Raw genomic sequence first — 48,764 nt, forward strand, 5'->3', positions numbered from 1 at the left:
CAACTCCTGAACACGGGCGAGCAACTGCTCGACCATCGCCTCCAACACCCCAGGAACCGCCACACCAAGATCATCCCAGGTGGGACTCAACCCACCGACATCGGCCACCAGCCAGCTGAACAGCTACGCTCAACCGCGTGATCCGCCGGGGACGGCGAATCGAGCGCCCATGTTGTCAGGTGGATTGTAGAAGACCATCGAGCGAAACCACGGCGCCGCCTTGCGTGGGTGTCGTCGGCTCAGCAGGCTGGCGTAGGCGTACAGAACCCGGTGGGCAGGACGGTTGTCGAGTTCGGCGTATGGCAAGCAATCCATGAACGGCCAGCACAAACTCTGTTGCAACACGCAGACCCCGGCCTCGGCCCACGCCAACGCCTCATCGAGGTCTTCGACGTCGATGTCGGCGGGGTCCTCGCCATCATCGAGACCAGCCGCTCCATACGCTTGCATGACGTAGGCGTCCAAACACCTCGGCATGATCAAGCGTCCGGCCACGTCCCGACACGCGGCCTCGTACGCCGCGGTCTCCTCCGCCGACGCTTCCTCATCCGGGAACCACACGCGCTCCATCCGCCACGCCGGGCGCGCGCCGAGCTTGCGGACTTCACGTTCCAGAGCACTGATCTCGTTGGCCGGAAAGCCCTCGTAGTACTCCTCGGCATCGAACTCACCACACGGCCAGGCCAGCAGTGGCCGGTCAAGCGCGCGCAACGCCTCCCGCGTTCACCGTCCCGGTCGGCGCCATCCACGGCATGACCCACTTCGGCACCTCGGAGACGTCCACCCGCAGTAGTATTCCAGCCACGGCCTCCCGGCACCGGCACCACGACCAACGGCGGCTGCGGGCGCCCGACTCATTCTTCAAGCCGGCCTCCTCGTACCTCTAGCGTGGTCGCAGGCGAGCGGATCCGCCTGAGCACCGGTGATGATGAAGGCGGTCATCGGGATCACGGCGAGGAGGAGGGCAATATGCCTGGCAGCGGTCCGTTGGACGCCGACGTGATTCTCGGTGGTGACGAGACTGAGGCCCTGCTCGCCCTGCTGTCCGACATCGCCCAAGGTCACGGAGATGCCCCGAGGATTCGCGAGCGGCAAGCGCTGCATGGGCTTTGCTGTCCAACCGAGCGGCGACCCAAGGCGGCTACGCGCCTGCACGCGACGACAGCTACTACCGGCATCTACTCGAAAGAATGCCGACCTGCGCCAGACCCTGACGTGGTCAGGAATGGTCGCTATGGATCGGACCCAGTCCAGTTCGTCCGTAGAGTGCCGGGCGTCGTTGGTGACGTGCGGCGGCGCGTGGTTTGGACGGTCGCCGTCGTCAGGACCCGCTTGTACAGCGGGTACGCTCAGTAGTGCTGAGAGTCAGCCCGCTGCTGCTCTACGAAGTATGGTCCCTCCGCAGCCCCCGCGCTGAGGGACCTTTCAGCGCCAACGCTGCTGACGTCTCCGTGCCGATGGCGCTTGGGTTGGGCCGGACTGCACCGACGAGCTGGCGACAACACCGCCGACGGTCGGGACGCCTGCCTCCGATTGCGGGAGCGTAGTTCGGCGTATGGCCAATCAAGCCTTGCAGGGCGCATATCGAAGTCGCGTGGTTACTGCCTGTGCCCGAGTGGTTTAGCTGTGACGTACGGCAGCGAGTCGACACGTATAGGAGCCCCACCGCCAAGCGGTGGGGCTCCTATACGTGTTTCTTAGCACCCTACAGCGTCAAACACGCTGAAACTATCAGCGTCGAACCGCAAACCCGCTGGTCAGCGGGTCGCAGTTCTGTTGGGTGCCCCCGGCAGGACTCGAACCTGCGACCTAGAGATTAGAAGGCTCTTGCTCTGTCCAGCTGAGCTACGAGGGCCTGCGCGCCGACGACAGGTACTGGTCGCCCAGCACCGGCAGCTTAGTCGTCGCCATCCATTCGATCGTTTGATGCCGCCGAATCGTTTCAGGGTTGGGTGAGCTGTTTCTAGGGAGGGGCCCGCGGGCGCGCCGGGTTGCGGGGCAGCGCGCCCGCGGGCAGGGCCGCTTCGGGGGAGCGGCCCTGGTTCGACGCCGGCTGCGAGTCGACTCTCCCAGGAGCGGACGGCGGCGAACCCGTTCAGGTGGTCAGTCCCAGATCTTCAGGGCGCGGACCACGAAGGGTGCTTGCGGTACGTAGGTGCCGCCACCCGGGTAGGTGATGAAATCGCCCTCGGTCGTGCATTCGAGGCTTTGGTATACGGTGACGTCGCGGGTCATTCGGTTGATGAACGAATGGCCTTCGAAGTTGGCGGGCAGTGGAATGCATTCCTCGGGATTGGCGGTGCGCAGATCGAAGCGCTGCGCGGTGCCACCATAGGATTCATCCGACCAGGTGCAGAACTCGCCTTTCTTACACGACGGCTCGGTGGCGGTGGTATCGGCCTGGGCCACTCCGGCGCAGGTCAGCAGGCTGACGGTGGTCAGGAGCAGGGCTCGGGGCAGGCGGTGGCGCAGGTTCGGCAGACGTCGTGACATGGTGGTTTCTCCCCCTGAATGAGCGGCTCACCTTTTCGGCCGCGGTGGAATGTGGTGATTCCACGATGACGGGCTTGGGTAGGTTTGTCACTCCGCAGTTTTACTTCTGTGGATAAGTAGATGTGATCCGCTCGATCGGGGCGGGGTTGTCCACAAATCGCGTGGGGGCCTTGCGGGGGGTGGGGGAGGCTGCTAGGCGCGGGCGGTGGTGGCGCGGATCACGAGCTCGGCCGGGAGCCTCGTCGGCTCCGGTGCGCGCCGGCCGTCCAGGAGCTGGAGTGCCAGCTCACCCGCTATCCGCCCCTTCGCCACCAGGTCCTGACGGACGGTGGTCAGCGGTGGTTCGGACCAACGGGCGGGCGGGGCGTCGTCGAAACCGACCACCGAGAGCTGCCCCGGCACGTCGAGGCCGAGCTGCCGGGCCACCGCGATCGCCGCGAGTGCCAGCTGGTCGGACATGCACAGCAGCGCCGTCGGCCGGGGATCGCGCTCCAGCAGGCCGAACGCGCTCGGCATCGCGCCCTGGACGGACATCCCGGACGCCTCCCAGATCGGCACGTCGCCCGGGGAGATCCCGGCTTCGGCGAGGGTGTCCAGGTAGCCCGTGAGGCGCTCCCGGGTGTCGTTGTACCTGCTGTCCGCGGCGTTGCGGGCGCTCAGCTCGCCGCCGCGTGGCGCGGACAGGCACTGCGCGGAGAAGATGCCGAAGCGGCGGTGCCCGAGGTCGAGCAAGTGCCTGGCCGCCGCCGCGGCGCCGCCCCGGTCGTCGCAGCCCACCCTGGCCGCTCCGGGCACCAGCGGCTGGTCGATGACGACCAGCGGCAGGCCGCGGTCGCGCACCGCGGTGAGCGCCGAAGCGCCGTCGGCCAGGGAATACGCCACCGCGACGTCCGCCTGTGCGGCGAGCACGCGGTCGGCGCGGGGGCCGCCGTCGTCTCCGCCCGGGAGCAGCAGCAGGGCGTGCCCGTCGGGGTCCACGGCCGTGGCCAGCGCGTCCAGGGTCACCGAGAGCGCGGGGTCGGAGAAGGCCGCGGACAGGCTCGCGTCGAGCATGAACGCGATCGCGCCCGTCCGGCTGGTGGCCAGGCTGCGGGCCGTCGGATTCGGCCCGGTGTAGCCGAGCTGCTTGGCCGCTCGCAGCACGTCTTCCCGCAGGTGGGCGGACAGCTGGTCCGGCCGGTTGTAGGCGTTCGACACGGTCGCGCGCGAGACGCCGACAGCCTCGGCGACGTCGTCCAGCGTCGGCCTCCGACGTCGCGTGGTACTCACCCCGCCAGTCTAGTGCGCGAAAATCCGGTGGACATTCTGAAGCGCTTCAGTCATTCTGGCACAAGGGAATAACGAAAGGGGTGTGGCTACATGAGTGCTCGGACGGCGGTCTTCCTGGTGTTCGCGCTGAACGGTGCGGCGCTGGGTTCCTGGGCCCCTCGCACGCCCGCGCTGTCCGCGCAGGTGCACGCGGCGCCAGGTGTTTTCGGCCTCGCGCTGCTCGGGGCCAGCGTCGGCATGCTGTGCGCGGCCTCGGTGTCAGGCAGGCTGATCGAACGCGGTGGCACGCGGGCCGTGGTCGCCGGGAGCACCGTGATCGCCTGTGTCGCGCTGCCCCTGGTCGGCTACGCGACGTCGGTCGCGCTGCTCGGGGCCGCTCTGTTCGTGCTCGGCGCGAGTGTGGGCGCGCTCGACGTCGCCATGAACGTCGCCGGGGTCGTGATCGAGCGGCGGCTGGGCAAGCCGATCATGCCGACGCTGCACGCCGGCTTCAGCTTCGGCGCCCTCGCCGGCTCGCTCGCTGCGGGCCTCGCCGCCTCCCACGGCTGGTCGCCGGGCAGGCATCTCGTGGTCGCCGCGATCGCCGCGCTGGTCGTGCTGGCGTTGATCATCCGGGCCGTGCCGGGGGCGCGGCCGGTGAAGTCGGCCGAGGCGGTTCCGGCGCCGCTCAGGGCGCCTGTGCGCCGTCCCGTGCTGTGGCTGCTGGCCGCCGTCGCGCTGTGTTCGGCGATCGCCGAAGGGGCCAGCTCGGACTGGTCCGCCCTGCTCATGACCACCGAACATGGCATGGGCCAGGGTGCCGCGGCGCTCGCGTTCTCCGGCTTCGCGCTCGCCATGGCGCTGGCCAGGCTCGGGGGCGCCTGGACGCAACGCCGGTTCGGCGCCACGCGCGCCTTGGCCTTCGGCGCCGGCCTGGCCGCCGCCGGGCTGGTGGTCGCCGCGATCGTCCCGCTTGCCGCGTTCGGCTATCTCGGGTTCGCGCTCGCGGGCGTCGGCCTGGCCGCGGCCTTCCCCATCGCGCTCAGTCTGGCAGGCGACGCGGGCAAGCGGGCCGACGGCAGCGGGGGTGAACGGGAGCTGGCCTTCGTGACCACCATCGCTTACAGCGGGTTCCTCGCCGGGCCGCCCCTGGTCGGCGGGATCGCCCAGCTGACGTCGCTGTCGCTGTCCTTCCTGGTGGTCGGCCTGGTCGCGGCCATCATCGTGCCGGCGGCGCTCGGGGCACGCCGGGTCCGCCTGCGGGAGGAGACTTTGACCCCCACGGCGCGTTGACACCGCCGCCGCCCCCGGGCAAGCTGTCCTGGTCGGTAAACTGAGATGAATGCGATGACTTCGCCATTTCAGGTCGGCTGATCGGGGAGGGGGAAGTCGTGAGGGCTCGGGGGACGGGTATTCCGGCGGGGCTCGTGCAGCGGGCCCTGCCCCGCCTGCTGCTGATACCGGTGGTGTTCCGCCTGGTGATCCTCGGGCAGGCGCTGTGGTGGGACGACCACCGCGTGTTGCCGGTGATCTGGCTCTTCGCCCTGCTGCAGGTCGTGCCCAACCTGGCCGAGGCGTGCTGGGTCTTCCGCTGGTCCGGCCGCCACCCGTCGGGCGCCCGGCTGATCCCGCTCGCCGACCTCGGGTACGGCGTCGCGCTCAACCTCGGCGCCGCCCTGGTCGTCGCCCCCGCGCAGTTCGCCTACGTTTCCGCCGTCACCTGGATCCACCTGATGGGCACGGTGATGATCCTGGCGTTCCTGCGGGGGGTCCTCGCGGGCGCGGTGGCCGTCGTCGGCGTCGCGCTCCTGCGGTACGTGATGGCGGCCGCGGCCGGCGCCGTGCCGCCCGACACCGGGGACTTCGTGGTCCTCGTCGCGTTCGTGGCGACCTCGGTGGCGATCCTCGTGCTGCTCGGCGCGTCGATGCGGTTCGCCCTCGGTTTCGGCGAGCAGCAGGGCCGGGCCGCCGAACGCGAACGGCAGCGCCGCGACGTCCACGACACGGTCCTGCAGGTGATGGAGTCGCTGGCGCTGGCGGCGCCTGGCGACACCATCGACCCGGTCGCGAGCCTCCACCAGGTGCGCCGCACCGCGCGGGCGCAGGCGATGCGGCTGCGGATGAGCCTCGACAACGAGCTTTCCGGCGTCCCGGCCGGCCTACACCAGCGGCTGCGGCTGCTCGTCGCCGAGATGGCGGTGGACGGCCTGCACGCCGAGGTCGTCGCACCCGGGAGCGGGGGAGACGAGCTGCCCGACGCCGCCGTGGACGCCCTGCACGACGCGACGCGGGAGGCGCTGCGCAACGCCCTCAAGCACGCCGGGACGGCGCGGGTGATCGTCAGCGTGCGGGAGACCGGCGACGGGACCACCGTGATCGTGCGTGACCACGGCAAGGGCTTCCTCGTCGGCGCGCACCGCTCGGGCTTCGGCATCGAGCATTCGATCGTCGCGCGGCTCGACGAGATCGGCGGCCGCGCGGACCTCCAGTCCAGCCCGGGGCACGGGACCCGGGTGAGCATGTGGGCGCCGCTAGTCCTGCGTCTCCCCGTCGGGTGAGTCGCGCCACTGCCCGAACGGGCGGTCCAGCGACCACTTTTCGCCGTCGCCATCGAGGATCCGGTACTCGCAGGTCTCCGGGTTGGACAGCGACTCGAACAGCTCGACGCTCCAGCCGAACAGGCGGCGGCACAGCAGCCGGATCGTCAGCCCGTGCGACACGATCAGCACCGTCTCGGGGTGTCGTTCGCCACGTGCCGCCAGCTCGCTGAGGAACGCCGCGACGCGGTCGTCGACGTCGGCGCCCGACTCCCCGAACGGGAGCCGGTAGTAGAAGTGGCCGAACTCGTGCCGGCGCTGACGCTGGACCTCCTGGTCCCGGGGGTCCTGCAGGTTGCCCCAGTCCTGCTCGCGCAACCGCGGCTCCGGCACGATCCGCTCGCAGGCGTCGCCGATGTCCAGCAGCCGCAACGTTTCCCTGGTCCGCAGGTACGGGCTGACGTACACCGCGACCCGGTCCCCGCCCAGCAGCCGGGTCAGCACGGGACCGGTCGCGCGGGCCTGCTCACGCCCGGTGTCGGTGAGCGGCAGCGCGTGGTCCGGGATCCGGGTGTAGGCGAGCTCGTCGGCGTTGCCGAGTGACTCGGCGTGCCTCAGCAGGATGATCCGCACCGGCCCATCCTGCCTCCCCGCGCCCGCGAAACCACGGCGGCGGGCCGGGCTACCCTCGTGACGTGTCCTCGAACCCCGCGACTGACCAGGCCGGACCCACCCAGCGCAAGGCGAGCGTCCTGCCGTTGCTCTCCGTGGGCGTCGTGCTCGCCGCGCTGGTCGCCGTCGCGCTGGTCGCGCTCACCGGGGGCGCCGGGTACCTCGTCGCCGGGCTGCCCGACCCGGGCCTGGTCACCCGCTACGGCGTCACCGTGGTCAGGGTCGTCGCCGAGGCCGCCGAGGTGCTGTGCGTCGGCTCCCTGTTGCTGGCGGCTTTCCTGGTGCCGCCCCAGAAATCCGGCACCCTCGCGCCCGACGGGTACGCCGCGCTGCGGGTCGCCGGGACGGCCGCGTGGATCTGGTTCGCCGCGGCCGTGGCTTCGGTGCTGTTCACCTCCGCGGACGCCGCGGGACGCCCGTTCTCCGAGGTCCTCTCGCCGCAGGTGCTGCTCGACCTGGTCGACGCCGTCGAGCAGCCCAAGGCCTGGCTGTGGACGGCGCTGATCGCGCTGGTGATCGCGGTCGGCTGCCGGCTGGTGCTGTCCTGGGGCTGGACCGCCGTGCTCTTCTTCCTTTCCGTGGGCGGGCTGGTCCCGGTCGCGGTCACCGGGCACTCCGCGAGCGGCGGCTCGCACGACCTGGCCACCAACAGCCTGCTGTACCACCTGGTCGCGGCCGCGCTGTGGGTCGGCGGGCTGGTGGCGCTGCTCGCGCTCGGCTGGCGGCGGGGCGAGAACCTGAAGCTCGCGGCGACGCGGTTCTCCAAGCTGGCGCTCGTCTGCTGGATCGTGATGGCGATCTCGGGCGTGGTCAACGCGCTGGTCCGGATCCGGGTGCAGGACCTGCTGACCACGGACTACGGCCTGCTGGTCACGGCCAAGGTGGTCGCCCTGCTGCTGCTCGGGGTTTTCGGCCACCAGCAACGGCAACGCGGCGTTCGCGGGCTCGTCGACGGCGCCGGTGGCGGCCAGCTGCTGAAGCTCGCCGCGGTCGAGGTGCTGATCATGTTCGTCACGATCGGCATCGCGACGGGGCTGGCCAAGACGCCGCCCCCGCAGGAGGTGTTCAGCCAGCCGTCGACGACGGAGCTGCTGGTCGGCTACCCGCTCGACGGCCCGCCCACGGTGGCGCGGCTGCTGTTCGTCTGGCGGTTCGACCTCGTCTACGGCACGGCGGCGATCGTGCTCGCCGTCCTCTACCTCCTCGGTGTCCGCAGGTTGCGCCGCCGCGGCGACACGTGGCCCCCCGGCCGGGTGGTGTCCTGGCTCGCGGGCTGTTTCGTGCTGCTCATCGCGACCTCCTCGGGGATCGGGCGGTACGCGCCGGCGATGTTCAGCGTGCACATGGGCAGCCACATGCTGCTGTCCATGGTCACGCCCGTGCTGTTCGTGCTGGGCGGCCCGATCACGCTGGCGCTGCGCGCGCTGCCGGTCGCGGGCAGGGACGGGCCGCCGGGGCCGCGGGAATGGCTGCTCGCGTTCGTGCACTCGCCGGTTTCCCGGGCGCTGACCCATCCCCTGGTCGCGCTCGCGCTGTTCGTCGGGTCGTTCTACGCGCTGTACTTCTCCGGCCTGTTCGACTCCGCGCTCGACTACCACTGGGCGCATCTGCTGATGAACGGCCACTTCCTGCTGGCGGGGTACGTCTTCTACTGGCCGGTGATCGGCGTGGATCCGGCGCCGCGGCGGATCCCTTCGCTGGGCAAGCTCGGCATGATGTTCGCCGCGATGCCGTTCCACGCGTTCTTCGGCGTGATCCTGATGAGCATGCAGACGGTGATCGGCCAGCAGTTCTACTCCTCGCTGAAGCTGCCATGGGTCGGCGACCTGCTGACCGACCAGCGGCTCGGCGGCGGGATCGCCTGGGCGTCGGGCGAGATCCCGGTGCTGCTCGTGCTGATCGCGCTGCTCGTGCAATGGGCCCGTGCCGACGAGCGCGAGGCCAAGCGGTCCGACCGGCGCGAAGAGGTCACCGGGGACGCCGATCTCCACGCCTACAACGCGATGCTCAAGAAACTCGCCGAGCCGGGCAAGCGGCCGAACTAGCTGTTTCGCGCCCTAGCACGCAGCACCGACGAATTTCGCTGCTCGTGACCGCCGGACCGCCCCGGTTGTGCACACCGGGTCCGGTTGTCCACAGATTTCGCGGCCCGCCGTTTCCGGCCCGCCCGTCCCGGCAAGCTGGTTTCACGGGCACCGAGGCGGTGCGCGCCGAGTGAAGGGTGAGGGCGATGGCGGTTGGGGAAACGTGGATCACGATGGTCGGAAGGCTGACCAGTGAGCCGGTCCACCACCAGGAGCCGGAACGCGGCCATGACGTCGTTTCGTTCGGGCTGCTCAACATCGAGCGCCGCTTCGACCGTGAGCGGGGGGAGTGGACCGACGGCCGGGAGCTCGAAGTCCGGGTGACCTGCCGGCGCAAACTGGCCGCGGGGGTGCACAGCTGTCTCGGCAAGGGCGATCCGGTCGTGGTCACCGGCAGGCTGTCCTCGGGCGGGCCGGACGTCGCCCCGCGGTCTCGCGCTGTACTTGAGCTTGAGGCCTTCGCCGTCGGCCCCGATCTCGGCCGGTGCGTGGCCGGGGTCCGGCGTCCCGTGCGGGCCGCCAACAGCCGCCCGGAGTGGCGCGGGGCGGTGGAAAACGGGCTCGTCAGTGCTGCTGAATCGGTGCCGGCCGCCTGACCGGACGCGGCCCGGTCCAGTGGTCCGGCGGAAGGGAGATGATGGTCGGGCGGTGCTGCGCGGCTAACTTTCGGTAGCTCGGTGGTGACCGCCGTCAGGGCGCGGATCGGCTCGCTCTACGATCGCTCGCATGGCCGAGTTTATCTACACCATGAAGAAGGTGCGCAAGACCGTCGGGGACAAGGTCATCCTCGACGACGTCAGCACCGCGTTCTACCCCGGCGCCAAGATCGGCGTGGTGGGTCCGAACGGAGCCGGTAAGTCCACCGTTCTCAAGATCATGGCGGGGATCGAGCAGGCCAGCAACGGCGAAGCTTTCCTTCAGCCTGGCGCGAGCGTGGGCATCCTCATGCAGGAGCCCGTGCTCACCGAGGACAAGACCGTCCGCCAGAACGTCGAGGAGGGCCTCGGCGACATCAAGGTCAAGCTCGACCGGTACAACGAGATCGCCGAACTGATGGCGACCGACTACAGCGACGAGCTGATGGAAGAGATGGGCGGGCTCCAGGAGGAGCTCGACCACGCGAACGCCTGGGAGCTCGACTCGACGGTCGAGCAGGCCATGGACGCGCTCCGGTGCCCGCCGCCCGAGGAGGGCGTCACGCACCTGTCCGGTGGCGAGCGCCGCCGGGTCGCGCTGTGCAAGCTGCTGCTGTCGGCCCCCGACCTCCTGCTCCTCGATGAACCCACTAACCATTTGGACGCCGAAAGCGTGCTGTGGCTGGAGCAGTTCCTCGGCCGGTACGCCGGGGCGGTGCTGGCCGTGACCCACGACCGGTACTTCCTGGACAACGTCGCCGAGTGGATCATGGAGATCGACCGCGGGCGCGTCGTCGGCTACGAGGGCAACTACTCGACTTACCTCGAGAAGAAGCAGGAACGCCTGGCTGTCCAGGGCAAGAAGGACATGAAGCTGGCCAAGCGGCTGAAGACCGAGCTCGAATGGGTCCGGTCCAACGCCAAGGCCCGCCAGACCAAGTCGCGGTCGCGTCTCGACCGCTACGAGGAGATGGCGGCCGAGGCCGACAAGCACCGCAAGCTCGACTTCGAGGAGATCCAGATCCCGCCGGGTCCCCGGCTGGGCAGCGTGGTCGTCGAGGTCGAGAAGCTGCGCAAGGGTTTCGACGACCGGATCCTGATCGAGGGCCTGTCGTTCGACCTGCCGCGCAACGGCATCGTCGGCGTCATCGGCCCGAACGGTGTCGGCAAGACGACGCTGTTCAAGACGATCGTCGGGCTCGAGGACGCGGACGACGGCCGCGTCAAGATCGGCGAGACCGTCAAACTGTCCTATGTGGACCAGAACCGCGGCGGCATCGACCCGAAGAAGACCGTGTGGGAGGTGGTTTCGGACAAGCTGGACTACATTCACGTCGGGCAGACCGAAATGCCTTCGCGTGCCTACGTCAGCGCGTTCGGCTTCAAGGGCCCGGATCAGCAGAAGCCGGCGGGCGTGCTCTCCGGTGGCGAGCGCAACCGGCTGAACCTGGCGCTGACCCTCAAGCAGGGCGGGAACCTGATCCTGCTCGACGAACCGACGAACGACCTGGACGTCGAGACGCTGGGTTCGCTGGAGAACGCGCTGGAGCAGTTCCCCGGCTGCGCCGTGGTCATCTCGCACGACCGGTGGTTCCTCGACCGGGTGGCGACGCACATCCTCGCCTGGGAAGGCACCGACGAAAGTCCCGGCGCGTGGTTCTGGTTCGAAGGAAACTTCGAAGGCTACGAGCAGAACAAGGTCGAGCGTCTCGGTGCGGACGCGGCGCGCCCGCACCGCGTCACCCATCGCAAGCTGACCCGCGACTAAGGGGGCGGGGTTCCCCGTGGAAGCCAGCAGAGACGTCAGGCCGGGCTCACCCACCGCTGCCGCGGTGGGTGAGCGGTCCGTTGTTGCTGACGTAGGGGGGAACCTCACCTCCGTGGGGCGGCTGATCGAGCGCTGCGCCGAGCTGAGCCTGCGGGCTCCGGAACTCGCGCTCGTCCTCGGCGAGCGCGCGTCCGCGCTGGCCGAGGTGGCCAGGGCGGACGAGCAGTGGATCCGTGCCGAAGGGCTGGTGGTCGCCGCGCGGGTCCGCCTCGGTGACCGGGCCGGCATGGTCGGCCGGGCCGTCGCCGCGCTGCGAGCCGCCGAGCACGCCGGATACGGCGACGTCGCCGCCCGGCTGCGGGTCGATCTCGCGATTTGCGCGCGCAGCGTCGGAGTGCCGCTGACGGGCCTCGCGGCCCTGCGCCCGGTGCTCGCCGATCCCGCGTTGCCCACCGCGCCTCGCGCGGCGGCGCTGTGCCACCTCGTGGGGTGCCTGGCGCAGTTCGGGCGCAAGGCCGAGCTCGACCGGGTGCTGGTCGAGGCCGACAAGCTCGTCCTTCGCGACGACACCATGCCCGCCGACACCAAGCACCTGGTCCGCGCGATGCTGCGGGTCGGCACCTCGGCGCACCGGCGCCGGCACGGCGACCTCACCGCGGCGGCCGATGCCGCCCGCACCGGGCTGGGCTTCCTCGAGAAGCTCGACCGGCCCGAGGACGATGGTGGGCTGGTGCGTGTCCGGCTGATCCTTCAGCTCGTGTGCACCCTGCTCGACCGCGGTGACACGGAAATGGCGATGGAGATCGCCCAGCCGATCCTGACCGCTCCGGCCAGGGCCGCGAGCGCCGCGCCGATGGGATGGCTCCGCCTCGCCGTGGCGACGCGCGTCCACCTCCCCGCCGGTTCGGGTGAAGCCGCGACCATGCTCGTGCGTGAAGCGGTGGCGGGCGCCGAAAGGCACGGCCTGCACGCGCTCACCGCGCGGTTGTGCCTGGAGCTCGCGCAGCTCGAAGAGCGCTTCGGCAGGCCGGACGAAGCCATCGAACATCTGCACCGCTCCCGGGCCGCCGAACATCTCCAGGCCAGGGTCCGGCGCCAGGCCTGCGGACTGCTCGGCGGGGAGTTCGGCACGGCTGAACTCGCGCCGGTCGACCTCGACGACGTGCTCGACCCCGGCCGGAGCGCCCTCGCCCCGCAGCCCGCGCCCGAGCGTGATCCGCACCGGGAATCGGCTGCTGTTCGCGAGTCGCGCTTCGAGCCCGAGGCGCGCCGGTCGGAACTGCCGATGGCCCCGGCCCCCGCCGCCGAGCCCGCCCCCCGCGTGCCCGAACCGTCGAACCCGCGCTGGGAGAACGACGAGCGAACCCGGCGCGACCCGGTCGTGCCCGCCGCGCGCAAGACGCGGCACGACGCCGAACACGGTTCGGTGGCCGCGCGATCGGTGCTGGATCGGCTGGGGATCGCCGCGTCCGAAGGTCCGGCCCGTGGTCGTCGCCGGGCGGCGGACGAGGACGCCGAGACCGTTTCCCCTGTTGAGCCGGACGCCGGACAGCCGCGCGGCCGGTCCGACTCGGACGTCGGGAGTCCGTCAGGACGGTCCGGCCACCGCGAGGGCGGGCGGACCGCGGGCGACCCTGATTTCGGCTCTTCCCGGGACAGTGACTTCGAGCGGGACCGCGGCCGCACAGCCGATCGAGCCGAGCCCGAGCGGAACGGCGCCTCCAGCGCTCCCGATCGTGATCGTGGCTCCGGCCACGCTGGGTACGACGAGATCGACCGCGAGCGTGACTCCGCGCCGGTGGGCCGCAACGGCACCGGCCGGAGCTGGTCCGCGGAGGAGGACGACCGGTCCGATCGGCTCGACTCCGAGCGCGGCAGCCCCTGGTCGTCTCACGGCGAAGCCGACCGCGGCCACTCGGGCGGCCGAGCCGATCGTGATCGAAGCGGTGGGTATCTCACCGGCCGTGCTCGGACGGATCGTGACCGGTCCGATGGTGACCGTGCCGCCGGTCAGGCCGATCGTGACCGGGCGGACCGCGCCGACGACCCTTGGGGCGATCGTGAGCGGGCCCAGGGCGCTGATCGTGACCGGTCCGAGGGTGACCGGACCGGTCGTGCCCCGACCAACGGTGCCGACCGTCATCGGGGCGAAGGTGCCCAGGCCGATGGTGACCGCGGCGATCGCGACTGGACCGATCGTCGCCGGGACGAGCGTGACCTGAACGGCCGCGACCGCTCGGACCATGACCGTGCCGACCGGGATCGCAGGGATCGGTTCGAGCGTGAGCCGGTCGATCGTGATCGTGCGGATCGCGAACGTGGGTCGGTCGACCGTGACCGTGCCGACCATGACCGTGCCGACCGTGACCGTGCCGACCACGACCGTGCCGACCGTGACCGTGCCGACCGTGACCGTGCCGACCATGACCGTGCCGACCACGACCGTGCGGATCGGGACCGGCTCAAGAGCGAGCCGGTCGATCGTGACCGTGTTGGTCACGAACGCGGGCCAGCCGATCGTGACCGTGCGGACCGGGATCGTGCTGACCGGGATCGGCTTGAACGCGGGTCGGTTGATCGTGACCGTGCCGACCGTGAACGTGAACAGATCGAGCGTGACCGTGTCGCCCGCGACCGTGCCGAGCGTGCGCGGGAGGAGCGCGAACAGGCCGAGCGAGCGCGGAATGAGCGTGAACAGGCCGACCGTGAGCGTGTCGAACGGGAGCTCGCCGAACGCAATCGCCTCGAGCGCGAAGAGGTCGAACGCGAACGCGTCGAGCGTGAGCGGGTTGAGCGTGCTCGTGTGGAGCGTGAGCAGGCCGAGCGTGAAGAGGCTGCGCGCGAAGAGGCCGAGCGTGACCGCGTCGAGCGTGCTCGTGTCGAACGTGAGCAGGCCGAGCGTGCGCAGGCTGACCGCGACCGTGCCGAACGTGAACGCGTTGAGCACGAACAGGCCGAGCGCGCGCGAGTCGAGCGTGAGCGGGTCGAACGCAACCGCGCCGAACGTGACCGGATCAAACGTGAAGAAGCCGAGTACGACCGGCTCGAACTCGAACGTGAGCAGGCCAAGCGAGCGCGGGCCGCACGCGACAGTGACGTCCAGGGCCGCTCCGATCGGCTGGACTTCGAGAGCGACCTGACCCCCAGCTGGTCCTCGGGCCGGGATGCCGAGCGTGATCTCGGCACGGGCGGTGGACGGCGGCGCGCGGAGGACAGCGGTCGCGACGAGCGGGCCGGGCACCGGGTCGACGCCGCGACGACCCTGCCAGAAACGTCGGGAACGTCGGGAACGTCGGGAACGTCGGGAACGTCGGGAACAACCAAAAAGCCGGAAGAGCCCAGGATCTCCGTCGAGTCCGATCTGCCGTGGCTCACCGAGTCGCTGCTCGCCCCGGCGCCTCGGGAGGACCCGGCTCCCGCCGGGAACGGTCTACGCGACCAGGTGTCCGACCCGTGGCTGCCCCGGCTGAAGATGCCGCCGGCGCTGGAGCCGCTGGACGACGATCTCGGCTCTTGGACGCCAAGGCCCCAGCTGTTCGGGGACAACAGCTACGCCCGTGCCGTCGCCGAGGACGAGCCGCCACCCGACGCGGGCCTCGCCGAATTGCTGGCGCGGGCGCTCGCGGAACACCAGGCGGGCACGGCCAGTGCCGCCGCGCTGGTGAAGCAGCTCGGTCCGACACGGGAGCGGGCCGACGAGCGCCGTCCGGTGAACGGGCACGGGCGCGGTGGTGACCCGGATGACAGCGGCCGTCACCGAACCGGCGAGTAGCTGAACCGATCACGGAGATTCCCGCTCTGTGCTCAGGTTTTCCCTCTCGTACCCGCAACTACCCGGCCTGCTGACCGGCCGGGTGGTGCGCTGTACGTTGGTGTGGTTCGGCACATCGCCGTGCCGGACGCGGTGTCAAACTCGCACAGTGGAGAGTTGCCTCAAATGAGCTCGACGGGAGTCTCGTCCCTGCCCGGAAAAGATGTCGGCACCGAGAACGGCGCCCAGCGTCGCTCGGCCAGCCCGGAGCAGATCCGGGACGAGCTGATCGACACGGCCGCGGCGCTCGCGCCGGAGATCGGCGAACTGATCCGCCTTTACTATCGTCACATCCCGGCCGAGGAGATCCTCGGCGACGACCCGGTCGACCTCGTCGGCGCGGTGCGCTCGCACCAGCAGCTGGCCAAGCACCGGATGCCGGGCCGCCCAGCGGTACGCCTGCTCAACCCCACCACCACCGAGGACGGCTGGACCCGCGAGGCCACCGTCGTGCAGGTCGTCACCGACGACATGCCCTACCTCGTGGATTCGGTGGCCGCCGAGTTCGCCCGCGACGGCGTGCAGGTCCAGCGCATCGTCCACCCGATCGTGGTGGTCAGCCGTGACCTGACCGGTGAGCTGCTCGAGGTCCACCCGTCGGCGGACCCGGCCGAGCCGCCCGCGAACTCGGTCGCCGAGTCGTGGATGTACGTCGAGATCGACCTGGTCACCGACCCCAACCGGGCCCGCGAGCTCGACAACCGGCTTTCGTCGGTGCTGGGTGACGTCCGCGAGGTCGTCGAAGACGCCGAGAAGATGGCCCAGACCGCCGTCAGCCTCGCCGACGAGCTCGGCGCGAGCCCGCCCGACCTGCCCGCCGACGAGATCGCCGAGGGCGCCCGCCTGCTGCGCTGGCTCGCCAACGGGCACTTCACCTTCCTGGGGTACCGCCGCTACGAACTGGTCGACAACCCCCACCCCGACTCCGACGAGCCCGCCCTGCGCGCGGTGCTGGCTTCCGGGCTCGGTGTGCTCCGGCAGGACAGCCTCGCCGCGCGTGGTCTCACCGCCGGGCCCGACACCGCCGGCACCGCGCTCGCGCCGACGCTGCTGGTGCTCACCCAGGCCAGCGCGCCGTCGACGGTGCACCGCCCGATCTACCCGTACTACGTCGGGGTGAAGACCTTCGACGCCGAGGGCACCGTCACCGGCGAGCACCGGTTCCTCGGCATGTTCACCACCACCGCCCTGCACGAGAACGTGCTGGACATCCCGGTGGTCTGCGACCGGGTGCGCCAGGTCATCCACCGGGCCGGGTTCCCGATGGAGTCCTTCTCCGGCCAGCGCATGCTCGAAGTGCTGCAGAACTGGCCGCGTGCCGACCTGTTCTCCGCCGACACCGACTCGCTCTACGCGACGACCACCGGCGCGATCACCCTGTCGGACCGGCGGCGCCTGCGGCTGTTCCTGCGCCGCGACCCGTACGGCCGGTTCTACTCCTGCCTGGTGTTCCTCCCGCGCGACCGCTACACCACCCGGTCCAGGCTGGCGATGCAGGAGGTGCTGCTCGAGGAGCTCGAGGGCACGCAGCTCGAGTACAGCGCGCGCATCGGCGAGACCGTGCTCGCGCAGGTGCACTTCATCGTGCACACCGACCCGGCACGCTGGATCGAGCCGGAGACGCTGCGTATCCAGGAACGGCTCAACTCGGCCGTTCGCAGCTGGGACGACCTGATGATCGAGGCCATCCTCACCGAGCGCCGCGAGCGCGCCGGGGACGGCGGCGCCGCGATCGGCATGCTGGGCGAGGAGTCGGCCAGCGAGCAGGGTCAGCGGTTCGCCGGGGTGTTCCCCGAGGGCTACAAGGAGGACTTCACCGCCACCGAGGCGCTGGCCGACGTCCGCATGCTCGACTCGCTGGCCGGCGAGGACGACCTGGCGATGCAGTTCTACCTGCCCGCCGACGCCGAGCCGGGGGAGCGCCGCTTCAAGCTCTACCTGCACGGCGAGGGCGTCACGCTGTCCAAGGTCCTGCCGGTGCTGCAGAACATGGGCGTCGAGGTCGTCGACGAGCGGCCGTACGAGCTGCGCCGCGAGGACGGCAGCCGGTCGTGGATCTACGACTTCGGCCTCAGCATCGACCAGCGCGTGCTCGACCAGGCCAGCGCCGGTGCCGACGAGGACCTGCGCGCCCGTTTCCAGGAGGCCTTCGCGGCCGCCTGGCACGGGAACTGCGAGGTCGACGGCTTCAACGCGCTGGTACTGTGCGCCGGGCTCACCTGGCGGCAGGCTTCCATCCTGCGTGCGTACTCGCGCTACCTGCGCCAGGCCGCGAGCCGGTTCTCGCAGGACTACATCGAGAACACCGTGCGGGCCCACAACGACATCGCCAAGGCGCTGGTGCGCCTGTTCGAAGTGCGGTTCGACCTCGCGGTCGGCGCCCCCCAGCGCGAGAGCCAGACCGATCAGCTGGTCGCCGAGATCAACGAGCTCATCGACGGGGTCACCAGCCTCGACGAGGACACGATCCTGCGCCGGCTGATGGCCGTCATCCAGGCGACGCTGCGCACGAACTACCACGTCACCGACGCCGGGGGCGTGCCGCGGCCGTTCCTGGCGATCAAGCTCGACCCGAGCGGTGTGCCGGAGCTGCCGAAGCCGCTGCCGCGGTTCGAGATTTTCGTGTACTCCCCGCGCGTCGAGGGCGTGCACCTGCGCTTCGGCGCTGTCGCGCGTGGTGGCCTGCGCTGGTCCGACCGGCGCGAGGACTTCCGCACCGAGGTGCTCGGGCTGGTCAAGGCGCAGGCGGTGAAGAACGCCGTGATCGTGCCCGTCGGCGCCAAGGGCGGGTTCGTCGTCAAGCGTCCGCCGGTCGCGACCGGTGACGCCGGGCTGGACCGTGACGCCCAGCTCAACGAGGGCATCGCCTGCTACCGGATGTTCATCTCGGGCCTGCTGGACCTCACCGACAACCGGGTCGAGGGCAGCACCGTGCCCGCCCCGGACGTCGTGCGCCACGACCCCGACGACAGCTACCTGGTCGTCGCCGCGGACAAGGGCACCGCGAAGTTCTCCGACATCGCCAACGAGGTTTCGGCGAGCTACAACTTCTGGCTTGGCGACGCCTTCGCCTCCGGCGGCTCGGTTGGCTACGACCACAAAGCGATGGGCATCACCGCCAAGGGCGCGTGGGAGAGCGTCAAGCGGCACTTCCGCGAGCTGGACAAGGACACCCAGTCCGAGGACTTCACCGTGGTCGGCATCGGGGACATGGCCGGTGACGTGTTCGGCAACGGCATGCTGCTGTCCGAGCACATCCGGCTGGTGGCCGCATTCAACCACCTGCACATCTTCCTCGACCCGAACCCCGAGGCGGCCTCGACGTTCGCCGAGCGGCAGCGACTGTTCGACCTGCCGCGCTCGTCCTGGGACGACTACGACCGCTCGCTGATCAGCGAGGGCGGCGGGATCTACTCGCGTTCGGCGAAGACGATCCCGGTCAGCCCGCAGGTCCGCGCCGCGCTGGGCCTGGCGGCCGATGTCGCCGTGCTCGCGCCGATGGAGCTGATGCAGGCGATCCTGCTCGCGCCGGTCGAGCTGCTGTGGAACGGCGGCATCGGCACGTACGTCAAGGCCGAGCGGGAGGCCCACTCGGACGCCGGGGACAAAGCCAACGACGCGCTGCGGGTCAACGGCAATCAGCTCCGGGTCGGCGTGGTAGGCGAGGGCGGCAACCTGGGCCTGACCCAGCTCGGCCGCATCGAGTTCGCCCGCAACGGCGGCAAGATGAACACCGACGCGCTCGACAACTCCGCCGGGGTGGACTGCTCCGACCACGAGGTCAACATCAAGATCCTGCTCGACCACCTGGTCGCCACCGGCAACCTGGAGCATGACCAGCGCAACGCGCTGCTCGAGGAGATGACCGACGAGGTGGGCGCGCTCGTGCTCGCCGACAACTACCGGCAGAACGCGGTGCTCGGGATCAGCCGGGCGCACGCCGTGCCGATGGTCTCGGTACACCAGCGCCAGGTCGCCGCTCTGGTCGCCGCGGGCGCGTTTGACCGCAAGCTGGAGGCGCTGCCGAGCAACGCGGAGTTCCGCACGCTCGACAAGGCGGGCCAGGGTCTCAGCTCGCCCGAGCTGGCGACGTTGCTGGCCCACGTGAAGCTGGAGCTCAAGGACGAGCTGCTGGCCAGTGAGCTGCCTGACTCGGAGGTGTTCGCGCGTCGGCTGCCCGAGTACTTCCCGAAGCCGCTGCGCGAGCGGTTCGCCGACGCCATCGGCCAGCACCCGCTGAAGCGTCAGATCATCACCACCCTGATCGCCAACGAGGTCGTCGACGGCGCCGGGCTCTCGTTCGTCTTCCGGCTCATGGAGGAGATGAACGCGACGGCGACCGACGCGGTCCGCGCGTACGCCGTGGTGACCCACGTGTTCGACCTGCAGTCGCTGTGGACGGCGATCGAGGCGCTGGACAACGTGGTCTCCACCGAGGTCGCGGACTCGATGATGCTCGAGACGCGGCGGCTGCTGGACCGGGCCGCCCGCTGGTTCCTCACCAACCGGCCGCAGCCGCTGGCCCCGCTCGCGGAAATCAACCGGTTCGGCGAGGTCTACACGGAGCTGGCGCCGCGCGCGGGTGAGCTGCTGCGGGGTCGTGAGGCCGAGACGGTCGACGAGAGCGCCGCGAAGCTGGTCGCCCAAAAGGTGCCCGTGGAGCTGGCGCGCCGGATTTCGGTGCTGCTGCACACCTTCGGCCTGCTCGACGTCACCGAGGTGGCCGAGCTGGCCGAGCAGCAGGTCGGGATCGACGCGGTGCGCAGCCCCGGCGAGACGGCCGAGCTGTACTACGCGCTCTCCGATCACCTGAACGTGGACAAGATGCTGACCTCCATCAGCGCGCTGGAACGCGGCAACCGCTGGCACGCGCTGGCCAGGCTCTCGCTGCGGGACGACGTCTACGGTTCGCTGCGGGCCATCACGCTGGACGCGCTGCGGCACAGCGATCCCGGCACCAGCGCCGACGAGAAGATCGCCCAGTGGGAGAAGACCAACGCGTCGCGGCTGGGCCGGGCCAGGGTGGCGCTCGACGAGATCGCGCAGTCCGGCAGGCTGGACCTCGCGACGCTGTCGGTGGCGGCGCGCCAGATCCGGAGCACGGTGAGGTAGTTGACCTATGTTGCACTCGTTCTGCCACGCTGGTCGGACATGGACGTCTACGGGCACGTCAACCACGCGAACCTGGTGACGCTGCTCGAAGAGGCGCGGATCCCGCTGCTGTTCGGCGAATCCGTCCGGCAGGGGCTCTCCGAGCTCTCCAAGGGCATGGTGGTGGTGAGCCTGCAGGTGCGCTACCGGGCGCCCATCGTGGTCTCCGGCCAGAAGATCCGGGTGGAGATCTCCTTGAAAGAGCTGAAGTATGCCAGTTGCACCCTCACCTACAAGGTCCATCGTGGACCTTCCGAAGAGGACAAAGTGGCGGTGACGGCCGAGACGGTGCTGGCACCTTACGACGTCGTCACCGAACGGCCGAGGCGGCTCACGGACCCCGAGCGCGAGTTCTTGCGGCGGGGGCTGACCGGTGCCTGAGCTCCACATCCCCGACGCGGCGGACAGGGACACCCTCGGCGCGTTCGTGGCGCGCGCGGTCCGGCTGGACGGCCAGTCGCTGATACGGCTGCGCCAGCGCGGCGACGGCGTGGTCGAGGCCTGGGCGGTGACGCCGTTCGAGGTGCTCACCACCCGCGCGGTGGCAGGCGACGTCACGCCGTCGGACATCACGGTGTCGGCCAACGAACTGCTCGCCGCGCTGACCATCGCGGGCGGCGAGCGGATGGACCCCGGGCCCGCCAGGGACCTGATGTGGCATTCGGAGCTGCCCGCGGCGGGCCGCTGGCAGCTGGTGGACGAGCTGCCGGTGGCCGTGGTGTCCGAACTGGCCGATCGCGGGGTCGCCCTCGCGCGCGACAACGCGGGCCCGCACGGCAACCCGCCCGCGTCGCTGATGGACCAGGCCGTGCTGACCGTCACCGGGGCCGAGATGGAGATCAAGGTCCAGCTGCGGTGCCTGTTCGCGCTGTCGGGGATGGGCCTGTTCGACTCGTCGATCAGCGGCGACGTCATCCGCGTGACGGCGACGGACTCGTGGATGCGGCTCGACGCCCGCTACGGCGCCGTCCTGCGCCGACGCCACGCCCTGCTGCCGCTGCTGTTCTGACCCGCCCCGGGGCCGCGGACGTGTGCCTCTGAAGGCCACCTTGAGGGACCCTGACGTCCTCAAGGTGGCCTTCAGGGACCTCCGGGCGCGGGAGCAAGGGACCTTTGCTGCCGTTTTCGGGGAGCCGTGCCGTGAAGGCCACCTTCACGGCGTCAGACGCTGTGAAGGTGGCCTTCAGGGACTTTCGAGCGCGTGCGGGGCGGGCTCTTACGGTTCTGTGGTGCGGACGGCGCTGTGGTGGCTTCGCGAGGTCGGCGGTGTCATGGTGGGGGCATGACCGAGCGCGAGCAGGACGGTGTCGATCCGACCGCGGAGTTCCTCGCCGAGGTCCGGCCGGAGGAGACGCCCTGGCGTACCGAGCGGCCGCCGGAGGCGGAACCAGGGCACGCCGAGTACACCGAGGTCGCGGGCCGTCCCGAGAAGTGGCGGCGGACGAAGACCGCGGGCCGGGTCGCCGGGCAGGTGGCCCCGTACGTCCAGGCCGCCGCGGTGGTCGGCTGGATCGCCAGCAGCTCCTTCGGCGACGGCGGTGGCGACAGTGGTGGTGACGACAGTGGTGGTGGCGGCTAGCCCGGTCGCGGGCAAGCTCCCGACCATCGGGGCTAGGCGCGCGAAGTCGACCCGCCTACCGTGCTGACATGGTCGGTGGTGCTGCTTTCGCGGACGCGCTACGCGGCGCCATCGAGGCGCGCGGGCTCGGCTTGGGCCGCATCCGGGAACGGCTCGCCCACGATGGGATCTCGGTCAGTCTCGCCACGTTGAGCTACTGGCAGAGCGGCCGCAGCCGCCCGGAGCGCCACTCCTCACTGAAAGCGGTCGCCCGGCTGGAGTATGTGCTCGAGCTGCCCAGTGGCGCGTTGTCCGGCCTGCTGCCTCCGCCGCGGCGGCGCGGGCGCTGGGTGAACGAGAGCGCGGACAAGGTGGACCTGTGCGCGTTCTGGCCGCGGGCCGAGCAGATCGCCGCGATGACGGCCGAGGTCGACACCCGGTGGGACGAGCGGCTCACCCGGCTCAGCCAGCACGACCGGGTGACGGTCGGGCCCGACGGGGGAGAGCGGTCGTACGTCTCCCGGCAGGTGTTGCGGGCCGAGGCGGACGGTCCCGACCGCTGGGTGGTCATCCTGCACCTCGACGAGCACGACCGGCCGGTGCCCGTGGTGCGCGCGCTGCGCAACTGCCGGGTCGGGCGCGTGGTGGCCCGGCCCGAGGACGGCCTGGTCGTCGCCGAGCTGCTCTTCGCCCGGCCGTTGCGGCGCGGGGAAACGGTGATCACCGAGCACGAGCTGGTCAACGAAGGACCGGCGCCGCGCGACGGCAACTACGAGCGCAAGTTCCGGCTGCCCGTCCGTGAGTACGTGCTGGAGATCGGTTTCGACCCGGGCCGGATACCGGCCAGGGTCACCAGGTTCGTGCGTGGGGACGACGGCACCGAGCAGGCCGAGGACGTCTCGCTGGACGGCGGACACGAGGTGCACGGCGTCGCGTTGAGCTTCGGGCCCGGTTACTACGGCTTCCGCTGGGAGTGGGACTAGCGCGTGTCTGGCAAGTCAAGTTCGCGGTCTTCGCGCCCAGGCGGCCCCTGGCGGCACGGGGCGCGACCCGGTACGAGGGTCGGCGCCCCGCACCGCCAGGAACCACCTGAATCACGAAGCCCATCGAACAGAATTACCAGACACGCCCTAGGGCAGCGCCGCCCGGATCGCCCACCGGAGTGAGGTCACGCTCGGCGGGCCTTGCCTGCCCGCGGCGGGCGGCACGATCCACCGCGGAGTCGTCGGTATCGGCTGCGCGGCCAGGTAGCGCACGCCGGGCGGCGCGAGCACGCGATCCGGCTCGAGGTCGCCGAGCTCGGTGAGGAACAGCCAGCGGCCGGGCAGCCGGGTGAGGACCAGGACGGGCCCGAGCAGGCCGTGCATCGAGAGGTGGTGGGCAACTTCGCCCGCCCAGCTGGTCGGCACGGCGAAGCCGGACACGGTGGCGCAGGGAATCATGACGGTCATGAGGTGCTCCGGGCAAGGTGGGGGCGCCGGACGTCGGCCCGGCGCCCCCACGAGGGTCAAAGGGTGATCGACCAGCCGCTCAACGTGCCGGTGTCGCCCGGCCCGTTGTCGCCGATCCGCAGCGTCCAGGTGCCCGCCGCCTGCTCGTTCGCCGTCACGGAGAACGTCTTGCCGGACTGGAACGGGTGGCAGGTCGTGCCGCCGTAGCGCTGCAGCGGGTACGCCCGGCCCGAAGGCGAGACCAGGGTGATGTTGAGGTCCTCGGTGCAGGTGTGCGTCGCGTTCACCTGCACCGAGACCGGGCTGACCGCGGTGCCGGTCGCGGTCGACTTGAGTGCGCTCGTGGTCACCTGGAAGTCCCGGATCGGGAAGCTCGTGGTGCTGGTGAACACGCGTCCGCCGGTGTCACCCGGGCTGGTGCGCGCGCTGACGGCCGCGCTGGCCGCCGAGGCGTTCCCGGCCGCGTCGCGGGCCTTGACCGTGAACGAGTACGCGGTGTCCGCGGTGAGCCCGCTGACCGTGGCGGAGGTCGTGCTCACCGAGGTCGCCAGTGCGGCGCCCTGGTAGACGTCGTAGCCGGTCACGCCGACGTTGTCGGTCGAGGCGTCCCAGGCCAGCGAGACACTGGCCGAGGTGGCACCGGTGGAGCGGAGGTTCGCCGGGACGCTCGGCGCGGCGGTGTCGTCGCCCCCGCCACCGCCGGTGAGCAGGGTCAGCGACCACTTGCGCAGCGCTTCGTTGACCGGCTGGAAGATCGACTGGTCGTCCGCCCCGCCGGGGCTGCACGAGGATGCGCCGCCCGAGTGCAGGCCGAGCGCCTTGTCCCCGGCCAGCCACGCGCCGCCGGAGTCCCCGCCGAGCGAGCAGGCCGTGGTCGTGGCCAGCCCGTCGACGATCGTGTTGTTGCCGTAGTCGATGGTCTGCTCGACCGCGGTCACCTTGCCGCACTGCCAGTGGGAGGTGTTGCCGGAGTGGCACACGGCCTGGCCGACCAGCGGCTCGGTCGAGCCGGTGACGGTGACGGCGGCGCCGCCCCAGGTGTTCACCGCGGGGGAGGTGGTCCAGCCGGCCTCGGTGACCGAGACCATGCCCATGTCACCCTCGTGGGCGTTCACGCTGTGCGTGCCGCCGACGTTGGACGTGCCCAGCTTGTTCTGCTGGCCGCTGGCGCCGTACGCGGCCTGGTTCGCGTCGTTCGTGCAGTGCCCGGCGGTGACGAACACCTTGGCACCGCTCGAATCCGTCGCGGGGAAGCCGGTCGAGCAGTTGGACTCGCCGCCCGGCCACCAGGGATCGCCCGGATGCAGCGCGCCCGACTGCTGGACCGGCGCGGAGGTCACGTCGCGGATCCGCACGCCGTCACCCAGCGCGGCGAGCGCGGACAGGGAGGACCGCGGTGCCACGGCCCGGTTCACCCGGACCGTCACGGTGTTGGACTCCGCGTCGACGCCCCAGCCGGTCACCCCCGCCACGTGCCCGCCGACGAGTTTCGTGACCGCCGCGTTCAACCGGGCGAGTTCGGCGCGGTCACGTGCGACCAATACCGGCCGCGCGCCGGCCGCGCGGGCGGCGTTCGCGGCCGTTTCGCTGGTGACCGCGACTGACAGTTTCCCGGTTTTTTCGTCGAACCATTTTCCGGCCAGTTGCGAGGTCAGTGCGGTGGGAAGAGCCGCGGCGATCTGCTGTGCCTGATCCTGCTGCTGGAGCCGGGTGCGGGCCTGATCGGTGCTCAGGTGCAGGTCACGGGCAATGCCGTCGACCGCCGCGGGTGGTTGTCCCGGCTGCGTCGGCTGGGCCGCCGACGAGCCCTGAGTCAGTGAGAGGACGGGCAGGAGAGCCGCGGCTCCCGCGAGAAGGAAAATTCTGGTGCCTTGACGCATACGTTTTCTCCTTGAGCCTGAATGGCGCGGGGAAATGAGCGTAAAAGGCAGACGTCGCTATGTGGAATGGTTCGGAATGGTTAACTGTTAACTGTCGGGAAAGAGTTCACACCAGCCAGGCGGCGGCGTCCGGCGGCAGCTTCCGGCCGGTCAGCGGGACGCTCGAGAGCAGGATCTCGCCCGGCGGCAGCGTGATCGGGCTCGCCGAGGTGTTCAGCGCGCAGACCAGCCCGCCCCCGGTGCGGCGGAAGGCGAAACAGCCGGCGGGCGCGCCGTACCACTCGATTTCCTCGCCGCGGAAGGCACTGTGCTGCTTGCGGAGGTCCAGCGCCCGCCGGTAGAGCGACAGCGTGGACTCCTCGTCCTCCAGCTGGGCCTCCACGGTGAGCTCCGCCCAGTCGCCGGGCATCGGCAGCCAGGTGTGCGGGGTGCGCGAGAAGCCGAACGGCGGCAGTGTCCCCTCCCACGGGATCGGCACCCGCGCCGCGTCCCGCCCGAAGGCCGCGCCCGCCGTCTTCACCCGGGGATCGGCGAGCGCTTCGGGCGGCAGGTCGACGTCGCCCAGCCCGAGTTCCTCGCCGTTGTAGAGGTAGACCGTGCCCGGCAGCGCCAGCTCGACCAGCGCCATCGCCCGCGCCCGGCGGACGCCCGGTGCGCCGCCGCCGTAGCGGCTGACCTGCCGGTGGACGTCGTGGTTGCTCAACGTCCAGGTCGCCGGGGCGCCGGTCGCCGCCGGGACGGTCAGCGAGCGGTCGATCGCCAGCCGTAGCGCGTCGGCGTCGAAATGCGTCATGACCAAGCGGAAGTTGAAGGCCAGGTGCAGCTCGTCCGGCCGCAGGTACCGGGCGAGGCGCTCCTCGTCGCTGACCCAGATCTCGCCGACGGCCATCGCCTCGGGGTACTCGTCGAGCACCTTGCGGATCATCTGGTGGATCTCGTGCACGCGGTCGTTGTCGAACCGCGGGTCGTAGAACTCGCCGCTGCCCTGCGCGGTCACGCGCGGATCCATGTCCGGCAGGCCCGGCGGCTTGGCCATGCCGTGCGCGACGTCGATGCGGAAGCCGTCGACGCCGTGGTCGAGCCAGAACCGCAGCGTCTTCTCGAGGTCGGCGTGGATCTCGTGGTTGGTCCAGTTCAGGTCCGGCTGCTGCGGCGCGAACAGGTGCAGGTACCACTGCCCGTCGGGCACCCGGGTCCAGGCGGGCCCGCCGAACGCGCTGACCCAGTTGTTCGGCGGCGTCTCGCCGCGGGTGCCCAGCCCGTCGCGGAAGATGTAGCGCTCGCGCTCGGGGCTGCCGGGGCTCGCCGCCATCGCCGACTTGAACCACGGGTGCAGGTTGCTGGTGTGGTTGGGCACCAGGTCGATGGTGACCTTGATCCCGCGTTTGTGCGCCTCGGTGAGCAGCACGTCGAAGTCCCCGAGTGTGCCAAACATCGGGTCCACGCCTCGCGGGTCGGCCACGTCGTATCCGTGGTCGGCCATCGGCGAGGGATAGAACGGCGTCAGCCACAGCGCGTCGACGCCCAGCAGCTCCAGGTAGCCGAGCTTGCCCCGGATGCCCTCCAGATCGCCGACGCCGTCGCCGTCCGAATCGGCGAACGAGCGTACGTAGATCTGGTAGAACACCGCGTCACGCCACCACGCCGACCGCGCCGCCCCCGCGGGCCGCGGCGGTCGCCCGGCGCGGCCACCGGGCGCCCGTCTCATCACACGAAGCTGTTCATCATGCTGTGCGCCGCCATCTCCAGGTACGCCCACAGCTGCTCGCGGTACTGCTCATCGAGGCCTTCCTCGTCGACCGCCACCCGCATCGCGCGCAGCCAGGCGTCGCGTTCGATCGGGCCGATCTTGAACGGGTTGTGCCGCATCCGCAGCCGCGGGTGCCCGCGGTTGTCGGAGTAGGTGTGCGGGCCGCCCCAGTACTGGATGAGGAACAGCCGGAACCGCTCCTCGGCCGGGCCGAGGTCCTCCTCCGGGTACAGCGGCCGCAGCACCTCGTCGGTGGCGACCTCGGCGTAGAACCGCCCGACGATCCGGCGGAACGTGGGTTCACCGCCGACGGCCTCGTAGAAGGTCGCCGGTTCGCCTGCTGGACCGCTCACTGCTGACACCTCTCCATCTTGCCCCGTGTCCGCTACTTCTCGGCGTTCGGTGCCGACATGAAACGCCCCAGCGGTGGATCGAAGCCCTCTTCCTCCAGGGTCGCGAGCAGCAGCGCGCGCAGCGCCCGCTGGACGGCCCACTGCTTGCCGGGCCGCACCTTGACCGTCATCCGCAGCTGGATGCCTTCCGGCGTCACGCTTTCGACGCCCAGCATGTCCGGCGGGCCGAGGACGCTGCCGGACAGCGCGTCGCCCTTCACCCCCTGGGTGGCGGCTTCGGTCATCAACTTGCTCGCGCGCTCGACGTCGGCGGAGTAGCTGAGCGGGACGTCGACCACGGCGACCGCGAAGCCCTGGCTGGAGTTGCCGACGCGCAGCACCTCGCCGTTGCGCATGTACCAGACCGTGCCTTTGATGTCACGCAAGGTCGTGATGCGCAGGCCGACCGCTTCGACCGTGCCGGTGGCCTCGCCGAAGTCGACGACGTCGCCGACGCCGTACTGGTCCTCGATCATCATGAAGATGCCGGAAAGGAAGTCACGCACGAGGTTCTGCGCGCCGAAACCGAGCGCGACCCCCACGATGCCCGCCGAGGCGATGATCGGCGCGAGGTTGATGCCCAGCTCGCCCAGCACCAGGATGAACGCCAGCCCGTAGATGAGGAACGTGGACATCGACCTCAGGACCGAGCCGATGGTCGTCGCGCGCTGACGGCGGCGTTCGATCACCGCCTGGCCGAGCATCTCGGGCGCGCGCTCGCGCAGGGGGCGCAGCAGGGTCGGGAGCTTGCCACCCCGGGGGATCGTGGTGACGCGGTTGATCAGGCGCCGGGTCAGGTAGCGCACGAAGAAGGCGATCACCAGGATCAGGATGATCCGCAGGGGCTTGGTGACCAGCCAGCCCGCCGATCCGGCGAGCCAGTTGTTGTGCGTCATGTCGTACACCTGATAACACAGGGTGCTGGCGTCCCTGATGCAGGTCGGCGGCTCGGTGGGCAGCAGGTTCACGTGGAGAGACTGTCCTTCCGTCGGCTCGGTTCACCCAACTTCAAGTGGATGTTGGGTCGCGGGCATGTGACACGTCATGTAACACACGTGCACTTTGGGCCTGATCTGTGGTCGACTATGCCTGCACCGGTGGAGGTGGTCGAGTGCCAGACCGACAACCCATCCCCCTCGGCGCCCCGAGCCAAGCCTTGGCCGGACAGGCGCCGGAGGTCGTTCTCTGTGCCTACCCGGGAGGATCCCCGCCCAGCGGGGTCCCGGCGGGAGGGCCCGGAGCGCGGCCAGGGGGTGTATCCCGTCCGCCCGGACAGCGTAGAGGTCGCGAGTCCGGGACCGCCGCGGCACCCTCGTGGGGCCGGCGGCGGGTATTGCTGCTCAACGCCACATTCGAGCCGCTCACGGCGCTGCCCCTGCGGCGTGCTGTGGTGCTCGTCATGTGCGGGAAGGCCGAAGTCGTGCACGGCGATCCGGCGGGGCAGCAGCTGCATGCCGCGTCCGTCTCGCTCCCGGTCCCCTCGGTGATCAGGCTGAGTACCTACGTCCGGGTTCCGTACCGGGCACAGGTGCCGCTCACCAGGGCCGGGCTGATGCACCGCGACCGGTACCGCTGCGCCTACTGCGGGGGGCGGGCCGAGACCATCGACCACGTGCTGCCCCGCAGCCGCGGCGGCCCGCACACCTGGCAGAACTGCGTCGCGTGCTGCGCGAAGTGCAACCACCGCAAGGCCGACCGGCTCCTCTCGGAGATCGGCTGGCGGCTGCGCGTGGTGCCGAGGGCGCCGCACGGGCCGCACTGGCGGCTGCTCGCGCATTCCAAGGAGGCCGACCCGCTGTGGCGGCCTTATCTCGGTTCCGCGGCCTGACCGGGTCTTGAGACGTCGGCGCCCCGGCTGCCTGATTGGCGGCCGGGGGGAGCCGATGAACCGTGTTTCCCGCTGTCCTCAGGCCGTCGGCCTGCCGAACCGCTCAGGCGGCGAGGGCGAAGTCGCTCTGGAAGGTGACCCGCGTGCCCGCGGTGACGCGGGTGCCCCGCGTGACCCTGGTGCCCCGCGTGACCCGGGTGCCGCAGGTGACCCTCGTCCCGGCGGTGACGCGCGTTCCCCTGGTGACCCGCGTGCCGCGCGTGACCCTCGTCCCGGCCGTGACCCTGGTGCCCCGGGTGACCCTGGTGCCCCGGGTGACCCTGGTGCCCCGGGTGACCCTGGTGCCGCGCGTGACGCGGGTGCCCGCCGTGACCCTGGTGCCCATGGTGACCCTCGTGCCCATGGTGACCCTCGTGCCCGCCGTGACGCGCGTTCCGCGGGTGACCCTGGTGCCGCGGGTGACCCGCGTGCCGCAGGTGACGCGGGTGCCTGCGGTGACCCGTGTACCGCGAGTGACGCGTGTACCGCGAGTAACCCTTGTGCCCGCTGTCACCCTCGTACCGGGCGTCAAAACGACGCCGGTGAGTGACGAGATGTGGTCGAGGTTCGCTCGTGCGGGGGGCTGAGTGGTCTGCATGACTTGTCCTCCTGGGACCGGTGCGTTACCTGCTGGGGATGGGAGGCGGGGCGCAAGGCCCGTACAGGTGAAAAAGCTACGAGGATTTCAAGGACTCGACAAGATGACAGCGCCGGGTGCGGCCGCCTGTACGTTGAGTTGCAACCTTTCGGCCCGCTGTCCTTCGCCTTAACGTGCGAGTCGCGCTTCGGCAAGCGGCGGACGGCCTGTCTGCGACGGCGAACGGTCGGCCCGACCGGCCGGGCCCGATCGGCGGCGCGGGCGGGTGTGACGGCGGGCCATCAGATACGCTCAGCGGCGTGAACCTTGTCGAGACGATCGTGGTCTTCGCGGTGATCCCCCTGGCCATCTACGGCGCGGTCGGCTTGGCCACGCTGCGGAAGAAGTCGGCCGGTATCTCCCGGTACCGGCCGGGTCAGCCGTGGGAGTACCCGGCCATCTGGTGGAGCGCCAACCCCGAAGGGCTGAGCGCCGGGCACCCGCACGCGGGTGTGGACACTGTGGCGGCCTCCGATGCCGCCCCGACCGCCGCGGGAGGCGCTCGTGCCCAGTGGTGAACTGACCAGCCTGTCCACCACCGCGGACGGCGACCCCGGCTACGGGGCGGTCGTGACGGCCAGTGGACGGATCTCCGCCGCCAAGATGTACGAACCGGCTGCGCCGATCGGCCCATTCACGATCCAGCAGTTGGCCCGTCTCGACGAGGCGCTGACCTTCGCGAGCCGTGAGTCCGGCCTCGACTTCAGCCTCTACCTCGGTGAGCTCGGCGACGACAGCCGCGCCGGCGCGGAGAAGCTGCACGCCTCGACCGACAACCCCGCCGACTCGGTGCTGATCGCCGTCTCGCCCGCGGAGCGCGTCCTCGAGATCGTCACCGGCACCCGGGCCTTCGAACGGCTGCCCGACCGCGGCGCCAAGCTGACCGTGGCCAGCATGGTCGCCTCCTTCAAGGAGGGCGACCTGGTCGGCGGCCTGGTCAACGCCCTGCGCATGCTCAGCGACCAGGCGGGCCCGGCCCCGAAGTACTGACCGGCCCGGTCCCGTCCCGCGTCACTTTTGCGTTGAAGCATCAAGACTCTCGCGCGTGTCATGAAAGGGTCTTTCAGGGCAAAAATTGCCCTGAAAGACCCTTTCATGACACTTCGGACCCCTACACCTGCGCGTCGAACTCCCGCGCCGCGAGCGCCCGGACGATCCCGGCGCGGCCCTCGGACACGAGCCGCCGCAGCGCGGCCGGGCCGCTGTCGGCGGCCAGCCACTCGTCGGCCACCGTGACTGTGCCGGGCTCGACGGCCCAGGACGGGAAGAGGCCGACCACGGTCGGCTGGGCGCGCTCGCTGGAGCGGCGCTTCCAGACCTCGTCGATGACCTCGAAGTACTTCGCGACGTAGCCGCCGAGGAGGTTCTTCTGGCCGGGGTGCGAGAAGCCCGAGATGAGCGAGTCGCTGACCGCGTTGGGCAGCTCGTCGTCGTAGACCGAGCGCTGCCACGCGGCCGCCTTGGCCTCGGCCGTCGGCTGCAGCGCGCGTGACCGCTCCGCCTGCCGCCGCCCGGCCGCCGTGTCGTCGCCGCTCAGCTCGGCGTCGATCGCGTCCTCGCCGGTCTTGCCGTGCGAAACCAGCGCCTGCAGCAGCCGCCAGCGCAGGTCCGTGTCGACCGTGAGGCCCGCCAGTGGCGCCGAGCCGTCCAGCCAGCCGGCGATCGTGGACAGGGTCGTCTCGTCGAGGACGCAGCCCGCCAGCGCGTTGACGAACGTCAGCTGGTGGTCGGACTCCGGCTCGGCGGCCAGCGCCAGCTCCAGCACCCGGTCGGCGAACGCGGGCCAGCCCTGCTCGGCCGCCCACTTCGGCTCGGCGTAGGAGTTGAGGGCGGTCTGCGCCTGCAACAGCAGGCGGCCCACCACGCCGACCTCGCTCTCGCCGTGGATGCCGCGGGAGACCAGGGTGACGAAGTCGCGTGCCTTCAGCTCGGCCTCACGCGTCATCTCCCAGGCCGCGGACCAGCACAGCGTGCGCGGCAGCGGGTCGGTGAAGTCGGCGATCCGGTCGATCAGCGTGGTCAGCGAAAGCGGATCGAGCCGCATCGTGCAGTAGGTCAGGTCGTCGTCGTTGACCAGGACCAGCTTGCCCGCGGGCACGCCGACCAGCGCGGGCACCGCGGTGCGCTCGCCGTCGACGTCGAGCTCGACGCGATGGGTGCGCACGATCTTGCCGTCGGCGTCCTCGTCGTAGACCCCGACCGCCACGCGGTGGGTCCGGAGCTCGCCGGCACCCGGCTTGGCCCCGCTCTGCGCCACCGCGAACGAGGTGAAGGTGCCGTCGGCGCCGACCTCGTAGCGCGGGCTGAGCGAGTTCAGCCCGGTGGTCTCGAGCCACTGCGCGCTCCACCACGACAGGTCGCGCCCGGACGCCTCTTCCAGCGCGCCCAGCAGGTCCGACAGCGTCGCGTTACCCCACGCGTGCTTGCCGAAGTAGACCTTGAGCCCGTCGAGGAAGTGCTCGAGGCCGACGTAGGCGACGAGTTGCTTGAGCACGCTCGCGCCCTTGGCGTAGGTGATGCCGTCGAAGTTCACCTCGACCGCGTGCAGGTCGACGATGTCCGCGGCGATCGGGTGCGTCGAGGGCAGCTGGTCCTGGCGGTACGCCCAGGCCTTCTCGATGTTGGCGAAGCTGGTCCACGCGTTCTTGTACTCGGTCGCCTCGGCCTGCGCGAGCACGCTGGCGAAGGTCGCGAACGACTCGTTCAGCCACAGGTCGTCCCACCAGCGCATGGTGACCAGGTCGCCGAACCACATGTGCGCCATCTCGTGCAGCAGCGTCTCGGCGCGGCGCTCGTAGGAGTAGCGGGTGACGCGGCTGCGGAAGACGTAGTCCTCCAGGAACGTGACGGCGCCGGCGTTCTCCATCGCGCCCGCGTTGAACTCCGGCACGAACAGCTGGTCGTACTTGGAGAACGGGTACGGGGTGGCGAAACTCTGGTGGTAGAAGCCGAAACCCTGCTTGGTCTCGGCGAAGAGCTTGTCCGCGTCCATGTGCGCGGCCAGGGAGGCGCGGCAGTAGATGCCCAGCGGGATGGTGCGGTGCGCGTCACTGAACTCGTCGCGCCACTCGGCGAACGGCCCGGTGATCAGGGCCACCAGATAGGTGGAGATCCGCTCGGACTCCTTGAACACCGTCCGCACGGCGCCTTCCGGAGTCTCTTCCGCGGAGTCGGCGAGCGCGTTCGAGACGATCTTCCAGTCCTTCGGCGCGACGACGGTCAGCCGGTACACCGACTTGAGGTCGGGCTGGTCGAAGCAGGCGAACACGCGCTTGGCGTCGGCCGTCTCGAACTGCGTGTACAGGTAGACGCCGTCGTCGACCGGGTCGACGAACCGGTGCAGGCCCTCGCCGGTGTTCATGTAGCGGCAGTCCGCCTCGACGACCAGCTCGTTGGCGGCCGCGAGTCCGGGCAGGGGCAGACCGTCGTCCTCGACGTACCCGCTGACGTCCAGTGCGGCGCCGTTGAGCGTGGCGGAGCGGACGGACTCGGCGATGAGGTCGATCCACGACGACGCGCCGGCGCTGTCGCTGGAGAACCGGATCGTGGTTTTCGACGGGAAAGTCTTCTCGCCGGGTCCGCCGCGGCCGTCGGTCAGGTCCAGCTCGATGTCGTAGGACTCGACTTCCAGCAGGTCTGCACGCTGCTTGGCTTGGTCGCGGGTCAGGTTCGGGGCGGGCACGGGCACCTCTGGTCGTTGGCATCGGTTATCGGTAGGAGCTGCTGGCATCCAATCATGCACGCCTGCCGGGTGACGACGGGGAACAAGCGTGCCCGCCGCACTGTTGGCTGCCACTGTGGGCGGTGTCGTGGGCGGCGGTGTGCCGATCGGCGCCGCCCGGCAGTGCCGTCCAGTTCTGACAGGGAGAACCGATGACCGCAGCATCCGAGACCACCAGGGTCGACTTCTACTTCGACCCGATGTGCCCCTTCGCCTGGATCACCTCCCGGTGGATCCTCGAGGTCGAGAAGCAGCGTGACCTCGATCTGCACTTCCGCGTGATGAGCCTGGCCGTGCTCAACGAGGGCCGGGACGAGCTGCCCGAGCAGTACAAGGAGTTCCTCGCGATGGCCTGGGGCCCGGTCCGCGTGGCGATCGCGCTCGCCCAGGCCAAGGGGGAGGACGCGCTGCGCGAGTACTACACCGAGTTCGGCACCCGGTTCCACCACGACGGCGAGGGCGACCGCTCCATCGTGCTCAAGGAGGTCCTGGACGCGATCGGGGCGCCCGAGCTGCTCGCGGCGGCGGACTCGACCGAGTACGACGAGGCGCTGAGGAAGAGCCACCACGAGGGTATGGACCCGGTCGGCATGGAGGTCGGCACGCCGACCCTGCACATCGGCGGCGTCGCGTTCTTCGGCCCGGTGCTCACTTCCATCCCGCGCGGCGAGGACGCCGTCAAGATCTTCGACGGCGCCCGCGCGCTGGCCGCCTACCCCGACTTCTTCGAGCTCAAGCGGACCCGCACGGGCGAGCTGAACTTCAAGTAGGGCTGGGCGTCGCGGCCCCCGCGAGGGCCGCGCGCGTCACGTCCGCCGGGTACGGCGAGCGGTCGAGAGCGTCGTCGACGGCGAGTTCTCCCGCCTCGACGGCGCCCTTGAGCTCGACGACCCGCACCAGGCCGTCCCGGTGCTTCGCCACGTAGGCCGCGTCGACCGGGTCACCGTGGCCCGGCACGACGACGCGGGGCGAGAGCGCCAGGATCGCGTCGAGCGCGTGCGGCCAGCCGGTGAGGTCGGTGTCGGTGCCGAACGAGTCGGCGGTGAAGCCGTGCGGGCCGTGCTCCACGGTGTCGCCCGCGAACACGACCCCGGCGTCCGGCACGTGCACGACGAGGTCGTGGCCGGTGTGCGCGGGGCCGGGGTGGGCCAGTGTCACGGTCCGGCCGCCGAGATCGAGGGTGGTTTCGGTGCTCAGCAGCCGGTTCGGCGGCGTGATGGTGGTGTTTTCGAGCGATTCGGCGATGTCCGGCTTGCCCTCCGCGCGGTAACTCGCGATGCGCAGGTGGCGGGCGTTTTCGCCGTCGGCGGCCAGCTCCGCGGCGCAGCCTTCGTGCGCCCAGACGTCGCAGGGCAGGAACGGCGTCGTGCCGAAGCAGTGGTCGAAATGCGCGTGGGTGTAGACCAGCGTCCACGGCAGCACGGTGAGTTCCCGGACGGCGGCGGCGAGTTCCGCGCCCTGCACGGCGTCGCCGCGGCTGTCGACCACCAGGCAGCGTCGCGTGCCGAGCACGAGGCCGATGGTGAGGTCCAGCTCGCCGTAGCGGCGCGCGTGCACCCCGTCGGCGATGTCGATCCAGCGTCCGTCCGTCATGCGGGTGCCAGCACTCCTCCGGTCAGTGCCGGGGCGATCCGGCTCACGTCGTGTTCGGCCGCGAGGGTGACGTCGTTGCCGTGTCCCGCGGCGGCCAGTTCCCGGCCGGACGCGCAGTGCGTGAGCGCGGACGACAGGTCCGTCACGCCGAAAGCGGCCGCCGCCAGTGCGGCCTCGGCCGAGAGAGAACGGCCGTGTGCCGCCAGCGCGGCCGCGATGGCGCCCGCGCCGAGCTGATCCTCGACGGCGGGACGGAGCGGACCGAACTCGCCTTTGTCGCTCAGGAGGTCGATTCCCCAGCGTTCACCCGCCGGGATGACCCCGATCGGGCCGCCTTCGGCGAGCCGGTGCGCCGCCGCGGCGACGGCGGTGACGTTGCGCAGGCAGCCCGCGAGCACGCGGGCACCGGTCGTGGCCGCGGCGGCGCACAGCGTCGCGCCGTTGGGGGAGGGGAGAGCGAGCAGCGTCCCCGCTGGGATCTTCGTCACTGAAGACGGCCGCAGCGTCCAGGCGCCTTCTCCGGCCAGAGTCGCTCCGGCGGCCTTCGCGGCGTCGGAGCCTCGCTGATCGCGCCAGCGGACCGGCAGCACCTTCACGTCACGGCCGAGCACGAGATCCACGGTGGTGGAGAAGGAAAGTACGTCGACGATCACCAGGACGGCACAGCCGCGGCCGAGTTCGGCCACCCCTTCGGCGCCCCATTCGAGGCGCACGTCGGCGCCGTCCTGCCCCCAGATGTCCACCCCCACAGCATGCCCGACACCGGCGGTGATGGCAGACTCGCCGCTGTGCGTGTCTACCTGGGATCCGACCATGCCGGTTTCGAGCTGAAGAACCATCTCGTGAGCCATCTTCGGCAGCAGGGCCACGAGGTCACCGACCTCGGCCCGGCCGTCTACGACGCGGCCGACGACTATCCCGCGTTCTGCGTGGCGACGGCGCTGAGCGTCGTGGCCGACGAGGGCAGCCTCGGCGTCGTCATCGGCGGCTCCGGCAACGGCGAGCAGATCGCCGCGAACAAGGTGCCCGGCGCCCGCGCGGGCCTCGCGTGGAGCGTCGAGACCGCGAAGCTGTGCCGTGAGCACAACCACGCCCAGCTGATCGGCGTGGGTGCCCGGATGCACACCGCCGAGGAGGCCACCGCGATCGTCGAAGCCTTCGTCGCGACACCGCCGTCGCCCGAGGAGCGGCACGGCCGCCGGGTCCAGCAGCTGCTCGACTACGAGCGCACCGGCACCCCGCCGCCGTTGCCCCAGGCCTGATGGCCGAAGGGCCCCGGCCCGTCTGGGCACTCGCGCCGGCGGCGGCCTTCGTGGTCGCGATGGCGGGCTCGATCGTGTTGTTCGACGTCCAGGCGAGCAACACCCTGTGGCTCGCCGCCTGCGACCGCCGCACCTTCATCGGCTGTGGGCTCGCTTCGCTGTTCTTCTGCGTCGCCGCGATCGTCGTGGCCACCGTGTTCGCCGGGGCTTTCGCGCGGCGCAAGGCCGCCCCTCGCTCGGCCTGGAGTGCCGTGCGGGTCGGCGTCGTGGTGGCCGTGTGCTGCCTCGCGGGCCTGTTCCTGGTGACCGTGCTGACCGCGGGGGTGATGACCTGATGCCCGAGGGACACACGCTGCACCGGCTCGCCAGGCTCCACAAGCGCCGCTACGCCGGTGCGCCGGTCGAGGTGAGCAGCCCGCAGGGCCGGTTCGCCACCGAGGCGTCCCGTGTGGACGGTCAGGTCCTGGTGACCGCGGAGGCGTACGGCAAGCACCTGTTCCACGACTACGGTCCACAAGGGACTGTCCACATCCACCTCGGGCTGTACGGCACGTTCGGCGAGGCCAAGCTGCCCGCGCCGGAGCCGGTCGGGCAGGTCCGGATGCGGCTGGCGGGCCGGACCCACTGGACCGACCTGCGCGGGCCGACCCGGTGCGAACTGCTGGACCCCGGACAGGTCGAATCCATCAAGGCCCGGCTGGGCCCCGACCCACTGCGCCGGGACGCCCGCCCGCAGGAGGCCTGGGAGCGGGTGTCCGGGTCGAAGTCCTCGATCGCGGCCCTGCTGATGGACCAGACGGTGCTCGCCGGTGTCGGCAACGTGTACCGCGCGGAAGTGCTGTTCCGCCACGGTGTCGCGCCGATGCTGCCGGGACGTTCGCTCGACCGGGCGCTGTGGGACGACCTCTGGGCGGACCTGGTGTTCCTGATGCGCGACGGCGTCCGCGTCGGCCGCATCGACACCGTGGCCCCCGAGCACCTCCCCGAGGCGACCGGCCGCGCGCCGCGCCAGGACCGCCACGGCGGCGAGGTCTACGTCTACCGCCGCACCGGCGACCCCTGCCTGGTGTGCGGGAACCCGGTGGCGCACAAGGACCTCGGCGGCCGGAACCTCTACTGGTGCCCCGTCTGCCAGCCCGCCTGACCCCACCAGATCGGAAGGTCCCTGAAGGCCACCATGACGGCGTTAGACGCCGTCATGGTGGCCTTCAGGGACTTGAAGACGGGACCGGACGGTGCTCGGTGACCGTCCGGGCCGACCGTCAGAAGTCGAAGCCCCCGCCACCGTCGAAACCGCCACCGTCGAAACCTCCACCATCGAAGCCGCCGTCGCCGCCGCCGCCGTCGAACCCGCCGTCGCCGCCGCCGGAGTCGATCGCGTCCTGCTGGCCCGCGTCGTAGCCGGACTCCCAGGACGAGGCGCTGGCGATGCCGCCCATGCCGGAGAACATGGCGCTGAACAGGAACATCGAGCCCAGGCCCCAGGCGCCGGCCACCAGCGCAGGCTTCCACCAGGGCTCGCTGTACCAGCCCTGCGGCACCGGCCTGCCCGCGACGCGGCCGCCGGGGTAGTAGTGCGGGGTGTTCTGCGACGGGTCGGGGGAAGCCTCGTAGTGCTCGCCCTCGACGTCGACGCTGCGGTGCTCGGTGACCTTGCCCGCGCGCTCGCGTTCGGCGTCCTCGGGCAGCGCGGGGCCGGGATCCATGCCCATCGCGACCCGTGCCGCGCGTACGTAGTAGAGGCCTTCGATCGCGGTTTCCTTGACCAGCCGCGCCTGCTCCTCGGTCTGCGCCTGTTCCATCTGCGAACCGGCCGCGGTGTAGCGCTCCGAGGCGTCGGCCATCGCCTGCTGGGAGGCGGTGTCGTTGCCGTTGAGGTTCAGCACCTGGCCGCCGAGACGCTCCACCAGCCGTCGTGCGTCGGCTTTGGCGTCTTCGAGGCGGCGCTGCTTGGCCGCTGACTGCGACTTCGCGAAGTAGAGGCCGCCGCCGACTACGACGACGAGGAGCACGATCACCAAGATCGCGGGGCCCATGGGTGACTCCAGGTTTTTCGACAGTTCCGGTACTACCGGTTGAACCGGACAACGCGGACGGTACGCGCCGGGTTCCCGGAACGTGACGCGGCGCACCGTCAGGCGGCGGGCGGCCGGGCGGGAAACCAGCGGGCGGGCTTGCGCCGCCGGGAATGCCGGACGCCCTCGTCGTAGCCGGGGACCTCGTAGCCCAGCGCGGCGAGATCGGCGGGAACCGCGTGGGTGTCGCGAGCAGCGGAGCCTCGGGCACGTCGCGCCGCGCGGACGTGGTGGCGGAGGGGATCCCGATCGCGTCGATCGGCAGCCCGGTCAGCACGTCGACCAGGTAACCGGCGAGCAGGAAGGAGTCCATCCAGGTTGTGTCCCTGGCCGGAGAAACTAGAACACGTTATAGTCCGCCGGTATGAAGTTCACCTTGTCGATCGCGATGAACCCGCTCGACCAGCTGGGCGAGCTCGCCAGGGTCGCCGAAGAGGCGGGCTTCGCCTCGATCGCGCTGCCGGATTCGCTGTTCTACTCCGAAACCGTGTCCGCGGACTATCCCTACACCCCGGACGGCAGCCGGTTCTGGACCGAGGAAACGCCGTGGGTGGACCCGCTGGTCGCCACCGCGGCGATGGGCGCGGTGACCAGCCGGATCGAGTTCTACACCTCGGTGCTCAAACTCGGTTCCCGCAACCCGGTGCTGCTGGCGCGGCAGGTGAACTCGGTGGCCGCGCTCACCGGTGGCCGGTTCGGGCTGGGTCTGGGCGTCGGCTGGTCGCCCGAGGAGTTCGAATGGTGCGGGGTGCCGTACGAGCGGCGCGGGAAGCGGGTCGACGAGGCGATCGACGTGCTGCGGCTGATCCTCGACGGCGGGATGGTCTCCTACCACGGGGAGTTCTTCCAGTTCGACAAGCTGCGGATGAGCCCGGCACCGCCGCGCCGGGTGCCGTTCTACGTCGGTGGGCACACTGACGTAGCGCTGCGCCGCGCCGCCAGGGCGGGCGACGGCTGGGCGTCGGCGATGATGAAGTTCGACGACCTGCGCGTCGTGATCACCCACCTGCGTGAACTGCTCGCCGAGCGCGGCCGTCAGGACGAGCCCTTCGAGTACCAGGCCGTCTGCGTCGACCGGTTCGGCCTGGACGGCTACCGCGAGCAGGCGGCGATCGGCGTCACCGACGTGATCACCATGCCGTGGGTGTTCGACGGCGTCGGCTTCGACGCCGAGGTCGGGCCCAAGCTCGACGCGATCCGCAGGTTCGGCCAGGAAGTCATCGCGAAGTTCCCGGAGGGCTGAGTCATGAGTGTCGAGGTCAGCTGGGATCCCGAAGCGGGGCAGCCGCCGGCGCGGGTGGCCGCGTGGCGGTCGATGACCGCGGTCGCGGCGAAGGACAAGGCCGGGTGGCTCGCGCTCTTCGCGGGCGACGCGCTGGTCGAGGACCCGGTGGGACCCTCGATGTTCGACGCCGAGGGCAAGGGGCATCGCGGGCATGACGGCATCGGCGCGTTCTGGGACATGACCATCGCGAACGTGGAGCGCTTCGAGTTCACGATCCGCGATTCGCACGCCACGGGGGACGAGGTGGCCAACGTCGGCACGATCACCACGTTCCTGCCCGGCGGCTACCGCGTCGACACCGGCGGCGTGTTCGTCTACCGGGTGGGGGAGGACGGGCTGCTCGTGTCGGTGCGGGCGTTCTGGGAGACGGAGCGGGCGATGGCGACCGCGCGGCAGGTCACCGGCTGACGCCATTGGCGGCTTGACGGCGCGTGGTAAGCCTTCTTAACTAAGTGGGACATACCTCCTACCTTTCCTCTGGACGAAGGGACATCGGAGGTATCGCCGCTTCGTGCTGTGTCTGGGGCAGCCCGACCCGTACCGGGAGCACTCGCATGTCGGCACCTTCACTCACCCGGCGGCTGGCCACGACCGCGGCGGCGGTACTGGCCATGACGGCTGGGCTCGCTCTCAGCCGTCCCGCGCTGGTGCTGGAGAACGGCCTGGCCAGGACGCCACTACGTGCACGGCAAAGGGCTGAAGTTCGGCAGCTACACCAGCGCCGGTACGAACACGTGCGACAAGGCAGGCTTCCCCGGCGGCCTCGGCCACGAGCAGCAGGACGCGAACCTGTTCGCCCTCTGGGGCGTCGACTATCTCAAGTACGACAACCGCGACAACCGGGGCGTCGACGCGCGCCAGCGGTACCAGGCGATGTGCGACGCGCTCGCGAAGACCGGGCGCCCCATCGTCTACTCGCTGTGTGAGGGGGGCCGGACGACGCCGAAGGTGTGGACCTGGGGCGCGCCGGTCGGCAATCTGTGGCGCACCACCGGTGACATCTCCGACAAGTGGTCCAGCAGGATCGGCAAGGCGCAGGAGAACCGCGTCCTCGACGGCTACGCCGGGCCCGGTCACTGGAACGACCCCGACATGCTCGAAGTGGGCAACGGCGGCATGACCGGGACGGAGTACCGCACCCATTTCGGCCTGTGGGCGATGATGTCCGCGCCGCTGCTGATCGGGAGTGACCTGCGCAAGGTGTCCGACGCGGATCTCGCCGTCCTCACCAACGCCGACGTGATCGCGCTCGACCAGGACACGGCGGGCAGGCAGGCGGCGGTGCTCAGTGCCGTCGGCGGTCTGGTGGTCTACAACAAGGTGCTGGCCAACGGCGACCGCGCGGTGGCGCTGTCCAACGAGACCGGCGCGACGGCGGCCATCGCCACCACCGCGTTCGCGCTCGGCCTCGGCGGCTCCGCTTCGTACACTTTGAAGGACCTCTGGACGAAGCCTCGCGCACGACCACCAGCGCTTCGGTGCCGTACCGGGTTTCGCGAGCGTCGGGCGGCTCGGTGACGCGCTACGAGGCCGAGTCGGCCACCCTCTCGGCGGGGGGCACGGTGGACGCCGACCACGCCGGGCACTCCGGCACGGGTTTCGCCAACGCCACCAACGCCGTCGGCAGTTACGGCGAGTGGACGGTGACGGCCGCGGCCGCCGGAGCCGCGTCGCTGTCCTTCGGCTACGCCAACGCAACCGCGGCCACCCGGCCGGTCGACCTCTCGGTGAACGGCCAGGTCGTCGCGAGCGGCGTCACCTTCCCGGCCACCGGCGCGTGGACCACGTGGAGCGCGCTCACCCGGACGGCCTCGCTGACGGCGGGGGCGAACACCGTCCGCGTCACGGCGACGACCGCCGACGGCCCTGCCAACCTCGACTACCTGGACGTCTCGGCTCCCTGACCACCTCCGGTGCCATGAACGGTCCGTTCATGGCGCTTGGTCGTGAGGGGCGGTCTCGGCGGACGTACTGCCGTGAGATCGATATAAGGTAAGGGTAAGCGTGCCTTATATCTCAGTTTCGTGGTTTTCTGTGGGGGAAAAGTAAGTGTTAGCGTGGCGGTATGGAAGCGGCGCGGAATGCTGAGGCCGTGCGGTGGGCGGTGTCGCGGTTGTCGTCCCGCCTGCGGGCCCAGCAGTCCGGCGGTGAGCTGCCGCTGACCAGGGTGGCCGCGTCGGTGCTGGCGAACCTCCGGCACGGTGGGCCGCTCACGGTCACCGCGCTCGCGGCGATCGAGGGGCTGCAGCCGCAGTCACTCACCCGGGTGCTGCACACGCTCACCGCCGAAGGGCGGGTTTCCCGCAGTCCCGACGACCACGACCGCCGGGCCCAGCGGCTCGCGATCACCTCGGCCGGGCGGGCCGCGCTCGATGTGCACGTCCGGGACGGCAACCGCTGGCTCGCCGGGGCGATGGACGCCGCGCTGACCCCGGCCGAGCGTGAGATCGTGCGCGTCGCGGCCGGTCTGCTGCTTCAGGTCGCCGAGCACGACGGCGACGGGGAAGGCGACGGGGACGACGACGGGGATGCGGCAGGGCGCGGTTAGCGTCCCTTCCCGCGAACTGGCCGTCGGGGAGTGGCGCTTACGGGGTTTTGCGGTGTGGGGTCACGAGGTGGGCGAAGCGTCTGGTGAAGGTGTGGACGTCGCCTGGCCAGCGGGCCGATAGGTAGTTGCCGTCCTGGACGATGAAGGCGGGGCGGTCGTCTTCGGCGGTGTCGCGGGTGCGGCCGCTGCGCTTGGTCGCGTCGTCCGGTGGTGCGTCGAGGAAATCCGCGTGCGTGGCCAAAGCTCGGGTGACTTCCTGCTGCACCGACATGTAGCCGTCCGGTTGGTCCGGGCCCTCCAGATACGTTCGGTAGTAGTCGCGGTCCCAGAACCGGGTCCAGCGGGCTACCTGCCATGCCGTGTGCTCCAGCTGCCAGGTCAGCGCTGTGGTGAGACGGCCGTGGAGTACTGAGCGGCCCGTGTCCGGGTTGATGCTGCGCGCCGCCAGCAGCGTGCCGTGGCAGATCGCCGCCACCGGCAGGTCCCGCTGGAACGCCGTCGCCACCAGACCTTGCAGGACCGGGCTCTCGAGGTACTCCCGCATGCCCCGCGCCCGGTGTCCGCCCGGCAGCAGCATCCCGTCGAACTCGCCGAGAGCGACCTGGTCCCACCGCTCCGGCGCGCGCCACTCCGGACTTTCCAGCAACGCCGAGTGCGCCGCCCTGGCCGCCGCGTCCGCCCGCAGCACCCGGCCGACGGCGACGAGCCTGCGCAACCCCGGAATCCACCCCCACGGATCCAGCCCCACCCCCGTGACCATCAGCTCGTCACACCGCGCCTGCTTGCCGTCCGGAGTCGCGAACACCACCTCGTGCCCGGCCTCGCTGAGCCCCTGCCAGCTCACCGCGACCTCGGATGGATCCGAGTCCTGCTGCGGCACCGGGACCACCACACGCGCCACGGGCATCCCTCCGGTCGTCGGCCAAGCCCTCAGTGGGCCTGCCGCAAAACGAAAAAGGGCTGAACCCGCAGGTCCAGCCCCCTCTGTCGGGATGACAGGATTTGAACCTGCGACCCTCCGCTCCCAAAGCGGATGCGCTACCAAGCTGCGCCACATCCCGATCACCCCGTACGCGCCGGGGCGGTGTGTGAATACCCTAGCGCCTCACGCTAAGCTGACTCCGCACCCGGTCCTCCGGGAGCGCGCGGGTGTAGCTCAATGGTAGAGCCCTAGTCTTCCAAACTAGCTACGCGGGTTCGATTCCCGTCACCCGCTCACGAGTGAGCGAGCCTCGCCCCTGCCCCTGAAGGTCACCTTCACGGCGTATTACGCTGTGAAGGTGGCCTTCAGGGGCACTTGGGGCTAATCGGGCGGGGTGGGCTGGAGTTTGCGGTTGGGGGCCGCGTCGGCGTCCAGGTGGGTGGCGATCAGGTCCAGGAGACTTTCCGTGTCCACCGGCTTGGTCACGTAGTCGTCCGCGCCCGAAGCGAGGGTGCGGGCCTTGTCCTCGGCCGTCGCCTTCGCCGTCACCGCGATCACCGGCAGGTCTTCGTGGGCCGCCATCTCGCGGATCGCCGCGATCGTGGCGTTGCCGTCGAGTTCCGGCATCATCACGTCCATCAGCACCAGCGCCGTGTCTTCGTGCCGCTCCAGCGCCCGGATCCCCGCGACGCCGGTGCCGGCGTAGATCACTTCGAGCCCGTGCTGCTCCAGGACGGCTGCGAGCGCGAAGACGTTCCGGGCGTCATCGTCGACGATCAGCACTTTCTCGCCGCGGAACCGGTCGGTCGGCGCTATCGGTCGCGGTGCGGGCGCGGGCGCCAGCACCAGCGGGACGCCGTCGGCCGCTGGGGAGATCGGCGTCGCCAGGTTCGCCGCGCCGACCGGGAGGTAGAGGGTGAACGTGCTGCCCGCGCCCGGTTCGCTCTGCACCCGCAGCTCCCCGCCGAGCAGCTCCGTCAGCTGCAGGCTGATCGACAGGCCGAGCCCCGTTCCGCCGTACTTGCGGCTCGTGGTGCCGTCGGCTTGGCGGAAGGCGTCGAAGATGATCGCCAGCTTGTCCGGCTGGATGCCGATCCCGGTGTCCTCGACGGCGAACGCGATCACGCCCGGCGCGGCGCGCAGGTTCTCCTGCTCGACCTCCTCGCGCCCGGCCATCCGGATGTGCAGCCGCACCCCGCCCTCGCCGGTGAACTTCGTCGCGTTCGACAGCAGGTTCCGCAGCACCTGCTGCACCCGGTGCTCGTCGGTGTGCACACTCGCGGGTATCGGCGGCTCGATCACGACGGCGAACTCGAGGCCCTTGTCCGCGGTCAGCGGACGGCAGAGCGACTCGACGTAGTCCACCAGTTCCGGCAGCGCGACGTCGGACATCTGCAGGTCCAGGTGCCCTGCCTCGACTTTCGCCAGGTCGAGGATGTCGTTGATCAGCTGCTGCAGGTCGCTGCCCGCCGAGTAGATCGTCCTGGCGAACTGGATCTGCTTGTCGCTCAGATTGCCCTCGGGGTTCTCCGACAGCAGTTTCGCCAGGATCAGCGAGCTGTTCAGCGGCGTGCGCAGCTCGTGCGACATGTTCGCCATGAACTCGGACTTGTACTGCGACACGATCGTCAGCTGCCCGGCCCGTTCTTCGAGCTCTTGGCGTGCCTGCTCGATCTCGCTGTTCTTGACCTCGATGTCGCGGTTCTGCTGCGCCAGCAGAGCCGCCTTCTCGGCGAGCTCGGTGTTGGACCGGCGCAGTTCCCCTTGCTGCGCCTGCAACTGCTCGGACCGCGCCCGTAGTTCCTGTGCCAGGCGCTGGGATTCGGTGAGCAGCGCCTCGGTGCGCGAGTTCGACTGGATCGTGCTGACGTTGACGCCGATGGTCTGCCGCAGCTGCTCCAGGAGGTCCTGGTGCACCGCGCTGAACTCGTTGACCGAAGCCAGTTCCAGCACGCCGAGCACCTCGCCCTGGAACAGCACGGACAGCACGATGACGTTGACCGGCGCGGCCGAGCCGAGGCCGGACGAGATCCGCGCGTACTGCGGCGGCGCGGCGGTGACCAGGATCGTGCGCCGGTCCACCGCGGCCTGGCCGATGAGCGACTCGCCGAGCCGGAACCGCAGCCCGGCCTGCGACTGCGCGAGCCCGTAGGTCGCGATGCACTCGAGGACCGTGCCGTCCTGTTCGTCCTCACGGGCCAGGAAGAACGCGCCCTGCTGCGCGCTGACCAGCGGGGTCAGCTCGCTGAGGATCAGCGACGCCACCGACGCGAGGTCGCGGTGGCCCTGCATGAGCCCGGACAGCCGCGCGAGGTTGGTCTTCAGCCAGTTCTGCTCGCGGTTGGTCCTCGTGGTCTCCTTGAGGTTCGCGATCATCTGGTTGATGTTGTCCTTGAGCTCGGCGACCTCGCCCGAAGCGTCCACGGTGATGTGCCGGGTCAGGTCGCCCGCGGTCACCGCCGTCGCGACCACCGCGATCGCCCGCACCTGCGCGGTGAGGTTGCCCGCCAGCTGGTTGACGCTCTCGGTGAGCCGCTGCCAGGTCCCGGACACGCCCTCGACCTCGGCCTGGCCGCCCAGCACGCCGTCGGTGCCGACCTCGCGCGCGACGCGCGTGACCTCCGAAGCGAAGCCCGAGAGCTGGTCGACCATGGTGTTGATGGTCGTCTTGAGCTCCAGGATCTCCCCGCGCGCCTGGACGTCGATCTTCTTGGTCAGGTCGCCCTTCGCGACCGCGGTCGTCACGGTCGCGATGCCGCGGACCTGGCCGCTGAGGTTGTCGGCCATGACGTTGACGTTGTCGGTGAGGTCCTTCCAGGTGCCGCCCACGTTCGGCACCCGCGCCTGGCCGCCCAGGATGCCCTCGGTGCCGACCTCGCGGGCCACGCGGGTGACCTCGTCGGCGAACGCGCGCAGCGTCTCGACCATCCCGTTGATGGTCGCGGCGAGCGCGGCGACCTCGCCCTGTGCCTCGATGGTGATCTTCTTGCCGAGGTCGCCGCCCGCGACCGCGGTCGCGACCGTGGCGATGCTGCGGACCTGGCCGGTGAGGTTGTCGGCCATGACGTTGACGTTGTCGGTGAGGTCCTTCCAGGTCCCGGCGACGCCGCGGACCTGGGCCTGCCCGCCGAGCTTGCCCTCGGTGCCGACCTCGCGGGCGACGCGGGTGACCTCGTCGGCGAAGGCGGAGAGCTGGTCGACCATGGTGTTGATGGTGTTCTTGAGCTCCAGGATCTCGCCGCGCGCGTCGACGTTGATCTTCTGGGTGAGGTCGCCTTTGGCGACGGCGGTGGTGACCTGGGCGATGTTGCGGACCTGGTCGGTCAGGTTGTTGGCCATGAAGTTGACCGAGCCGGTGAGGTCGAGCCAGGTCCCGGCGACGCCCGGCACCTCGGCCTGGCCGCCGAGCCTGCCCTCACTGCCGACCTCGCGGGACACCCGGGTGACCTCGTCGGCGAACGACGAGAGCTGGTCGACCATGGTGTTGAGCGTGTTCTTGAGCTCCAGGATCTCGCCGCGCGCGTCGACGTTGATCTTCTGCGACAGGTCGCCCTGCGCCACCGCGGTCGCCACCTGGGCGATGTTGCGGACCTGGTCGGTCAGGTTCGTGGCCATCAGGTTGACCGAAACCGTCAGGTCGCGCCACGTCCCGGCCGCGCCGGGGACCTCGGCCTGGCCGCCGAGCCTGCCCTCGCTGCCGACTTCGAGCGAGACGCGGGTGACCTCGTCGGCGAAGGCGGAGAGCTGGTCGACCATGGTGTTGATGGTGTTCTTGAGTTCGAGGATCTCGCCGCGTGCGTCGACGTTGATCTTTTGCGTGAGGTCGCCCTTGGCGACGGCGGTGGTGACCTGGGCGATGTTGCGGACCTGGTCGGTCAGGTTCGTCGCCATGAAGTTGACCGAGTCGGTCAGGTCGCGCCAGGTGCCCGACACGCCCGGGATCTCGGCCTGGCCGCCGAGCCTGCCCTCGGTCGCGATCTCGCGCGCCACGCGCGTCACCTCGGTCGCGAACCGCGACAGCTGGGTGAGCAGGCCGTTCATCGTGCTCGCCAGCTCGGCGTACCGGCCCTGCAGCGGACGCCCGTCCAGCTGCAGCGCCATCGGCTGGGACAGATCGCCCTCGGCGACCGCGCCCAGCACCCGGTTCAGCTCGATGGTGGGGCGGCTCACGTCCTCGATCAGCCCGTTGACGACCTCGACCGCGGTGGCCCAGCCGCCCGGCCCGATCTCGGTGGTCACCCGCTCGGTGAGCCTGCCCTCCTGGCCGACCGCCCCGCGCACCCGCAGCAGCTCGGTGACCAGCCGCTGGTTGCGCTCGGCGATGTCGTTGAACGCGGTGGCGAGCTGCGCGGTGACGCCGTCGCCGTGGGCGACGAACCGCCGCCGGAAGTTGCCGTCCCCCAGGTCACGCACCGCGTTGAGCAGGCGTTCCAGCGTCGCTTCGTCGGCCGCGGCGCCGCCGGCCGTACCGGGCCGGGATTCCGTCGTCATCTGTGTTGACCCTCTCCGCCACGCATGTCTAGCCATGGTCGCCGAACCAGCGTCCCACGATTCGCCCTACACTTCGAGCCAGTCCGCCCGCTCACGCTGCGCTAACCCGAGGCAGGAGGTTGGGGAATGGTGACACGGCCCGTCCCGGCCTCCACCGCGCTCCCACCGGAGACGGCGGCCGGGCATCCGAAGGACGCCCTGCCGGACACCGCGCTGTTCTGGCGCGCGTTGCTGGAGGACGTGACCGACGCCGTCCTCCTGCAGGACGCCGAGGGCGCGCTGTGCTGGTCGAACCGCGCGGCGGCCGAGTTGTTCGCCCACGGCACCGGGCATCCCCAGGTGATCCCCGAAGCCGACGGCACCGGTCGCGTCGAGTACGCCGGACGGCGGCTGCCCGCCCGGTTCCGCGAGCTTCCCGGGGGCTGGCGCGCCTGGACGGTGACAGCGCTTCCCGATCCGGTGCGGGGTCTGCGGGTGGAGGAGTTCCTCACCTCGGCGGGGCAGCGCCTCGGCGCGGCCAGGGGCAGGCACGGCACGGCCCGGCTGATCGCGGAACTCGCCGCCGCGGGCCTGGCCGACTGCGTTTTCGTGCTGCTGCCGACCACCCGCGGCCGCTGGGAGTGGTGGAGCTGCGACCGGGCCGGGAACCTCGGCCACGGGCGGATCCGCCGCGCACAGCCGGAACTCACCCCGGTGATCGCCCGCACGTTCTCCGCCACCGGCCAGCCGGAGTGCTGGACCGTGCCCGCCGCGGAGGTCGCCACCCTGCCCGCGATCGTCGCGGACCGGCTGGAGGACCAGGACCAGGTTTCCGTGGTGTCGCTGGGACTCGAAGGCGGCTCCGGCGTCACCGGCGCGGTGCTGCTCGGCCGCCGCGGCGCCGCGGCCGTCCGGGACGAGCAACTGCGCGCGGTCGCCGATTTCGCGCGGGCG

Annotated in this window: 41 protein-coding genes, 3 tRNA genes and 2 pseudogenes; 27 read left to right on the forward strand and 19 right to left on the reverse strand. The window is 70.6% G+C overall.

The genetic code is table 11. From position 1 onward, the window contains the following. Positions 1-129: 129 nt before the first annotated feature. The 4 genes from QMK34_RS24430 to QMK34_RS24445 all read right to left on the reverse strand — a co-directional run bounded on the left by QMK34_RS24430 (position 130) and on the right by QMK34_RS24445 (position 3,762). Positions 130-711, reverse strand: a complete 582-nt coding sequence (locus QMK34_RS24430) for a hypothetical protein (protein ID WP_326416643.1) — start codon at positions 709-711, stop codon at positions 130-132. 1,070 nt (positions 712-1,781) lie between these two features. Continuing rightward, positions 1,782-1,855 (reverse strand) — tRNA-Arg (locus tag QMK34_RS24435). A gap of 248 nt (positions 1,856-2,103) precedes the next feature. Continuing rightward, positions 2,104-2,493 carry a peptidase inhibitor family I36 protein gene (locus QMK34_RS24440; protein WP_326416644.1) on the reverse strand — a complete coding sequence of 130 codons (390 nt, stop codon included), beginning with the start codon at positions 2,491-2,493 and terminating at the stop codon, positions 2,104-2,106. Between the two features lie 192 nt (positions 2,494-2,685). Continuing rightward, the gene (locus QMK34_RS24445; protein WP_326416646.1) at positions 2,686-3,762 is read right to left on the reverse strand and encodes a LacI family DNA-binding transcriptional regulator; all 1,077 of its coding nucleotides are present in this window, start codon (positions 3,760-3,762) and stop codon (positions 2,686-2,688) included. 90 nt (positions 3,763-3,852) lie between these two features. On the opposite strand from QMK34_RS24445, the gene QMK34_RS24450 reads away from it, so the two are divergent. Next, positions 3,853-5,034 (forward strand): MFS transporter, encoded by a 1,182-nt coding sequence (locus QMK34_RS24450; RefSeq protein WP_326416648.1) that lies wholly within the window; start codon positions 3,853-3,855, stop codon positions 5,032-5,034. Between the two features lie 98 nt (positions 5,035-5,132). Further along, entirely contained in the window at positions 5,133-6,299 is a 1,167-nt protein-coding gene (locus QMK34_RS24455) for a sensor histidine kinase (RefSeq protein WP_326416649.1), read from the forward strand. Here the strand turns inward: QMK34_RS24455 and QMK34_RS24460 are convergent. Continuing rightward, positions 6,273-6,911 (reverse strand): histidine phosphatase family protein, encoded by a 639-nt coding sequence (locus QMK34_RS24460; RefSeq protein WP_326416650.1) that lies wholly within the window; start codon positions 6,909-6,911, stop codon positions 6,273-6,275. The two genes, QMK34_RS24455 and QMK34_RS24460, sit on opposite strands and share 27 nt — an antisense overlap. 62 nt (positions 6,912-6,973) lie before the next feature. On the opposite strand from QMK34_RS24460, the gene QMK34_RS24465 reads away from it, so the two are divergent. The 4 genes and pseudogenes from QMK34_RS24465 to QMK34_RS24480 all read left to right on the forward strand — a co-directional run. Next, the gene (locus tag QMK34_RS24465; protein ID WP_326416651.1) at positions 6,974-8,995 is read left to right on the forward strand and encodes a cytochrome c oxidase assembly protein; all 2,022 of its coding nucleotides are present in this window, start codon (positions 6,974-6,976) and stop codon (positions 8,993-8,995) included. 185 nt (positions 8,996-9,180) lie between these two features. Continuing rightward, on the forward strand, positions 9,181-9,630 hold the full coding sequence (locus tag QMK34_RS24470; RefSeq protein ID WP_326416653.1) for a single-stranded DNA-binding protein: 450 nt from the start codon (positions 9,181-9,183) through the stop codon (positions 9,628-9,630). Positions 9,631-9,760: 130 nt separating this feature from the next. Then, complete coding sequence (gene ettA / locus QMK34_RS24475; protein ID WP_326416654.1) at positions 9,761-11,437, forward strand: energy-dependent translational throttle protein EttA; 1,677 nt, start codon at positions 9,761-9,763, stop codon at positions 11,435-11,437. A 16-nt stretch (positions 11,438-11,453) separates the two neighbouring features. Then, positions 11,454-12,677 (forward strand): annotated as a pseudogene (locus QMK34_RS24480) (hypothetical protein); the annotation flags it as partial. 348 nt (positions 12,678-13,025) lie between these two features. Here QMK34_RS24480 and QMK34_RS24485 read toward each other — a convergent pair. Next, positions 13,026-14,678, reverse strand: coding sequence for a hypothetical protein (locus tag QMK34_RS24485; protein WP_326416700.1), 1,653 nt, complete (start codon positions 14,676-14,678; stop codon positions 13,026-13,028). A 201-nt stretch (positions 14,679-14,879) separates the two neighbouring features. Between QMK34_RS24485 and QMK34_RS24490 the strand changes: the two genes are divergently transcribed. From QMK34_RS24490 to QMK34_RS24515, 6 genes are all read left to right on the forward strand, one after another. Further along, positions 14,880-15,209 carry a hypothetical protein gene (locus QMK34_RS24490; protein ID WP_442785205.1) on the forward strand — a complete coding sequence of 110 codons (330 nt, stop codon included), beginning with the start codon at positions 14,880-14,882 and terminating at the stop codon, positions 15,207-15,209. 165 nt (positions 15,210-15,374) lie between these two features. Continuing rightward, positions 15,375-20,360: an NAD-glutamate dehydrogenase gene (locus tag QMK34_RS24495; protein ID WP_326416655.1), complete on the forward strand. Its 4,986-nt coding sequence runs from the start codon at positions 15,375-15,377 to the stop codon at positions 20,358-20,360. Then, on the forward strand, positions 20,361-20,780 hold the full coding sequence (locus QMK34_RS24500; RefSeq protein ID WP_326416656.1) for an acyl-CoA thioesterase: 420 nt from the start codon (positions 20,361-20,363) through the stop codon (positions 20,778-20,780). It abuts the gene before it with no gap. Further along, complete coding sequence (locus tag QMK34_RS24505; protein ID WP_326416657.1) at positions 20,773-21,408, forward strand: hypothetical protein; 636 nt, start codon at positions 20,773-20,775, stop codon at positions 21,406-21,408. Before QMK34_RS24500 ends, QMK34_RS24505 begins: the two co-directional genes overlap by 8 nt. 273 nt (positions 21,409-21,681) lie before the next feature. Next, complete coding sequence (locus tag QMK34_RS24510; protein WP_326416659.1) at positions 21,682-21,978, forward strand: hypothetical protein; 297 nt, start codon at positions 21,682-21,684, stop codon at positions 21,976-21,978. A 68-nt stretch (positions 21,979-22,046) separates the two neighbouring features. Next, the gene (locus tag QMK34_RS24515; protein WP_326416660.1) at positions 22,047-22,940 is read left to right on the forward strand and encodes an XRE family transcriptional regulator; all 894 of its coding nucleotides are present in this window, start codon (positions 22,047-22,049) and stop codon (positions 22,938-22,940) included. A gap of 147 nt (positions 22,941-23,087) precedes the next feature. Here QMK34_RS24515 and QMK34_RS24520 read toward each other — a convergent pair whose 3' ends face one another. From QMK34_RS24520 to QMK34_RS24540, 5 genes are all read right to left on the reverse strand, one after another. Further along, positions 23,088-23,408 (reverse strand): hypothetical protein, encoded by a 321-nt coding sequence (locus QMK34_RS24520; RefSeq protein WP_326416661.1) that lies wholly within the window; start codon positions 23,406-23,408, stop codon positions 23,088-23,090. Positions 23,409-23,464: 56 nt separating this feature from the next. Continuing rightward, complete coding sequence (locus tag QMK34_RS24525) at positions 23,465-25,288, reverse strand: proprotein convertase P-domain-containing protein (protein WP_326416662.1); 1,824 nt, start codon at positions 25,286-25,288, stop codon at positions 23,465-23,467. A gap of 106 nt (positions 25,289-25,394) precedes the next feature. Then, positions 25,395-26,996 (reverse strand): glycoside hydrolase family 13 protein, encoded by a 1,602-nt coding sequence (locus QMK34_RS24530; protein WP_326416663.1) that lies wholly within the window; start codon positions 26,994-26,996, stop codon positions 25,395-25,397. Further along, on the reverse strand, positions 26,996-27,391 hold the full coding sequence (locus QMK34_RS24535; protein WP_326416664.1) for a globin: 396 nt from the start codon (positions 27,389-27,391) through the stop codon (positions 26,996-26,998). The genes QMK34_RS24530 and QMK34_RS24535 overlap by 1 nt, the downstream gene beginning before the upstream one ends. 32 nt (positions 27,392-27,423) lie before the next feature. Then, entirely contained in the window at positions 27,424-28,398 is a 975-nt protein-coding gene (locus QMK34_RS24540; protein WP_326416665.1) for a mechanosensitive ion channel family protein, read from the reverse strand. 365 nt (positions 28,399-28,763) lie between these two features. Between QMK34_RS24540 and QMK34_RS24545 the strand changes: the two genes are divergently transcribed. After that, entirely contained in the window at positions 28,764-29,258 is a 495-nt protein-coding gene (locus QMK34_RS24545; protein WP_326416666.1) for an HNH endonuclease, read from the forward strand. Between the two features lie 103 nt (positions 29,259-29,361). Here the strand turns inward: QMK34_RS24545 and QMK34_RS24550 are convergent, their stop codons facing one another. Then, positions 29,362-29,895 carry a hypothetical protein gene (locus QMK34_RS24550; protein WP_326416667.1) on the reverse strand — a complete coding sequence of 178 codons (534 nt, stop codon included), beginning with the start codon at positions 29,893-29,895 and terminating at the stop codon, positions 29,362-29,364. A 299-nt stretch (positions 29,896-30,194) separates the two neighbouring features. Here QMK34_RS24550 and ctaJ point away from each other — a divergent pair, with 299 nt between their 5' ends. Both ctaJ and QMK34_RS24560 read left to right on the forward strand, forming a co-directional pair. Further along, on the forward strand, positions 30,195-30,452 hold the full coding sequence (ctaJ, locus tag QMK34_RS24555; protein ID WP_326416668.1) for an aa3-type cytochrome oxidase subunit CtaJ: 258 nt from the start codon (positions 30,195-30,197) through the stop codon (positions 30,450-30,452). Then, positions 30,439-30,924: a DUF5130 family protein gene (locus tag QMK34_RS24560; protein WP_326416669.1), complete on the forward strand. Its 486-nt coding sequence runs from the start codon at positions 30,439-30,441 to the stop codon at positions 30,922-30,924. The genes ctaJ and QMK34_RS24560 overlap by 14 nt, the downstream gene beginning before the upstream one ends. A 121-nt stretch (positions 30,925-31,045) precedes the next feature. Here the strand turns inward: QMK34_RS24560 and pepN are convergent, their stop codons facing one another. After that, the gene (pepN, locus tag QMK34_RS24565) at positions 31,046-33,616 is read right to left on the reverse strand and encodes an aminopeptidase N (RefSeq protein WP_326416670.1); all 2,571 of its coding nucleotides are present in this window, start codon (positions 33,614-33,616) and stop codon (positions 31,046-31,048) included. 191 nt (positions 33,617-33,807) lie between these two features. Here pepN and QMK34_RS24570 point away from each other — a divergent pair, with 191 nt between their 5' ends. Further along, positions 33,808-34,425, forward strand: coding sequence for a mycothiol-dependent nitroreductase Rv2466c family protein (locus QMK34_RS24570; protein ID WP_326416671.1), 618 nt, complete (start codon positions 33,808-33,810; stop codon positions 34,423-34,425). Here the strand turns inward: QMK34_RS24570 and QMK34_RS24575 are convergent. Next, on the reverse strand, positions 34,418-35,248 hold the full coding sequence (locus tag QMK34_RS24575) for an MBL fold metallo-hydrolase (protein WP_326416672.1): 831 nt from the start codon (positions 35,246-35,248) through the stop codon (positions 34,418-34,420). The genes QMK34_RS24570 and QMK34_RS24575 overlap by 8 nt on opposite strands. Continuing rightward, positions 35,245-35,991 (reverse strand): 2-phosphosulfolactate phosphatase, encoded by a 747-nt coding sequence (locus QMK34_RS24580; RefSeq protein ID WP_326416673.1) that lies wholly within the window; start codon positions 35,989-35,991, stop codon positions 35,245-35,247. Before QMK34_RS24580 ends, QMK34_RS24575 begins: the two co-directional genes overlap by 4 nt. A 45-nt stretch (positions 35,992-36,036) precedes the next feature. On the opposite strand from QMK34_RS24580, the gene QMK34_RS24585 reads away from it, so the two are divergent. The 3 genes from QMK34_RS24585 to QMK34_RS24595 are packed head-to-tail and all read left to right on the forward strand — an operon-like array spanning position 36,037 to position 37,654. Next, entirely contained in the window at positions 36,037-36,510 is a 474-nt protein-coding gene (locus QMK34_RS24585) for a ribose-5-phosphate isomerase (RefSeq protein WP_326416674.1), read from the forward strand. Next, a complete protein-coding gene (locus QMK34_RS24590) occupies positions 36,510-36,845 on the forward strand; it encodes a hypothetical protein (protein WP_326416675.1) in 336 nt (111 codons plus the stop codon). The genes QMK34_RS24585 and QMK34_RS24590 overlap by 1 nt, the downstream gene beginning before the upstream one ends. Continuing rightward, positions 36,845-37,654, forward strand: a complete 810-nt coding sequence (locus tag QMK34_RS24595; protein WP_326416677.1) for an Fpg/Nei family DNA glycosylase — start codon at positions 36,845-36,847, stop codon at positions 37,652-37,654. Before QMK34_RS24590 ends, QMK34_RS24595 begins: the two co-directional genes overlap by 1 nt. A 118-nt stretch (positions 37,655-37,772) precedes the next feature. Here the strand turns inward: QMK34_RS24595 and QMK34_RS24600 are convergent, their stop codons facing one another. After that, the gene (locus QMK34_RS24600) at positions 37,773-38,546 is read right to left on the reverse strand and encodes a hypothetical protein (protein WP_326416678.1); all 774 of its coding nucleotides are present in this window, start codon (positions 38,544-38,546) and stop codon (positions 37,773-37,775) included. A 152-nt stretch (positions 38,547-38,698) separates the two neighbouring features. On the opposite strand from QMK34_RS24600, the gene QMK34_RS24605 reads away from it, so the two are divergent. The 6 genes from QMK34_RS24605 to QMK34_RS24630 all read left to right on the forward strand — a co-directional run bounded on the left by QMK34_RS24605 (position 38,699) and on the right by QMK34_RS24630 (position 42,418). Continuing rightward, entirely contained in the window at positions 38,699-38,875 is a 177-nt protein-coding gene (locus tag QMK34_RS24605) for a hypothetical protein (protein WP_326416679.1), read from the forward strand. Positions 38,876-38,949: 74 nt separating this feature from the next. Then, positions 38,950-39,828, forward strand: coding sequence for a TIGR03619 family F420-dependent LLM class oxidoreductase (locus QMK34_RS24610; RefSeq protein ID WP_326416680.1), 879 nt, complete (start codon positions 38,950-38,952; stop codon positions 39,826-39,828). A gap of 3 nt (positions 39,829-39,831) precedes the next feature. Continuing rightward, entirely contained in the window at positions 39,832-40,278 is a 447-nt protein-coding gene (locus QMK34_RS24615) for a nuclear transport factor 2 family protein (RefSeq protein ID WP_326416681.1), read from the forward strand. 273 nt (positions 40,279-40,551) lie between these two features. Then, positions 40,552-41,388 (forward strand): glycoside hydrolase family 27 protein, encoded by an 837-nt coding sequence (locus tag QMK34_RS24620; protein WP_326416683.1) that lies wholly within the window; start codon positions 40,552-40,554, stop codon positions 41,386-41,388. Continuing rightward, positions 41,385-41,774, forward strand: coding sequence for a carbohydrate-binding protein (locus tag QMK34_RS24625; RefSeq protein WP_326416684.1), 390 nt, complete (start codon positions 41,385-41,387; stop codon positions 41,772-41,774). The genes QMK34_RS24620 and QMK34_RS24625 overlap by 4 nt, the downstream gene beginning before the upstream one ends. A gap of 161 nt (positions 41,775-41,935) precedes the next feature. Continuing rightward, complete coding sequence (locus QMK34_RS24630; RefSeq protein ID WP_326416685.1) at positions 41,936-42,418, forward strand: MarR family winged helix-turn-helix transcriptional regulator; 483 nt, start codon at positions 41,936-41,938, stop codon at positions 42,416-42,418. Between the two features lie 37 nt (positions 42,419-42,455). Here QMK34_RS24630 and QMK34_RS24635 read toward each other — a convergent pair whose 3' ends face one another. Together QMK34_RS24635 and QMK34_RS24640 are read right to left on the reverse strand one after the other, a co-directional pair. After that, positions 42,456-43,325 carry a type 1 glutamine amidotransferase domain-containing protein gene (locus QMK34_RS24635; RefSeq protein ID WP_326416687.1) on the reverse strand — a complete coding sequence of 290 codons (870 nt, stop codon included), beginning with the start codon at positions 43,323-43,325 and terminating at the stop codon, positions 42,456-42,458. A gap of 80 nt (positions 43,326-43,405) precedes the next feature. Continuing rightward, a tRNA-Pro gene (locus QMK34_RS24640) sits at positions 43,406-43,479 on the reverse strand. An 84-nt stretch (positions 43,480-43,563) separates the two neighbouring features. Here QMK34_RS24640 and QMK34_RS24645 point away from each other — a divergent pair. Beyond that, positions 43,564-43,634 (forward strand) — tRNA-Gly (locus QMK34_RS24645). A gap of 87 nt (positions 43,635-43,721) precedes the next feature. On the opposite strand, the gene QMK34_RS24650 is transcribed toward QMK34_RS24645, so the two are convergent. Next, entirely contained in the window at positions 43,722-47,831 is a 4,110-nt protein-coding gene (locus QMK34_RS24650; protein ID WP_326416688.1) for a HAMP domain-containing protein, read from the reverse strand. A 126-nt stretch (positions 47,832-47,957) separates the two neighbouring features. On the opposite strand from QMK34_RS24650, the pseudogene QMK34_RS24655 reads away from it, so the two are divergent. Further along, a pseudogene (locus QMK34_RS24655) lies at positions 47,958-48,764 on the forward strand (histidine kinase); the annotation flags it as partial.

This window comes from Amycolatopsis sp. H20-H5 (assembly GCF_035828755.1).
Taxonomy (GTDB): domain Bacteria; phylum Actinomycetota; class Actinomycetes; order Mycobacteriales; family Pseudonocardiaceae; genus Amycolatopsis.

Excerpts from the sequence above, each read along its gene's own strand:
- QMK34_RS24590 (WP_326416675.1), top strand. The coding sequence starts at position 36,510 with ATGGCCGAAGGGCCCCGGCCCGTCTGGGCACTCGCGCCGGCGGCGGCC.
- QMK34_RS24600 (WP_326416678.1), bottom strand. The coding sequence starts at position 38,546 with ATGGGCCCCGCGATCTTGGTGATCGTGCTCCTCGTCGTCGTAGTCGGC.
- QMK34_RS24450 (WP_326416648.1), top strand. The coding sequence starts at position 3,853 with ATGAGTGCTCGGACGGCGGTCTTCCTGGTGTTCGCGCTGAACGGTGCG.
- QMK34_RS24630 (WP_326416685.1), top strand. The coding sequence starts at position 41,936 with ATGGAAGCGGCGCGGAATGCTGAGGCCGTGCGGTGGGCGGTGTCGCGG.
- QMK34_RS24520 (WP_326416661.1), bottom strand. The coding sequence starts at position 23,408 with ATGACCGTCATGATTCCCTGCGCCACCGTGTCCGGCTTCGCCGTGCCG.
- QMK34_RS24510 (WP_326416659.1), top strand. The coding sequence starts at position 21,682 with ATGACCGAGCGCGAGCAGGACGGTGTCGATCCGACCGCGGAGTTCCTC.
- QMK34_RS24515 (WP_326416660.1), top strand. The coding sequence starts at position 22,047 with ATGGTCGGTGGTGCTGCTTTCGCGGACGCGCTACGCGGCGCCATCGAG.
- QMK34_RS24605 (WP_326416679.1), top strand. The coding sequence starts at position 38,699 with ATGCCGGACGCCCTCGTCGTAGCCGGGGACCTCGTAGCCCAGCGCGGC.
- QMK34_RS24575 (WP_326416672.1), bottom strand. The coding sequence starts at position 35,248 with ATGACGGACGGACGCTGGATCGACATCGCCGACGGGGTGCACGCGCGC.
- QMK34_RS24635 (WP_326416687.1), bottom strand. The coding sequence starts at position 43,325 with ATGCCCGTGGCGCGTGTGGTGGTCCCGGTGCCGCAGCAGGACTCGGAT.
- QMK34_RS24470 (WP_326416653.1), top strand. The coding sequence starts at position 9,181 with ATGGCGGTTGGGGAAACGTGGATCACGATGGTCGGAAGGCTGACCAGT.
- QMK34_RS24570 (WP_326416671.1), top strand. The coding sequence starts at position 33,808 with ATGACCGCAGCATCCGAGACCACCAGGGTCGACTTCTACTTCGACCCG.
- QMK34_RS24440 (WP_326416644.1), bottom strand. The coding sequence starts at position 2,493 with ATGTCACGACGTCTGCCGAACCTGCGCCACCGCCTGCCCCGAGCCCTG.
- QMK34_RS24650 (WP_326416688.1), bottom strand. The coding sequence starts at position 47,831 with ATGACGACGGAATCCCGGCCCGGTACGGCCGGCGGCGCCGCGGCCGAC.
- QMK34_RS24525 (WP_326416662.1), bottom strand. The coding sequence starts at position 25,288 with ATGCGTCAAGGCACCAGAATTTTCCTTCTCGCGGGAGCCGCGGCTCTC.
- QMK34_RS24615 (WP_326416681.1), top strand. The coding sequence starts at position 39,832 with ATGAGTGTCGAGGTCAGCTGGGATCCCGAAGCGGGGCAGCCGCCGGCG.
- QMK34_RS24595 (WP_326416677.1), top strand. The coding sequence starts at position 36,845 with ATGCCCGAGGGACACACGCTGCACCGGCTCGCCAGGCTCCACAAGCGC.
- QMK34_RS24530 (WP_326416663.1), bottom strand. The coding sequence starts at position 26,996 with ATGAGACGGGCGCCCGGTGGCCGCGCCGGGCGACCGCCGCGGCCCGCG.
- QMK34_RS24495 (WP_326416655.1), top strand. The coding sequence starts at position 15,375 with ATGAGCTCGACGGGAGTCTCGTCCCTGCCCGGAAAAGATGTCGGCACC.
- ettA (WP_326416654.1), top strand. The coding sequence starts at position 9,761 with ATGGCCGAGTTTATCTACACCATGAAGAAGGTGCGCAAGACCGTCGGG.
- QMK34_RS24610 (WP_326416680.1), top strand. The coding sequence starts at position 38,950 with ATGAAGTTCACCTTGTCGATCGCGATGAACCCGCTCGACCAGCTGGGC.
- QMK34_RS24550 (WP_326416667.1), bottom strand. The coding sequence starts at position 29,895 with ATGCAGACCACTCAGCCCCCCGCACGAGCGAACCTCGACCACATCTCG.